The organism is Pseudomonas helmanticensis, from assembly GCF_900182985.1.
Classification (GTDB): Bacteria; Pseudomonadota; Gammaproteobacteria; order Pseudomonadales; family Pseudomonadaceae; genus Aquipseudomonas; species Aquipseudomonas helmanticensis.
Window position 1 is genome coordinate 3610127 of sequence record NZ_FXUY01000001.1, and the last position, 57671, is coordinate 3667797.

Genomic DNA, 57671 nt, shown 5'->3' on the forward strand with positions numbered 1-57671 from the left:
CCCACTTCAATCGTTTGGATGGTACGGAAACACAATGCGCCAACGTTCGGGAGTTCTTCGCCGAGCGTTACAAGAGCCTGACAGGGGACGAAGAAGGGGTGGCCGCATGACGATGATGACCGAGACTTTAGTGAGTGGAACAACACCCGTGAGCGACAACGTGAATTTGAAACAGCACCTCAATACCCCGAGCGAAGAAGGCCAGACCCTTCGCGGGAGTGTCGAGAAGGCGCTGCACAATTATTTCGCCCACCTTGAGGGCGCGTCCGTCACGGATGTGTACAACCTGGTGCTCTCCGAAGTCGAGGCGCCCCTGCTCGAAAGCGTGATGAACTACGTCAAGGGCAACCAGACCAAGGCCAGCGAGCTGCTCGGTCTCAACCGAGGCACGCTGCGCAAGAAACTCAAGCAGTACGATCTGCTGTAAGCATTCAATCAAACCAGAAAGGCGCCCGCGTAAAAAACGGTCGCCTTTTTTGCTGACTTCCTTTGCTTTTGATGGAAATTGAGATGACCGACCAGACTACCCGCCTGCCGATCCGCCGCGCCTTGATCAGCGTTTCCGACAAGACCGGGATCCTCGAATTCGCCAAGGAGCTTGAAGCCCTGGGCGTCGAGATCCTCTCCACCGGCGGAACGTTCAAGCTGCTGCGCGACAACGGTGTTGCCGCAGTGGAAGTCGCGGATTACACCGGTTTCGCCGAGATGATGGACGGTCGGGTGAAAACCCTGCACCCGAAAATCCACGGCGGCATCCTCGGTCGTCGCGGTATCGATGACGCGATCATGAACGAACACGGCATCAAGCCGATCGATCTGGTTGCCGTTAACCTGTACCCGTTCGAAGCCACCATCAACAAGCCAGGTTGCGACCTGCCGACCGCCATCGAAAACATCGACATCGGCGGCCCGACCATGGTCCGTTCGGCAGCGAAAAACCATAAAGACGTAGCGATCGTGGTGAATGCCAGCGATTACGCCAGTGTGCTGGAAGGGCTCAAGGCCGGCGGCCTGACCTACGCTCAGCGTTTTGACCTGATGCTCAAGGCCTTCGAACACACCGCTGCCTACGACGGCATGATCGCCAACTACATGGGCACCGTGAATCAGGCCGCTGAAACCCTGAGCACCGAAGGCCGCAGCGAATTCCCGCGCACCTTCAACAGTCAGTTCATCAAGGCGCAGGAAATGCGCTACGGCGAGAACCCGCACCAGAGCGCGGCGTTCTACGTTGAGGCCAAGCCAGCCGAAGTCGGCATCGCCACCGCGACCCAACTGCAAGGCAAAGAGCTGTCGTACAACAACGTGGCCGACACCGACGCCGCGCTGGAGTGCGTGAAGAGCTTCGTCAAACCAGCCTGCGTCATCGTCAAGCACGCCAACCCGTGCGGCGTTGCCGTTAGCCCGGACGCTGAAGGCGGCATTCGTCAGGCCTACGAACTGGCCTACGCCACCGACACCGAGTCGGCGTTCGGCGGGATCATCGCCTTCAACCGTGAACTGGATGCCGAGACCGCCAAAGCGATCGTCGAGCGTCAGTTCGTCGAAGTGATCATCGCGCCAAGCGTCAGCGAAGAAGCTCGCGCGATTGTTGCGGCGAAAGCCAACGTGCGCCTGCTGGCCTGCGGCGAGTGGTCGGCTGACCGCGCTGCTGCCTGGGACTACAAGCGCGTCAACGGTGGCCTGCTGATACAAAGCCGCGACATCGGCATGATCAGCGCCGATGACCTGAAAGTCGTGACCAAGCGCGCCCCGACCGAACAGGAAATCCATGACCTGATCTTCGCCTGGAAAGTCGCCAAGTACGTTAAGTCCAACGCCATCGTCTACGCCAAGAACCGTCAGACCATCGGTGTCGGCGCTGGCCAGATGAGCCGCGTAAACTCGGCGCGTATCGCCGCAATCAAGGCTGAGCATGCCGGCCTGCAAGTTGCCGGTTCGGTGATGGCATCGGACGCGTTCTTCCCGTTCCGCGACGGCCTGGACAATGCGGCCAAGGTCGGTATCACTGCGGTGATCCAGCCGGGCGGCTCGATGCGTGATGCTGAAGTGATTGCAGCAGCTGATGAGGCCGGCATCGCCATGGTCTTTACGGGCATGCGCCACTTCCGTCACTGATTTTTCGCCCCCTGGTTGATCGTACCCACGCTCTGCGTGGGCACGCAGCCCGGGACGCTCCGCGTCCCATGGACGCAGAGCGTCCGTAGAGGCATTCCCACGCAGAGCGTGGGAACGATCAAGGTTTGGTAGCGCCCCACAGAATTTGAGGTTTTTTGAAATGAATGTTTTGATCATTGGCAGCGGTGGCCGTGAACACGCCTTGGCCTGGAAAGTGGCTCAGGATCCGCGCGTGCAGAAGGTTTTTGTCGCACCGGGCAACGCTGGCACCGCCATCGAAGCCAAGTGCGAAAACGTCGCTATCGACGTGCTGGCCCTTGAGCAACTGGCCGACTTCGCCGAGAAAAACGTTTCCCTGACCATCGTCGGCCCGGAAGTGCCTTTGGTGGCGGGCGTCGTTGACCTGTTCCGCTCGCGTGGCCTGGACTGCTTTGGTCCGACCGCCGGCGCTGCACAGCTGGAAGGCTCGAAAGCCTTCACCAAGGACTTCCTCGCACGCCACAAGATCCCGACCGCCGACTACCAGAACTTCACCGAGATCGAGCCGGCCCTGGCTTATCTGCGTGAAAAAGGCGCACCGATCGTGATCAAGGCCGATGGCCTGGCCGCCGGTAAAGGTGTGATCGTCGCCATGACCCTGGCTGAAGCCGAAGACGCCGTACGCGACATGCTCGCCGGCAACGCTTTCGGTGACGCCGGTTCGCGCGTGGTGATCGAAGAGTTCCTCGACGGTGAAGAAGCTTCGTTCATCGTCATGGTCGACGGCAAGAACGTGCTGCCGATGGCCACCAGCCAGGACCACAAACGTGTTGGCGACGGCGACAGCGGCCCGAACACTGGCGGCATGGGTGCCTACTCCCCTGCCCCGGTGGTCACCGCCGACGTGCACAAGCGCGTGATGGATCTGGTGATCTGGCCGACCGTGCGCGGCATGGCCGAAGAAGGCAACGTCTACACCGGTTTCCTCTACGCCGGTCTGATGATCGACAAGGCTGGCAATCCAAAGGTTATCGAATTCAACTGCCGCTTCGGCGATCCGGAAACCCAACCGGTGATGCTGCGTCTGCAATCGAGCCTGGTGCTGCTGGTTGAAGCGGCGCTGGCGCAAGCGCTGGACAAGGTCGAAGCACAGTGGGATCCACGCCCGAGCATCGGCATCGTGCTGGCCGCTGGCGGCTACCCGGGCGACTACGCCAAGGGCGCGGCGATCAACGGTCTGGATGCTGCGGCGAAACTGGAAGGCAAAGTCTTCCATGCCGGCACTGCACTGAAAGATGGCCAGGTTGTAACCGCCGGTGGTCGCGTACTGTGCGCCACCGCAATGGGCGCTTCGGTGGGTGAAGCCCAGCAGCAAGCGTACAAGCTGGCAGCGGCCATCGACTGGGAAGGCTGCTTCTTCCGCAAGGACATTGGCTACCGTGCCATTGCCCGTGAACGTGGCGAAAACCAGGAATAAGCGGTCCTTCAAGTCCGGCGAGGTGAGCCATTCCTCGCCGGGCTGTTCCGCCGCCGCGCATCGTTATATTCTGGCATCAATCTACGAAGGGATTTCGCCGTGCGCTGGCTCAGGATTGCCATAAGCTTCACCGTCACGTTGCTGACCTTGCTCTGCATGCTCCCGGCCCAGGCCGCGCAAGGCAGCGGCTGGTCGGTATTGCTTGACGATCAGGGCAATCTGCAACTGAGCGATATCCGCTCCACTCGCTACACCAATCAATTCAGCCCCATCGACCTTGACCGCCTCACCGCGTCCGAGCCCGAAGGAGCCCTGTGGCTGCGCTTTCGACTGGCGCCGGGCAAGCACGAACAAGTGCTGCGGATCTTCGCTCCCGACCTGTCACACCTCAATCTCTACGTGCTGGACGGCGACAAGCTGATCGAGCAACGCAACACCGGTACTGACCAGCCTCAGGCTGAGCGGCCCCTGCCGAGCAGCGACTTCATGTTGCCGCTGCCGCAGAGCGACAAACCCCTCGATGTCTATCTGCGGATGGTGTCCGACCATCAGTTGCGTCCGCACATCACCCTGCAATCGGCAGTGATGAGCGCGGCCAATCAAAACCAGACACTGATCTTCGGCCTGCTCTTCGGCTGTCTCGGCATGCTGCTGTTGCACAACCTTGTGCGCTACGCCTATTCCCGGTCGCGCAGCAGCTTGTGGCTGGCGGTCTGCGAAGGTCTGCTGGGCTTGAGCCTGTTGCTGCTGCTCAACCTCGCCGGCCCATGGTTGCCGAACTGGCATGCGATCCAGACCCCCGGCGCCTATCTGGCGCTGCTGCTGACCGCGCCGGCCGGGCTGATGTTTGCCTTGCGCTTCTTCGCGCCGCTCGGCCCGCACCCGCTGAACAAACTGCTGCTGGGCGATATCCTGTTCATCGTCACTTGCAGTCTGTTGCTGCTGTTCGTCAACACGCTGCCGCTGAACATCATCACCTATGCATTGGTGGCGCTGGCCGGGCTGAGCATGCTGCTGGTGAGTTTCTATCACTGGCAAAAGGGCTACCGCCCGGCGCGGCTGTTCGTCGCTGCCATGGTGGTGTTCAACATTGGCACGCTGATCATTTTGCCGGCGCTGCTCGGGCTGACACTGGTTGCACCGCAAGGCCTGATCATGACCCTGATGGTGTTCATCTGCATCAGTGGTCTGCTGATGAGCATTGCCTTGGGCGAGCGTCAGCGCAGTATCACCGAGAGCCGTTTCAGCATCAGCCGCGACCTCGCCGCGAGCAATGCCGAGATCAACGCCAAAGCCGAATTCCTCGCCAAGATCAGCCACGAAATCCGCACACCGATGAACGGCGTGCTGGGCATGACCGAACTGCTGCTGGGCACACCGCTGTCGGTCAAGCAACGCGACTATGTGCAAACCATCCACAGTGCCGGCAACGAACTGCTGACACTGATCAACGAGATCCTCGACATCTCCAAGCTCGAGTCCGGGCAAATCGAACTGGATGACGTGCAGTTCGACCTCAACGCCTTGATCGACGATTGCCTGAGCATCTACCGGGCCAAGGCCGAACAACAGAACGTCGAGCTGATCAGTTTCATCCAGCCGCAAGTGCCACGGGTGATCAGCGGTGATCCGACGCGCCTGCGCCAGACACTGCTGAGCCTGTTGGAAAATGCCCTGAAGAAAACCGAAGAAGGCGAAGTGCTGATTGTGGTCGCCCTCGACGAACGCAGCAGCAAACCGCGCCTGCGCATCGCCGTGCAGGACAGCGGCGCACCGATGGAGCAGGAAGAACGCGACGCGCTGATGCACGCCGAACTGCACAGCAAGCACTTCCTCTCGGCCAACCGTCTGGGCGGTAACCTCGGCCTGGTGATCGCCCGCCAACTGATCCGTTTGATGCAGGGCGAATTCGGCATCAAGAGTGGTGCCAGTCAGGGCAGTACCTTGTGGCTGACGCTGCCGCTGGATCCGGATCGCCTCGAGCATCCGACGTCCGATCTCGACAGTCCGCTGCAAGGTGCACGCGTGCTGGTGGTCGATGACAACGATACCTGCCGCAAGGTGCTGGTCCAGCAATGCAGTGCGTGGGGCTTGAACGTCAGCGCCGTGCCATCCGGCAAGGAAGCGCTGGCACTGCTGCGCACCAAGGCACACCTGCGCGATTACTTCGATGTGGTGCTGCTCGATCAGAACATGCCCGGCATGACCGGCATGCAGCTCGCCGCCAAGATCAAGGAAGATCCGAGCCTGAACCACGACATCCTGCTGATCATGCTCACCGGCATCAGCAATGCGCCGAGCAAGATCATCGCGCGCAACTCGGGGATCAAGCGCATCCTCGCCAAACCGGTGGCCGGCTATACGCTCAAGACCACGCTGGCGGATGAACTGAACCAGCGCAACAAGGGCCAGGTGGTGTTCCAGCCACAAGTGGTCACGCCCGCCACGGCGGCCAAGGTACCGAGCGACTTCCGCATTCTCGTCGCCGAGGACAACACGATTTCGACCAAAGTGATTCGCGGCATGCTCGGCAAGCTCAACCTGCAACCCGACACCGCCAGCAACGGCGAAGAAGCGCTACAAGCAATGAAAGCCCAGCGTTACGACCTGGTGTTGATGGACTGCGAAATGCCGATTCTCGATGGTTTCTCGGCGACTCAGCAATTGCGCGCGTGGGAAGTCAGCAATCAGCGCATCCGCACACCGATCGTAGCGTTGACCGCGCACATCCTCGCCGAGCACAAAGAGCGCGCACGCCAGGCGGGCATGGACGGGCACATGGCGAAACCGGTGGAGCTGTCGCAACTGCGCGAGCTGATCGAACACTGGGTGGCCCAGCGCGATCAGCAGAATCGTACCGCCTCGACCTTCTGAACCGGCGTATCGCGACTGCCCGGCGGTGAATCAACGACTGCGGACATCTGCAGGCCGAGCCATCATCCGGCAACGTGCGCCAGGAAATCCTTTAACAGCGCTGCACCAACCCTATCGCCGACAGAACCGTTCGAACGGGCTTCAACGTCACTTCCCACAGCCAATTGACCATGAGGACGAATAAATACCTGCTCGTCGATCCCACACTCTTCAATCGCTTTAACTAACTGGCTGATAGACTCGCTACCATCACTCTCCGGATGCGAGCCGCCCTCATGCTCCACGTGTTATTCAGCGTTTACCTGAAGATGCTGGTGCTCTACAGCCCGTTCTTCGTGTTGTCCTGCTTCATCAGCCTGACCCGTGGTTACTCGCGCAAGGAACAGCGGCGCCTGGCTTGGAAAGTGGCCATCGCCACCCTGGTCTCCAGCGTTCTGCTGTATCTGTTTGGCCGGGTGATTTTCGATGTGTTCGGGATTACCGCAGACGCATTCCGCATCGGTGCCGGTAGCGTATTGTTCATCTCGGCGCTGGGCATGGCCCAAGGCAAGCCTGTGGTGCAAAGTGACAACGTGCAGCAGGACGTGACAATCGTGCCGCTGACCATCCCCTTGACCGTCGGCCCGGGCACCATTGGTGCGCTGCTGGTGATGGGTATCAGCCAACCGCATTGGGACGACAAACTGACCGCGATCATGAGTATCGCCCTGGCCAGTTTCACCGTTGGGGTGGTGCTGTACCTGTCCAATCACATCGAACGGATTCTCGGCGACCAAGGCTTGCAGATCGTCAGTCGGTTGATGGGATTGTTTGTTTGCGCATTGGCGGCGCAGATCATCTTTACCGGGGTGAAGGGCTATCTTGTTTCCTGAAAGCAAGATAGGGCTGCGGATGATCTGATCCGCAGCCCCTTCAACTAATCCCGTCGGCGTTGAGCTGCCGGGTTACGCCTTAACGGATGGCAGAAATCAGCGCGCCGAGTTCACTCAGCGCTTCCTCCTGCAAGGTGCTCATCAACTCATCGAGGTAGAGCCCCACCGCGAGGCCTTCCGCCAAGGGGATACTGAGTGACACATTCTTTCGAGACTCCGCGCTGATAGCACCGACATTGCGCAAAATGATGCTGCGCCCCGTGTCAGTGTCTGTCAGCAGCAGGTGTCCATCCTTCTGCGTGACCAACCACTGCTCCATCGGCTGCAGCTGGAACGAAAGATGACTTTTCAACGCGTCGGGAAAATCGAAATCGACAATCAGGCAGTCAAGTCGTGCCCAGGTCCGCTGGTCGATAAAAAAGGAGGCGCCATCCGCCGCATATCTCAGGATCAGCGTATCAACGCCATCCGGAATCGGCGCAATCCGGCCAGATGACTGACCGCTTTCGATGACCAGCGTATTGGCTATCCGGCTGACTGTTTGCGCAGTCATCCATACGTCACTGAGCCTTCCATCTTCGCTACGGTTGCTGAACAGCTGCCGGCTCTGCGAGTCATGCAACACAAGGGTTTGACCGTTGGCGACGCCCACGTAGCCAGGCAAGTCTTGACCTCGCGCCGTTGCACTGAGCAAGCGACCGGCGTCGACGTCATACCAACTGCAAAGATCTTCGACCCTGCCTGCCGTCAGATACGGAGCACAATACTGACCCGACAGCAGCTTCTCCAGTTTCCGCTCCCGCGCCTGATGCGAAAACACGCCGTCAAAGAACTCGTTTTCCACACCGACAATACGCGCAGGCTCGCCTTCAAACACGTCGAACAATACGTGGTCATGTGCTCTGGCGCGCAAGCCGGATGCATGGGGCACCGCCCAGGCAAACGTGCGCTGTGGCAGCACCCTCTGCATTGGCGGGATCAAGTCGGCCCGTAACAGACGTGTTCCCGTACCAAATGCTGCGGATAAGCTTTCGGGAGTCATGAACGCTTGCCGGTAGATCCGCCCAGTCGTCCAATCGATCATTAATACGGCTTTTTTGTCCATGGTCTGCCTCAGCAACCCAAAGCTTTTCCCCGCCGTATCGGCGATAAGAAGTTGCTGATCGAGACACACGACATAGAGCGGCGAGTGATTCGAAGCAGCGCTGATGCCACCGACCTCCACAGCCCCGGCGGACCACATTGCGGCAGTGCCAAGGACCGAATCCCACCAACGAAAATTGCTGCCTGAGCGCTCTTGGCGGGCGAATAGCCAATCATTACCGAGGCCTGCCAAATGTCGTTCACCCGCGCCATTCAGGCGAAACACCATGCCCTCTTCAGTCAATGCAATGTATTGCCGGCCTTGACGGTGAATTTGCTGCACCTCGAGCGACAAGATGGATTGTGCAAAAGTTACCGAAGACTGTTCTTGTGCACTGATGCGCTGTCGATAGAGGAGGCGACGACGCAGGTTATGGAACAGAACCGTATCGAGTTCTGGCTGCTGTGGATCCAGAAGAGCCCAATCGAAGGCGTCGGCTTTGCTGTCCTCCTCTTTGAGCATCGGTCTAAAAACCCGTCCGTCGTCGCAACGTACCCAGACCCTGCTGAACGCTTTAGAACTGTAGTCCATGTAATCAATGGTAATGAACCTTGACCAACCGGCACTTGTCACTGGTTCGTCGTCAACGCCTGACGCTGCCGGTATCAACTGGTACCACGAGAGGAGATCGTCCAGGAAGACCGTCCCACTTCGAATCTCCCGACCTTCCTGATAGCTGAGATGGCCGGACACACCAATAATCGAGAGTTCATCTTCTTCGATCAGGTAAGTCATTTTGACGAACCGGTCTTCGTCGCGTTCGATGCGCCGAACCACTTGCAACGCACCGCCCGGCATCTCCTGGATCGCGGTAATCCAGGCTTTGGATTCTGTACGTACCAATTGGAAAACACGCATGATTTTCCCGGTGACAACATCAACACGCCAGATCAATGCATCAGCGGGGCAGTAGTAGTAAATGTGCTGGCCAATCCTGGGGCCCATGCAAATATCCGCGGCATACTTCGGGTCCAGCCCGCGAACCAACAGGAAAGAATCTTCACCTCGGTCAAACCAGGCGCTGGTGCGCACGCCGGTCAGAGCGTCCTGGTAATTGCGAATGACCGTGGGGCCATCCGCCAGACGGCTGGAACGTGCAAGTTCGCGAACTCGCTTAAGGGTCATCGGGCCGTCTTCATCCGGGCCGGCCTCCAGCTCCGTGAGCCACAGGGTTCCGGTTGTCCAGTCCACCTGATACGAATGTCCGTCGAGTTGCACAAGCACTGTGTTCTTGTCAGGCACCTGCACCTGTATCGCGCCCAGTTGCAGGACGTCGCCCTCGATTTTCACGCCACTTTTATTCAACCAGGCTGCGCGTAATGACCAGGTCATCGCGTCACCAGTCGAGACTCGCAAACGCAAAGACTTGACGCCCTCGGCCAAGGTGACCGAACAGTGCCCGCCCAATGCATCGATGTCATAAGAAAGATGGCCGTGTACCTCTTGCGGCAGAGTCGGTACATGCAGAAAACGCTGTTGCTTGCCCAGCACTACGCTGACCGTAGTTGCCACATAATTGGGCACCATTTTTTCAATGATGTATTCGGTGGGCAATTTGTAAAAGGTAAACCAGAATTGCCGCTTGCCGTAACGGTCATGCTCAAGCGCCAGTGCCGTTTCCAGATCTTCGCCCAGGGTTGTCGAAAAGGGCAACCCGCCAAACTCATAGGCCAGGTAGCAATCCGGCAGGCTCGGCAACACCACGCTTTCAACGTTTATGTTGTCACTGATTGCAAACTTTTCCGGCAGATCGAGCGCTTCTCGAATGCTGAATGCATGCTCGCGATCCGGGTCGATTCTGGGTGGATGCAAATCGGAGTAATCGTCGGCAGCGAAGATTTTCTGACTGCCAAAGGTGATGGTTCCGCTGCGCAGATCCAGTTTTGAATAAACCGCATGAGGGTTGGCAAAGAGAGTATCCCCTCGTACCGAGTAACCTCCGGTACGATACGCCTCGTTGACCCGATTCAAATACCTGCCGATCTGCTTGCCACGCTCTGTCCTGGCGCTGAAACCCTCGACCAGTGCACCGATGCCAACAGCCAGCCCGCCCAGAATGACACTGGCGCCACCAAGAAACGCAGCCGCCGTGGCCGCTCCGGCAACACCTGCGCCAAACGCTCCGGCGCCCAGCACCAGACCGGCGGTATCAAACGCCAGCTGTGTAGCGAACACCGCGCGCTGGATATCATTTTCAGCGTTGATCAACAAATAGATGTCGAAACCGATACTCGCCAGTTGCAGTGCATTCCCCACACCTTCGTTCAATACGTTGCCCAGCGCATTGCCCACAATTGCAGAGGTGGTGTTGGCCACACGCACACTGTCGGTGAACGCATGACGAACCAGCTCCAGCAATTGCACCGCGTCAACCACGAGTCCGTGGGCCAGTTGCGCGTAGGAAAGGTAACCGTGAATGCGCACCGCAGACGTCAATGCCGTCGAACCATCGGCGTGTTCCGCTTCCTTGAGCCCAAGCAACAACGCCTGAATGGCAAATCCGGCATTGAGCGTGTGGACCGCACCGACGTCGGTCGGATCGACCACGGGTGAACCTGCGCGCCTACCGGATAACTCTTCGAAGGAATCGCTCAGATAAGATTTGATTCCGGACAGGCGTTTGTCATCGGTCAACACCGTGCGCGTCTGATGCGGGTCTTTGGCGTTGACCAGAGTGATTTCACTACGTCCTTGTGCGGTGGGTTTCAAAGACTCGAATACTGGAACGAAGTCACGGCTCAGTTGATATTTTTCATGCAACTGATCGGTCGCACCTTTGATGATCCGCGCCCACTTGTGGGCGTCCACATTGACGAACGCTTGGCCAAGACGCGCGTTCTCCGACAGCGACCGTAGTCGCAACTGCGCATGATGGTGCCAGGGTTCGACAGGCCTCCCGCCAGCAATGGGGTCGTTGCCCAGCAGGTTTCCAACGCTGACTTTAGATGGCAAATCCGTGTCGGCGATGTTCACGCCGTTGAGATCCACCACATCGAAAGTGGCTCCGGGGCCCTCTGCAACGCCATAGAGTCTGGCGAGCGCCTCATCCTGCAAAAACCCCTGGATACCCTTGTGCAGTTCATCTATACGGGCAAACGCATACAGGCCGAAGTTGGGATCGTAGAAGCGATAGGATGCTTCATCTGCTCCCGCGACTTTGCTCACCAGCATCGAATGATTTTCGGTATTGAGCAGCAAACTGCCGCCGCTGGATTTGGCATCCAGCGCCTGTATCACTGCGTGCAGATTCGCCACCGGCGTTTTTTCGCCGAACTGCGCCATCGGGATGCCGCGCAACTCATCCAGCACATGCAGCAACGCCTGGGTTTCAGCTGACTCCGGGGCAATATTGGCCAGCGCCAGTTTACCGATCAGAGCGCGCTCTGCGGCGACGCCTCGTTCCAATGCTGCCGCCATGGCCAATGCCAATGGATAACAGCGCCGCCCCGGATCGCCCACACCCTGTACCAGCAACCCTTGTGGAAACTGTTTGGCTGAGAGAGCCCCGGACCGGAAAAACTGCTCACGTACCGCATTGCCTCGTGTGAGAATCGACGCCCGTTGTTCTTTTTTAGCCACGGCTTCTACCTGGCTCAGGTGTTCGCGCCATTGCCGTACGCTCATCGGCTTGGCAAAGGCCTGCGCCTTCAGAACCCGAGAGTTGTTTTCCCCCGTGCCGATTCTGGAAGTACTGAACTCTGTCGGTGCCGCGTAACGGTTGAGCAGCGTTTGTTCGATGACGTCATAGCGTGCGAACAGCCCACGATCACGGGTTTTTTCGGCAAAATCAACGGTGGTTTTCCAGGTGTCGGCGAACCCGTTCTGATCCAGTGTCGTAGAGCCAAACAGGCCGCCGAACATCACACGGTGCAACGGACTCAACTGATCCACAGGTAATTTACCTGCCGCGATCCACGCCAACGCTTCGTTCAAATTGCCCAGCGACTCGGCACCTGTCGATGGCGGCAGTTCACTCGTCGGTTGGTGCAGAATCTGCTGACGCGCTTCGAAATCGATAGAGAACGGAGTAGTGAACGCAATATCGCCGGTCAATCGGTCATTCATTGCACGCACGAACGGTTCACCCAGGCTGTCCAGCAATTGCTGCAACACCGACGTCAGCAACACTGGCTTGCCTTCGATGACCGGCCAGCCCTGCTTGAAGGTCAGTTTCTGACCTTTGAGCAGTTCATCCACATTGCCCAGGTAATGGTTTTTGTAAGCGCCATCGGCAATTCTGGTTTTTTCCAGTTCGAACCATTCGGGTTCGGTCCTGGCGTTGTCCTTCCAGCTATGGTGGGTCTCTTCTTCGGTGGCCAGATTGAAACCGTCACGCAGATCGACTCGGTCACTGATTTGTTGACGAGCTTCAGCAAGCGCTTTCTCGTTGACGTAATCACTCAAACCTCGCGAAACGGCCGTCGGGCCACTCATGGTAATAGCCGATTGGGCACCAAATTTGATGCCGTCGGCATCGTACTCAGCGACAGCCTGCAAAAACCCGTTTCGAACAATTAACTCGTCACCCCAGGTTGATAGCGGGCCATATATTTTCTCCATCTCGCTAATGATCAGATCGGAGAATGCTGCGGAATCTGTCAGTGAGATGTTCCCCTGACGAGCCAGCACCTCCACACGATCCAGAAATGCGTAATTACTGCGAATTTTATCGATGATTCCGACAATTGCCGCGGACCCGGCATGACCACTCAACATTGCGTTGGAAAGACCATTGAAAGGGATACTTTTTAAATCAACGCTATTTTTGTTGCCCACGCGCACTCCGTGTTGCGAAACAACGACATCGTTGAACGGTGCAAAAATATCCTTGAGTGTTGGGGCAGTCTTGGCAAACTCTATCAATGCGTTCTTTATTTGATCAGGCACTTTCTGGCGCAAATCCGCATATGGCGCGCTTCGCTTCGGAAGTATCTGCGGGTTAGAGTCGAGCAGAATCTGCGTTATTCCCATCCGGGTTTCGATGTCAAAACCGGAAAGATCCATGCCTGCGATATTTTTATGTAACGACGGCAACAAATCCGCATCCAGATAAGTGCCGCTTTCGAAATGCACCGCCTGCAGTCGGGTGATATCCGACGCCGCCGCCAGATTGCCGCGATAAGACAGCTCCCGTTCGTAAATTTCGAACAATGGTTGATTGGACAATTCGCTACGGATATCCCGAAGCGCAATGCCATTCGCTGCAACAGTTTCAAGCGACTGTAGATTGCGCGCCTTCAGCGTATTGAGCCTGGCCTCATCCTGACCATACGCACTGACCAAAAGATTTATTCTCGCCTGGTCGGCACTGACACCTGTAGCGGTGGCCTTCTCAACATACTCGAACATCTGCTGACGGAGAGCGCGAGCGCGCTCAACGTATAGCTTGCCAAGCCTCGCGGACTTCACCGATGCGTCTTGAGAGGCGAGCATCGCAGCCTGAGCCTTGGCCGATTCAACAATGATCCTGTTGGTTTCGTGCGCGAGTAGCCCATCACTGTCGTACCAGAGATTCAGGCGGTATCCATCCGCATCGGTCATCTGTTTCCAGACATTGATGTAATCCCCCTGAATAGCTCCGATGCCTCCGCCTACCCAGACAAAGTGTAACTTTCGCGCAACCGGTTTGCCTGAAGACAGAAGGTGCACGGTAGTGGCTAACCGGGCGTGGTAATCCGTAAGGTTTCCACTGAGCTTTTTGAGTTGAACATCGGACGTATCAGAAAGATTCGACTCGACGACTTCCTTGAGCAACCTGATTGCTGTCAGTTGTTCTGACCGATTCGCTGCCGCAACCGCGCCATTGTAATAACGCATCAGCTGTTCTCGCGTCATGTCATTGCGCAAACTCTCTGCAATGGACTCCAGATCAGCTCGTTTAAAAGCGGCTGAAAACTCACTGCCAGATATTAACCCATAATCCTTGCTATTCAACTGAGTATCCTTTTCTCACGCGAATATATATATCGAGACGTTCTTTATCATCACGACATCCAGAAACAATTACATATCTAATAAATCGCAATTAATCGCGCTACTTTCAAGTTCCATTCAATTGCAACAATTTAAAAACGAACAGAAACCATCAGCAAGCTTGCACTTGCGCCTCAGGCTGCAACTACAGGCAGTAACTGCTCGAGGGTCGTCCCGGCTTGGGCATTTGGCCCACCCCGCAACCACTGCACCAGTCTGGAAACCGGATAGGAATTTTGCCCTTCGAACCCGAGGAAGACGTTGCCACGCAACGCCGGATCGACCGAACACACATCGCGAAGGATGAGGCTGTGCTGGCGATCCGGATCAACAATGAGCAAATGCTCGCCGACCTCCGACAGTTGCAGTTTCCCCGGCGCATCCACTTCCCAGATCAACTTGCCGGGAATCGCCGGCCTCTCACCGGGTCCTGGTCGACAATCGACAATTACAGAGTCCAGTCGCAACCAGCTGGCTTTTGACAGGTGATAGCTCACACCCCCCTGTCCCATGCGCAAAACCAGACGCCTTACGTCATCGGCGATCAGCGGCAGCAGGTCGTTGACCTTGTTCTGCCCCTCAACCACGAGTACTTCGGCGTTGCGCTGCACATAGTCAAAAGGACCGATGCTGTCGCGACCGGGATAGACAGACACGCGATGTGCCTGGGGTTCATGCAACAGCACGTTGCCACGGCAGGTGCCAAGCAGTTCGCAGTCGCCGGGCAGGTCATGACTGGCCACTCGAATCATCCGTGCGTTGGCCGCGTCATACCATTGCAGAACGTCAGCCCCTGATTTCACAGCGATGAACTCACCATGCTCGGCGGTCTCCAGCAACGCTTGCAGCGACTCGAGCAAATGCTCGGCGTGTGCCCTTGCCCAGCGCTGGTCGACGCCAATGACCCGCTCCGTCTCCTGGTAGCGCAATTGGAGTGACACACCTTCCACCGACATGCCGCGCAAGCCGGAGCCTTCATTGGTCACACCACTGAACCGCCAGTCGTCCCACTCGGCCTGCGGTGCCGGCAACCAGTCGCCCGCCAATAATTGTTGACCTTTGCCAAATGCTTGCTCGAGTTGTCGACTATCGAAGAACGTCTGGTTCCAGATTTCACCGCTGGTAACGTCCAGCAGCCACGCTGCCTTGTTGTCCGGCGTAACGCCGAGCAAACGCACTTCTTTGTCGTGGCCCAGTTCGCACAGCAACAAGCGATTGTCCAGGTACCAGGCGCACAGGTTGCGCTCACCGCTTGTGTTGCGCACGCCGAGAATGGCGAAACTGTTGACCGGATACTTCTGCGCCAGCTCCTCCAGCGCCGACCACCACTGTGCCCGTCCTTTGAGCCAGCGCTCACTAAGCCCACCCAGCTGCACTTCACCTTCTGCGGTCAGATTGAAGAACAGCCCTTCGTCGGTCAGCGCCAGATAGCCGCCCTCGACCGCCACCACGTCTTTGAGTCCGGCCGGCTCCACCCACTGATGACTCCATTGCAACGGCCAGCGCTGATCATCGTCGGAGAAACTTCGCTGTACCCGGCAAAGCTTCTGCGCCGCCCTGTCGTAAATGAAATACAGATTCTGTTGATCATTTGCCGGTAACAACAGCAGATCGGCAAATTTGCTGATCGAGTCTTTCCAGCCACGGACCTGCCCGGCCGCAATAAGCGGATGAATACACAGGCGATCACGGCTGCGGATCCAGACCAGATCGCGTTTGTCCGGGTCGAACGCCCAGCAGACTGAAACGTAAGCAGCCGGTTGCCAGTCTAGCGTGGCGACCCCGTCGCGCTCGGGCACCGTCGACAACGGCACATAGTTACCGAGCACCTGCGACCAGTGCGTCAGCGCCTGCTGGGCGAAGACCCTTTCACCCAAATCGCGGTCCATGTCACGGGTGACCGAAGTGAGCTGCAGTTGACCGTCATGCAGCAGGTAGTTGAATTGCGTGGTGCTCTGATCAGGGCCCGTCCACTGTTGCTCGATATGAATCACACCCTGGTCGTCGACGTCGATTCGGCGGATGCTGCACTCCCCCTGCATCACCAGCATTCGATAACAGAACTGCAGCAGGCCGCTGACGGCATCGACCTGCCAGATCACATAGTTCTGAAGCTCGTAAAAGAACGCCGAACCGTCGACGACAGCCGCCAGTAATGCTTCATCGGCCTGCAACACTTGCTCATTGCGGATATACAAAAACCGTTCCCCGGCCGCGTCGTACCAAGCGGTGGTGTGACGCGGCTGGTGTGCAGACTCGAACGGGATCAGGTATTTGTGCAGCGGTGTGTAAGGCAGGACCAGCCGATGTTCGCGTACCAGTGACTGATAGTGTTTGAGCAGGCTCTGTTCGTCCTCACCAACTGGTGCGGTCTGTTCGAGAATCAGCAACTGGCCACGAGCGCGATCAACCCTGAACAGCTGCCGGTCGGCCAGGCGGATCAGCACTTCATGCCGCCCCTTGCCGGACAACGTTACCTTGACGCCGCCAATAATGATTTCCCTGCCGACCAATACCTGGACATCACGCTCGGTGGCCCAGGTCGCCACCAGCTTCCAGCTACACAACTGCTGGCTGGGCGACTCGAGCTCAACATTGATTCCGCGATTGAGGATCAGTGAGCAGGATGCCCCCCCTCCTTTAATCCGGTAAGACAGGAACGCATGCCATTCTGCAGGCGCCAACGGCACTGCCAGTGCACGCTCGTTTGCGTCCAGAAGAATCTCGATCACAGTTGGGCGATACGCCGGCGTCAGGCGATTAACGATGTAGTGAGTGGGAAACGAGTAGAAAGAAAACAGAAACTGCCACTGCCCCTCCCGATCCTTTTTTTCCAGACGCCGCGCTGTGTCGAAACCAGTGTCGTGGCGCAAGGTAGAGAAAGGCAACGCCTTGTATAGATAGCCGTAACACGTTTGCGGTGTGCATGGCAGCACCACGAGTTGCCCCACAGGTAGCGCCAGCTTGATGGTGCGAGGTAATCCCAGTTCGCGTTGCAGATTGAGCGCTTTCTGGTAGTCCGGATCAAAATCCGGCACGCCGAAATGATCACGCAGCCGATACAGTTTCGGGCTGTCCAGCGTCAGGGTTGCGCGATTGAAATCCAGGGTTTGCACGATCATCGCAGGATTTGCAGTCCAGCCACCCAAAGCATCATCGTAGCGATAACCCACACCCCGATAGGCAGTCTCCAGATTGTCGAAAAACAGTCCCACCGCCTGAGCCTGTTGCGCGATGCTGGCGAAACCCTGCGCCAGTGCAGCGACACCGACGGCCAGCCCGCCGAGGAGCACGCCGGCGCCGCCGAGCACTGCTGCTGCGGTCGCGGCGCCTGCCGTTGCGGCACCGAGACCACCGGCAGTCAATGCCAGACTGGCAGAATCAAAGGCCAGTTGCGTGCCGAACTGTGCCCGCTCGATCTCGTTGTCCGCCATCGCCAACTGGTAAACGTCGAAACCGACATTCGCCAGCCCAAGCACCGCCCCGACACCTTCGTTGAGAACATGCCCCAGCGCCTCGGCCACCACCGGCGCACACGTACGGGCGATGACCTTCTCTTCATTGAGCGCTGTTTTCACCAGGTTGATCAGGCCGGCTACATCCGTGACATTGCCGTGCGCCAACTGTGCGTAATTGACGTAGACATGCAGCCGCACGGCAGTGGTCAAAGTACGGTCGTCTCCTTCTCGCCCGCGCAAGGCGTTCATCAATGCCTGGATCGTGAACCCGGTATTGAGGGTGTGAACGGCGCCAGCCTCAGCCAATCCCGGCGCAGGTCTGGTACCCAGAGTCGAAAACTGCTCCGACAGGTAATTCCTGATTCTCAACAGACGATGATCCGTGCTGCTTACATGGACCACATGATCGCTATTCAACGGATCGACCAGACTGATCAGGTATTCCCCACTGGGGGTTATGTTCAGCGTTTCGAACAACGGCACCAGCGGTGTCACCGAGGTGTGCAACGCCTGCAACGCGTCGATCGCGTGGGCAATCTGTTGACCCCACCAATGACTGTCGAGATCGCTCAGGCTGCGTCCCAGATGAGCATTGCTGACCAGCGATTGACCGCGCGCACTGTTCAGACGCTGGCGTATCGGGCGTCCCGAGTGCTCCGGCAGCACATTGTCGGACTCCAGCAGTTGCCGCACACGAAGTCCGCCGGACAGCTCCTGGGCCGATATCTTTTGCCCTTGCAGCTCGATCAGATCAAACGTCGGGCGCGCTTCATCGCCATAAGCCGCATAGTATTTCGCCATGCCCTGCGTCTGGAAAAAGTCGGTCAGTGCACGCCAGAACAGGGTTGGGTGATTGAACTCGAACACGCCGAAATTGGGATCGTAGAAATGATAAGTGGCCTGATCGCCGTCGAAGGTTTTCGCCACCAGCATGGCGTGGTTGTCGGAGTTGAGCATCAGTGTCCGAGTGCTCTCGTACGCTTCAAGCGTGGCGCCGAGCTGCTGTAGATCAACGCGCCCCAAGGGGCTGCCAACTTCGTGCAACGGCACACCGCGCAACTCCTCAAGCGCTTGCAGAAACACCGCTGAATCACTTTGTTGCGGCTCGGCGGTCGCCAGGAAGAAGCGCTCGCGCAATCGTCGCGACGCCGCTACACCGTGCTCCAGAGCCGCACTCATGATCAGCGCCAGCGGATAACAGCGAGCACCGGGATCGCCCGGCCCAGCAAGCAACAGATCCTGAGGCACAAGCTTGACTTCACTGGCCTCGATCTGACCCAGCACCTGACCGAGCTGCAGGATCACCTGATCACGATGCTCTCGCGTGGCCACCTCTTGGATACGGGCGACATGCCGCCCCCACTGAAACAGCGTGTGCGCCTGCGCCAGCGCCGTTCGTTTCAACGTCAGAGCGCTGTCCGACGATACCGTCGGTTGATCGGCATAATGGGCGAGACCGGCCATGAACGCCGGTGAACGCTGCTGATAAAGATGACGTTCAATCGCCGCATAACGTGCCCAAGCTCCTACCTCAGCAACGCTGTTGGCCAGGTTATCGAGTTCGGCAGCCACCAGGCTCAGGCTAGGGTTATCCAGTGAACGCACGCCCAGCAGTTGGCCCAGCAGCGCCCGTTGCAAGGCACTGACCTGAAAAAACTGCAGTGTCCCCTCGGCAATCGCGCTCAGCACTTCATCCAGCGTCAGCCCCTGAGTCTGCGCATCGCCGAGCGACGCAGGTGCTCGCAGGTCAATGGGCTGAGCCTTTATAGCCTCGCGATCATCGAAACCGAGACCGAGGCCTGACGGAAAAACCAGCGGGCCGTTATGGCCTCGCCGCATCGCAGCCACAAAAGGCTCACCGAGCCTGTCCATCATTCGTTGCAGGACATCCACCAACAACACCGGCCGGCCCTCGACGACCGGCCAGCCTTCCTCGAACAACACGGTCTGCTGTGTGAGCAGCGCTGTGATATCGCCGTTATAACGCGCGCTGAATTGCCCTTCCCGCCAGCGCTGCTGCTCGTCGATGACCCATTGCTCAACATCGCTGGCATTGTCTTTCCAGGAGTGATCCTGCTCCTCCTCGGTCTTGTCGTTGACCACCCAGAGCGATTCGATGGCCGCCTCCAGGCGCAGCCTTTCTTCTTCTCGCGGGACGAAGTTGTGCCGGTGGTAATCGGCCATGCCATCGCGCATCGCTGCCGGACCGGTCAAATAGATTGTCCATTCGCTCTGCGCACGTATACCGTCGCTGTAGTAGCCCGCAGCTGCCAAAGCCAGATAGCTGGCCGCCACATCTTCGCTCATCGACAGGTCGGCGAAAGAACCGTAGGCCTGCTCGAGGACCTCACGCGACAGCACTGACATGTTGTCGAAATCGCTCAAGGCAACGCCGCGTGTCTCTGCCAATCGGGCCGTCTGGTCGATGAGCTGGTAATTGAAGCGAAACCGCTCGAGCACGCTTTTGAGCATCGGCGATTGCGCATGAGCCGCCAGAAAGGAGTTGCTCAACGTGCTCTGCACGGAAACGGCGCGCAATGCCTGTGGCCGTACGAGCAGTTCGGCCGAAGCCTGGAACACCTCGTTGAGCGCCGGTTGTTGCCGGGCAAAGGCTTCCAGCGCGGCGCGGTGCTCCTCGGGAATTTGCCCTAGATAGTCGGTGTATCCGTCGCGCCGTGCCTGGCGTCCCGGCATCCAGTGCGGGTTGTGGTCGAGCATCAGTTGCAGGACGCCAAGGCGCGCATCACCGCCGAACGTGCTGATGTCGACGCCACCCAGGGTCCTGACCAGCGGAGGCAGGTTATCGACATCGGCATATCCGCCCCCCTCGTTGTACAAAGCTTCGGCACGGACCACATCGGAGGCGGCAGCCAGATTACCGCGAAGCCGGGTCTCGCGATCATAGATGTCCTGCAATAGCAGCGGCGTGTCGAGGTCATGCAGATCGCGCAACTGCAGATCGTTTCCCGCCAGCTCCAGCAGGCTGCGGCGGTTTTGCTCGATCAGCGCCTCCAGATGTGCGGCGTCCTGGCCGTAGGCGCGAGTCAAAAGGTCGACCCGCGCTTCATCGGCAGACATCCCCTGTTCCCGCGCCGCGTTGATGTGCATAAACATCTGCTGCTTCAGAGTAATCGCCCGTTCCTCGTACAGCGTGCCCAGTTCGGCTTCGGAAACCTTTGCGCTGCCGCCGTGCTGCATCGCATCAGCCTTGGCCGCCTCGACGATCAGCGTATTGGTTTGCCAGGCCAGCAAAGCATCACTGTCGTACCAGAGATAGAGGTGATAGCCCTGTCCGTTCATCACCTGTTTCCACACGTTGAGATAGTCATGCTGGATCGCGCCAAGACCGCCACCCAGCCAGACAAAGTGCATATTCTTCGCAACCGCCGTTGCGGCACTTTTCTCATAGGCAAGGGTGTTTTTCAGGCGGCTTTCGAAGGCCTGAATATCGTCGTGGATACGTGTCAAAGTGTCCTTCGGTTGTGCCTCCGCCGGTTGTGCCCCCTCCTGGATGGATCGACGTACGCGAGGCAGTCCGATCAACAAACCCAGGGACTGCTTGAGCAATGCCAGCGGCTCGATCAGACGCGGGGAATCGAGCAAGGCGACACAGGCAAAGTAATAACGCCACACAGACTGATAAGAGTCACTGTCTTTGTGCGACAGCATTGCCTGTTCCAGATCCGCCTGCTTGAACAAGTTGATAAAGTTGACATAGCCACTAGCATCTTGCGGTCGTTGATCCTGCATGAAATTTCCTTCTTTACCCTGACCGATTTCATGAGTGCCCGCTGGCACCTGCATATCGGTCAAACTAACGACTGGAAAACAAACACTCAAACTTCAAGACTTTCAATACATGTCAAGACCGGCAACTTTAAAACAACTATTTACACTTGCAAAAGTAACCAGGCATTGCCCAAAACATAGATATAACCCAACAAAATCAACCAAGGCACAAAACCAACTAGCCTGACTCTTTGTTTCTATCTATCTGGATTCAAGATAAGTCGGACAAAATATAAGTAACAGGAAAGCTCCCACAACCAGGAGGAGCAAATCGTACAGGGACTGTCGATAAATACGACACGGGCAAACCGGCAGCAATGCTCACGGGACGCGGGCGTGGCGAGGGAGCCGACTCCCTCGCCAACTGCTCAGGACTGTGGTTTTTCGCCGTACCAGCGCGGCGTGTACACCCACTCGCCACCTTCAGCCTTGGGGAAAGTACAAGTGGTCGAGGAGCCGATCAGCACCATGGTGCGCATGTCGACCTGATCCGGAGTCAATTGCCCCAGCGTCGTCACCCGCAGGGTTTGCCCCGGCCGGCCGATGTCGCGCCCCAGCACCACCGGTGTTGCGGCGACACGATGTTGCGCGACAATTTCCAGCGCACGTCCCAATTGCCATGGACGCGCTCGCGAAATCGGATTGTAGAAGGCCAGCGCCAGATCGGCCTCGGCGGCGAGGTCCAGGCGCTTTTCGATGATTGACCACGGTTTGAGGTTGTCCGACAGCGACATCACACAGAAGTCATGCCCCAGCGGTGCACCCGCCTGAGCCGCCGTCGCGAGCGAGGCCGAGACACCCGGGAGGATTTCCAGCTCGACGCTGTGCCACGCCGGGTCGTCCGACTCGTGCAGAGCCTCAAGCACTGCCGCGGCCATGGCGAACACGCCGGGATCACCCGAAGACACCACGATCACTGAACGGCCCTCGGCCGCCAGCCGGAAGGCATGTCGCGCGCGCTGCATCTCTTCGCGGTTGTCGGTGCAGTGTTGCACCTGATCGTCGCGGAACGGGCCAGCCATACGCACATAGGTTTCGTAGCCGAGCACATCGGTGGCTCGCGCCAGTTCGGCTTTTACCGCTGGCACCATCAATTCGGCAGCGCCCGGGCCGAGGCCGATGACGGCCAGACGACCGCGCGGGTGGCCGATGCTCGAAACATCCAAGGGTTGTTCGCCAATCACCATCGCCAGGTGGTTGGCGGTGACGACCTTGGCCTGAGGCAGCGCAGTCTGCGCCAGCGCAACAACGTCAGCTGGCGCCGCGACAAAGCGCAGCGGCACACCGAGTTCAAGCGCCGCTTCACGCAAATGCGCCGAAGCCATTTCGCTGTCGGCCGCCACCAGGCACGCCAGCGATTGCACGGCGACTTTGGCCTGTTGCAAAGCGGCACGAACGGCGTTCGGCAGATCCGCCACGTCGGCAACTACTGCTACCGCCACACTCTGCGGGTAGATCAACAACTCATTGGCACTCGCGGCACGCTCGGCACTGCCGACATGGATCGAGCGCTGCGCCTGCGGATCTTCCGCCAACTGCGCCTGATCCAGCCACGGCGCCGCGCCTTCAATGCGCACGCTGTGCCCGGCCAGCAGATCCGAGACAAAACGCTTGCCCAGTTCCAGATCGCCCAGCGCATAACCTTCGGGAGGATTGAGCAGGCAGGTGCCGAAGCGCAGTTCACCACTGGTGGTAATCGCCGCCGCCACTTGCAGCCCGGCAGCGATCTGGCGGGCCATGACGTTCACCCCGCCGAGGCCGCCGAGCAGCGGCACCACGGCGCTGCCGTCTTCAGCAACGGCAAGTACCGCAGGTTCGGCGCCTTTCTCCAGCAGCAGCGGCGCCAGGGTTCGAATGATAATGCCGGCAGCGCACAGGGCGATGATTGGCGTTTCCTGCCGATACAACTCACGCAGGGTCGCGCCGAATTCCTGATACGTGCAATCGGCGCCCTCAACACGGCCAGCGAGACCATGGATCTGTGCTGCCGGATACAGCAGTTGAATATTGCGCGCAGTGGCCAGCGCGCCCTGTCCGAGAATGACAATGGCCGGTGTCGATTGAGTCATCAGCCTTGCCACCGTTCGCCCGGGACGATAATTAGCGAGAAGTACGGCGAAGACATCGGCTCGACCTGATCCAGCGGCACAATCTTCTGATTGGCCATCGTCGCGCGCTCGACATACAGCGCGCGCTCAGCGAGGCCAAGTTCTTCCAGCACTGCACGGACCTTGGGAAAGTTGCGCCCCAGTTTCATGATCACCGCCGCGTCGGCATCGGCCAGACGCCGCTTCAGATCGTCATGCGGCAACACGCCGGAGAGCACCGACAGGCTCTGATTGCGATACACCAGCGGCGCACCGAGCACCGACGCGCCACCGAGCATCGAACATACACCCGGCACCACTTGCGCTTCGTAACGTGTGGCGAGGCGGTCGTGCAAATACATGTAGGAACCGTAGAAGAACGGATCGCCTTCACAGATCACCGCGACATCGCGCCCTGCGTCCAGATGTGCCGCGACCTCTTCGGCGGCGGCGTCGTAGAAATCACTGATCACCTGTTCATAGGACAACGGTGCCGGCAGCACTTCAGTGGTCACCGGGTACACCAGCGGCAGCAGATTCTGCGCGTCCTGCAAGTGCGCCTCGATGATGCCGAAGGCATTACCCTTTTTGCCTTTGGCGACGAAGTACGCGACCACCGGCGATTCACGCAGCAGGCGCAGGGCCTTTACGGTAATCAGCTCGGGATCACCGGGGCCGACGCCAAGGCCGATCAAACGTCCTTTTGCCTGCATCATTCGATCTCCGTGGCGAGGGCATTCACTGCTGCAGCGGCCATGGCACTGCCGCCAAGACGGCCTTGCATGATCACAAACGGCACGCCACGGCTATCTGCCGCCAGCGCCGCTTTCGATTCGGCGGCACCGACAAAACCCACTGGGAAACCGAGGATCAGCGCAGGCTTCGGGGCGCCGGCGTCGAGCATTTCAAGCAGATAAAACAGTGCGGTCGGCGCGTTGCCGATCACCACAACGCTGCCTTCCAGGTGCGGACGCCATAGCTCCAGCGCCGCCGCCGACCGGGTGTTGCCCAACTCTCGTGCCAGTTCCGGCACGCTATCGTCGCGCAGGGTGCAGATCACCTCGTTGTTCGCCGGCAGGCGCGCACGGGTCACGCCCTCGGAGACCATCCGCGCATCACAGAGGATCGGCGCACCGGCCGCCAGCGCATCGCGCCCGGCCTTGCCCGCGCCTGCGGAAAATTGCAGACCGTCGACCGCCTCGACCATGCCGCAGGCGTGGATCACCCGCACTGCGAGTTTTTCCAGATCGGCCGGAATGCGCGCCAGATTGGCCTCGCTGCGAATGATCGCGAAGGAGTTGCGATAGATCTCCTGACCGTCGCGAATGTAATCAAGCATCAAGGGGGCTCCGTGAGCGGGCGTCGAGCAGGGTCGCGGCCGCTTCAATAGTAAGGTTGCGTGCGTGCAGCGCGCCGAAACCCGGCAGTGCTGCATCGCGAAAATAGAGGTCGTAGTGGCCCGGGCTGACCGCCAGCAACGTCACCGGTGTGCGATGGGCAGCGGCGCAAGAGCGCGGGCATGCGGACAGGTGCACGCCCTGCGCTTGTGGCAACAGTGTCGCCAACAGCCGGGCGTCGTGTTTGGTATCGGCAAGGCCTTTGCCGCAGCCGCTGGATCCGGTGCAGGCGATCAGCCGCGATAGCGCCTCGTCCGGATCGGTGCGCAACTGCAATTGTCCCAGTTTCTGCAGCACTTGCGCGGCGTCGGTGTGCTTCACGTTCGGTAGCAACACACTTTGCCAAGGTGTGAAGCGCAGGCTGCCATCGCCGAACTCACGGGCCAGTCGGGCCACCCCGTGAAGCATCGCCGGATCAAGACGGCCGAGCGCTGGCACCGCGCCGATGTACACCCGATCCACCGTGCCTTGCGGGTGAACACCGATGTGCAGCGCATCGATTGCGGGCGTTCGTTGCCAATCGCACAAAGCGGTTATCGGCAGGCGTTTGTGCAAATGTTCGAGGAACGTTGGCGTCGACATTTCATCGAGCAACTGGCGCATGCGCGCCTGCTCCGGCCGTGCCAGTTCAAGGAACAATTCCAGCACCGCGACGACCAGAGCATGGCCGTTTTCCAAGGGCACGGCGCCAGTTGCACGGTCGGTCGGGCATCCGGCCAGACCAAACGCCAACAATACTTCACCGTCACGTTCGAACGCCGACAGCCACAAGTCATGCGGATGCTCAAGCATCGCCAATGCCTCACCGCCATCGAGTTGCACGGCGAACTTGGCGCTCAACTGGTGAAACCGCGGGTGAGATTGCAGGGTCGCAAGAATCTGTTCGGCCAGTGACCGGGTATCGAATTGCTGCTGCCGATCGATCCCGGCACTGGGGCTGAGCATCAGATTGCGTACATCGTCGCCCTGCGCGGTTTGCGGCCCGAGGCCGGCGGCCAGCAGGCTGTCGATCAATGCCTCAGACTGCTCGCCGATACCGCGGATCTGCAGATTGGCGCGGTTGGTCGCCTCGATCAAGCCCCCGGCGAAACGCTCGGAGGCATCGGCTACCGCGTCAGCCTGATCGGCAGTGATCGACCCACCATTGAGCTTGATCCGGCAGATACCGCCGTCCAGCGCCTGGACAATACGCCGCAACCCCGGACAAGCCGAGGGGCGTAGAGCGGTGGACATCGGGCGTTCGTTCAAGGGATGGCCGTCTGGCTGGCAGCGCCGTGGTGGGCGAAAGGTCGCCATTATGCCTGCTTTGCCCAAGTGCATGAAAATGCCTGCCGGTCGGAAACTGCGTGGGGGTGCACGGCGCAGGATAAAAAGCGCTTTACCCCGTGCAAGTCAGATCGGGACAGCGGCGAAATTGAATTTGAGCCCCTCCAGCGCCTTGCCCACGCTCAGGCGGCGAGCGTCCATGACCCGGCGGCTGATCACCACCTTTCGCGCCACAACATCCAGCTGAGTCATGGATTGCGACACGTCCCAGAAAAAGTAACTGGTGTTGAGACTCGACTTGATGAAGCGGATATTGCTGATCACCAGTTCCAGATCGCCGTTGGCGTTATAGCTGAGCGGTATGACCTTGAAATCGAAAGGCTTGCCACTGGTGCCCTTGATCTTTTTCAGCAACCCCACGTCACGTTCCAGTTTCGCCAACCCTTGGTCAACCCCAGTCACCTGCTCTCGACTGAGCAGCGGCGATGCAAGTTGAAACCAGACCTGTCGCACGCTGCCATTGAACTGCGTCTGAACATGCTCGATCGGCTGATGATCGCGGTTCCAGCCATGCGACCAAAGCACATCAGTAAAATAATCGGTCCAGCGTCCTGGCTGGATCACACTGTTGTAAGTGGTATCCGCCTGACGTTTTGCCAAATAAGCACAATTCAACGCGAACTGATAATCCTCGTAACTCTGCCCCTGACTTCCAGTCAGCAATATATCGCCGACCAGTGTCGCATTATGTTTTATATCATCCATGTTTATTTTTTCATCCTGGTAAGCGACGCCCGTATGGCGTGCAAAGTATTAATCCATTTAATAATCATCTATCGATTTACCAAGTTTGCTTGGTTGTAACGGGCAACTTGATCAAATATAAAAATAACAAAAACGCGTGTTCTGCCAATCATTTTTCTACCACATGGCATGTCAACCGTTGGCAACACCTGCGACAAGGCAGCAGCACCAGACAACAGAAGCCGCGCTATCATGCGCCGCTTGAACGGGCGCACGAGATTGAGGAACGGCATGACACCCTGGCTGACGGTTGTGGGAATCGGTGAAGACGGCTTCAAGGGCCTGGGTAAAAATGCCCGGCGCGCCCTGATCAATGCTTCGCGGATCATCGGTGGCCAACGTCAACTGGACCTGCTGCCGGTGTGCATTCGTGGTGAACGCGAATTGTGGCCGAGCCCGTTTTCCCTTGCCCCGGTACTGGGGAGGCGCGGCGAAGCTGTCTGTGTGCTCGCCAGCGGCGATCCGATGTTTTACGGCGTCGGTGCGAACCTTGCGCGACAAGTGCCGAGCGCGCAGATGCTGATTCTGCCAACGCCATCTTCCTGCTCGCTGGCTGCAGCCCGCCTCGGCTGGCCGTTGCAAGAAGTCGTGACTCTGTCGCTGGTAGCCCGACCGCTGTCGGCGCTCAATGCGCAACTGTTCAGCGGTGTGCGCCTGTTGCTGCTGAGCAATGACGGGCAGAGTCCTGCGGCGGTCGCGGCGTTGTTGCGCGAGCGCGGTTTTGGCGGCAGTCGCATCAGCGTTCTGGAGCACTTGGGCGGCGCAGCCGAACGGCGTATCGACAGCACCGCAAATCACTGGAACGACCCGCCAATTGCCGATCTGAATGTGATCGCCATCGAATGCCTGGCCGATGTGCAGGCGCCGCGCCTGTCGCGACTTGCCGGATTGCCCGACTCGGCATTCAAGCACGACGGCCAGTTGACCAAACGCGATGTGCGCGCGATCACCCTCGCCCGCCTCGCGCCGACACCCGGTGAACTGCTGTGGGATGTGGGCGGCGGTTGCGGCTCGATCGGCATCGAATGGATGCGTGCGCATCCCAGTTGCCGAGCGCTGGCAATCGAAGCCGATGACGGCCGCCAGCAGTTGATCGAATACAACCGCGACGCGCTGGGCGTACCCGGCCTGCAACTGGTTCGCGGTCGTGCGCCACAGGCCCTCGCCGGGCTGGAGCGCCCGGACGCGATCTTCATCGGCGGCGGCGTGACTCGCGAAGGTGTGTTTGAAACCTGTTGGGAACAGCTCAAGCCCGGGGGCCGACTGATCGCCAACGCCGTGACCCTGCAAAGCGAACTCGCCCTGATGCATTGGCGCGAACGCCATGGCGGCGAACTGACGCGTATTCATATCGCTCAGGCCCAGCCGCTGGGCGAGTTCGACACCTGGCGCCAGGCGCTGCCGATCACCTTGCTCGATCTGGTCAAACCTCTCGATGCGTGATGAAACCGCCGAACAACCCGCGCCCCTGCGCAGCGGCCTGACCACCGGCAGTTGCGCCACCGCCACCAGCCTTGCGGCAGCGCGCCTGTTGCTCGGCGGACAGTCGGCCGATGCCGTGCAGATCGTCCTGCCCAAAGGCAAGCAGGTGCAGATGCGTCTGGAATTCTGCCGCCTGACCGACGACGGTGCCGAAGCCGGAACCATCAAGGATGCCGGCGACGACCCCGATGTGACCCACGGCGCCCTGCTCTATTCGCGGGTGCGGCTGGTGAGCGAACCGGGAATTCGGTTCAATGCCGGTGCCGGCGTTGGCACCGTGACCCGGCCCGGGCTGGTATTGGGTGTGGGTGAACCGGCGATCAACCCGGTGCCGCGCAAGATGATCTGCGATCACCTGAACCTGCTCGCCGAGGAAACCGGCTATGGCGGCGGCTTCGACGTCACGATCAACGTCGAGGGCGGCGAAGTGCTGGCACTGAAAACCATGAACCCGCGGCTGGGCATTCTTGGTGGCCTGTCGATCCTCGGCACCAGCGGCATCGTCCGGCCGTTCTCTTGCGCGGCGTACATTGCCTCGATCCATCAGGGCATCGATGTGGCGAAAACCAACGGTTACCTGCACATCGCCGCCTGCACCGGCAACGCCAGCGAAGACACCATGCGCCGGGTCTACGACCTGCCGGAAATCGCCCTGATCGAGATGGGCGACTTCGTCGGCGCGGTGCTCAAGCACTTGCGCAAAGTGCCTGTGGATAAACTCAGTCTGTGCGGCGGCTTCGGCAAGATCAGCAAACTGGCGGCCGGGCACATGGATCTGCATTCACGGCACTCGAGTATCGACTTGCCGCAATTGGCCGAATGGGCGGCGGCAATTGGCGCGGATGAGGCGTTGCAGCAAGGCATTCGTGAGGCCAATACCAGTCAGCAGGCATTGGCGATGGCCAGTGCGGCGGGAATCGCGCTCGGCGATGAAGTCTGCCGCCATGCCCTGAATTTCGCCCGCAGCGTGGTGCCCGCGCAGGTGCAGGTCGAGGTGTTTGCGATTGATCGTCAGGGCGGCATTGTCGGGCAGGCCGGAGGTTTTGCATGAAGCGCATTTTGCTGCTGGGCGGCGTGACTGAAGCACTGGCGATCGCCCGTACGCTGGGGCCACAACATGTCTACAGCCTCGCCGGCGTTGGCCGGGTGCCGACAGATCTGACCTGTCAGGTGCGTGTCGGCGGCTACGGTGGCGCCGGCGGTCTGGCGCAGTTTATTCGCGACGAACGCATTGATCTGCTGCTTGATGCCACGCACCCCTACGCGGCGCAAATCAGCCACAACGCCGCCAACGCGGCGCAACTGACCGGCATCCCTTGCTGGACCTTGCGCCGTCCGGCGTGGCAGCCGCAACCGGGTGATGACTGGCGCGAGGTCAGCGACTGGGCCGAACTCATCACCGCGTTGAAACCGTTCCGGCGCCCGCTGTTCACCTTGGGCCGCGAACCGTTGCAGCACCTCGACGAAATCCCCGCCGAGCAGTTCTGGACCCTGCGCGCGCTCGACGTTTATCCCGGCAACGAACGCTGCGAAGTCATCGGCGCACGCGGGCCGTTTGTGCTTGAGGATGAGCGCGTGTTGTTCGAACGGCGGCAGATCGATGTGCTGATCAGCAAGAACAGCGGCAGCACCGCGACCGAGCCGAAGCTGGAAGTGGCCCGCGAGCGTGGGGTGCCGGTGCTTGTGTTGAAGCGCCCGGGGTTGCCGGGGGTTGATCGGGAGTTTCTGTCGCGTCAAGAAACAGTTGCTGCGTTGGCGGAGTTCATCTCATAAGGCAAGATCCACAGCTTGCATGATAAGTAACCTATTTGTTACCTTCAGGGCTGACCGTGATCACACTCGAAGAATATCTACAAGAAGACGAATCAAGCCCATTTGGTCGGTGGATCTCCACTTTGAGCGTGCAGGCGGCACTGAAGGTCTCAAATGCCATGGTCAGGTTGGAATTGGGCAATACTTCCAATATCAAATGGTTCGATGGCTTAGGTGAATACAAAATCAATTGGGGTCCAGGGTACCGGATCTACCTCATACAAGAAGGAAAACGTCTGATCATATTGTTTGGTGGCGGCGACAAATCGACTCAAAAGAAAGACATCAAACAGGCGAAAGCCTTGATAGCCGAATTCCGAATTCGAAAAAAAGCTGAACAGAACCGGAGGTAATTGATGGTTCTCACTCGTAGCTACAAACATTCAATCGCAGAACGCGCCCAACGTGATCCGGAGTTTGCTCAAGCATTACTGGATGAGGCCGCGACTCTGTTCCTGAATGGTGAGCCAGAAATGGCCAGAATAATTCTGCGCGATCTCGTCAATGCGACTGTCGGCTTTGAAGAGCTCGCAAGGGAGACCGAAAAGCCGAGTAAAAGCTTGCATCGAATGCTTTCAGCCAAAGGCAATCCGAGCATGGATAACCTGGCCAAAATATTTTCGGTAATCCGCGCTACGCTTGGTGTAGATATGCAAGTTCATGCCGTACCCGCGAATTGAGTGAGTAATTGACGAGTTCGCTGCGACACCAAACCGCACGACGCTTTTTTACTTATCGGCCCTGATCAGGCTAAATAGCCGCGCCTGATCGCCCACCCAATGGATCTGTCCCATGAACCGACACCGGTTAGCATTTGCCTGGATCGCCTGCTTTGCAGTGCTGTTCAACATGCTCGCCATGCCGATGACCGGGGCGATGGCGCAGGCGGCCAATTCACCGGCCGAACAATTGCTCTGGAGCAGTTTCTGCACCGGCAGCGGGACGAAGATGGTGGCGATCAACATCGGCGCCACCGAGCAAAAAGCCCCGAACAACGACACGCATTCGAACATGCAGCATTGCTGGTGCTGCTCGGGCTCGGCGCCATTGGTGGCGCTGCCGGGGCATTCGCCGCAGTTGTACTTCGCCCGCTACGAAAGCAATCGCAGCGTCGCGCCCGCCTCGTTGCAAACACCCACTCCACGCCAGCAATGGCCAAGCCTCAATCCCCGCGCCTCGCCTCTGGTTTGATTTGTTCGCGCAATTGACCTGCGTTTCAAATCGTTCTGGAGAACTGCCATGTTGAACAAACTCATCGTCGTCGCTGCGCTGCTGTTGCCGGCGTGCTTTGCCCATGCCCACGAATACAAGGCGGGCCAACTTGAGATCGCCCACCCGTGGTCGCAAGAATTGCCGCCGAATGCGCCAACCGTCGCCGCCTATTTCGTCATTCACAACGCCGGCCAAACCGCCGACCGCCTGCTCAGCGTCGACTCGCCGATTGCCCCCGAGGCGCAATTGCACGAACACGTGATGCAGGGCGATCTGATGAAGATGCAGCAAGTGCCGAGCGTGGAAATCCCGGCCGGCGGCAACGTGACGTTTGCGCCGATGGCCTATCACGTGATGTTGCTCAACCCGAGCGATCGCAGCCTGCTCAGCGACGGCAAAAGCTTCCCGCTGACCCTGCATTTCGAGAAGGCCGGTGACGTCACCGTCGAAGTCTCGGTGCAGAAGAAACCGCCGGAAACCACGCAGGCCCACGCGCACGCTCAGTAAGCCTTCCGGCAGAATCCGCCCATGCGCCCGCTGAGCGCCAGGCCATCCGTGCAACGCTGTCAGACTCAACACCTGACCTGCGGCAGCTGGATCGCCCTGTTCGCCATGTTGATGATCTTCATCGGCCCGCTGATTTCTCAGTCGATGCCGATGGATCAACACGCCTCGACATCGATGCCGATGAGCATGGACATGTCGATGGACATGCCGGGCATGGATCATTCCGGGCATGACGCGAAACCGAGCGCCGAACACTGTCCGCCGCAGTCTTCGCACCACGTGCTATGGGAAAAGTGCGGCTATTGCAGCCTGCTGTTCAACTGCCCGGCGCTGACCGGTGGTGGTGACTTCGCCACATTCAGCATCACCCACGTCAACACCTTCACCCCACCCTCGCCGCGCCTGGGCCACGCCCGGCAGACCTTCTTCCCCGGCGCCCGCACCCGCGCCCCACCCATCGCAACGTAAACACGCACCTTTGATTGCACACGGTTGAGAAGACAGCTTCAGGCTGCCGGCCGTGTCGTTTACGACTGTTTGATGGAAATTGTCATGTCCAGGTTTTCTGCTGTTCCACGCTCGGGCTGTGCCCCGGCATCCTTCGCTTTGAACGAATCGCGCATTCGTTTCAGGCACGCTACCGCCGTCCTTTGCGGCGTCCTGCTATCTCCGCTGGTGCTGGCCGATGAACACACCGGCCACAACGAAGAACTGAGCCCGACGGTGATCACCGCGATTGCGCCGAGCTCGCCGCTGACCATCGTCACTAATCCAAAAGATCCGCGCCAACCCGTGCCGGCCAGTGACGGCGGCGATTATCTGAAGACCATTCCGGGTTTTGCGCTGGTGCGCAATGGCGGCACCAACGGTGATCCGGTGCTGCGCGGGATGTTCGGCTCGCGCCTGAACATCCTCACCAACGGCAGCATGATGCTTGGTGCCTGCCCCGGCCGCATGGACGCACCGACCTCGTACATCTCGCCGGAAACCTACGACAAACTCACGGTGATCAAAGGCCCGCAAACCGTGCTTTACGGCCCGGGCGCATCAGCTGGCACGGTGCTGTTCGATCGCGAGCCGGAAAGCTTCGGTGAGCTCGGCACCCGCGTAAACGCCAGCGTGCTGGCCGGATCCCACGGACGCTTCGACAAGGTCGTCGACGCCGCCGCCGGTGGCCCGTCGGGTTATGTGCGCGTGATCGGCAACACCGCGCATTCCGACGATTACCGCGACGGCAACAACGACATCGTCGCCTCGCGCTACGACAAGTGGAACGGTGACGTCGCGCTCGGCTGGACCCCGGACGCCGACACCCTGATCGAACTCACCGCCGGCAAGGGCGACGGCGAAGCCCGCTACGCCGGGCGCGGCATGGACGGCTCGCAGTTCTTGCGTGAAAGCCTCGGCCTGCGCTTCGAAAAATCCAACATCACCGACGTGCTGGAGAAGCTCGAAGCGCAGGTCTACTACAACTACGCCGACCACGTGATGGACAATTACACCCTGCGCACGCCGTCCGGCACCGGCATGATGGCCGGCCCCATGGCCTCCAACGTCGACCGCCGCACCCTCGGCGCGCGGCTCAAAGCGACCTGGCGTTGGGCCGATATCCAACTGATCACCGGCCTCGACGCGCAGACCAACGAACACCGTCAACGCAGTGGCATGGGCATCGACACCTACAAGGATCAGCCGTACAACAAGGACGCCGATTTCCATAACTACGGCGTGTTCAGCGAAATGACCTGGTATGCCGCCGACCGTGACCGGCTGATCACTGGTGCCCGCGTCGACCGCGCTTCAGCCAAGGATTACCGGCAAACCACCGGCTCGGGAATGATGTCCCGCCCCAACCCGACCGCCGACGATACCCGTGCCGACACCCTGCCCAGCGGTTTTATCCGCTACGAGCATGACCTCGCCGACAGCCCGACCACACTCTATGCAGGTTTGGGTCACGCGCAGCGCTTCCCCGATTACTGGGAATTGTTTTCGCCCAAGTCTGGCCCGGCGGGATCGGTCAATGCGTTCGATTCGATCAAACCGGAAAAGACCACCCAGTTCGATTTCGGCGTGAACTACAAGAACGCCGACCTCGAAGCCTGGGCCTCGGGTTACATCGGCGTGGTCCGCGACTACATCCTCTTCGACTACACGCCCGCAATGATAGGCATGAGCACCTCGCGCGCGGAGAACATCGACGCGCGAATCATGGGCGGTGAACTCGGTGCCGCATACAGACTCACCGACCACTGGAAAGCCGACGCGACCCTGGCCTACGCCTGGGGCAAGAACAGCAGCGACGGCAAGGCTCTGCCGCAGATGCCGCCGCTGGACGCGCGTTTCGGCCTGACCTACAGCGAAGACAACTGGAGCGCCGGCGCACTGTGGAGGGTGGTTGCCGCGCAAAACCGTATTGACCAGAACAAGGGCAACGTGGTCGGCAAGGATTACGACAAGAGTTCGGGCTTCGGCGTGTTCTCCCTCAACGGTGCCTATCGGATCAACAAGAACTGGAAGGTCAGCAGCGGCGTCGACAACCTGTTCGGCAAGGCTTACGCCGAACACCTGAACCTGGCGGGCAACGCCGGCTTCGGCTACCCGGCCAACGACCCGCAAGCGATCAATGAACCGGGGCGCACGCTCTGGACCAAGGTCGACATGAGTTTCTAACAAAAAAAGTCAAAAGATCGCAGCCCGCATGTACCCCTGTAGGAGCTGCCGAAGGCTGCGATCTCTTGATCTAAAAAATTCGCCCAGCGGAGCACACGTGATGAAACAGCCCAAACCGAACTTCTACAACCTGGCCTGGCGTTGGCATTTTTACGCCGGTCTATTTGTCGCCCCCTTCATGGTGATGCTGGCCCTGACCGGCATCATTTACCTGTTCAAACCGCAGCTCGATTCACTGATGTACAGCAGCCTGCTCAACGTCCCCGCCGGTCATCACACCGTCTCGGCCGATGACTTGCTGCAACGGGTAAAAAGCGCTTATCCACAAGGTCAGGTCACGCAATACCTGCCGCCGGTCAATGCTGAACGCAGCGCGCAATTCGTGGTGAAAAACGCCGGCCACGAACTCAACGTATTCGTCGATCCGTACCACGGCGACATCCTCGGCGAGCAGGATGCCAAGCAGAACCTGCAAGCCATCGCCCGCGCCATCCACGGCGAACTGATGATCGGCACTGTCGGTGACCGTCTGATCGAAATGGCCGCCGGCTGGGGCGTGGTGCTGGTGGTGTCCGGGCTGTTCCTGTGGTGGCCGCGCGGTCAGGCCGCCGGCATTCTGTGGCCACGGCTGAACAGCCGTGGCCGCGTGCTGTGGCGGGATCTGCACGCGGTCACCGGGTTCTGGGGCGCGACATTGCTGCTGGTGATGTTGCTCAGCGGCATGACCTGGACCGGTTTCTGGGGCAAGCAATACGCGCAAGTGTGGAACGTCTTCCCGGCGGCGATGTGGGACAACGTACCGACCTCCGACGTCGAAGCGCGAACCCTTAACAGCGCCACGCGCCAGACCGTGCCATGGGCGATGGAAAACACGCCGATGCCGATGTCCGGCGATCACGCCGAGCACATGGCCCACGGCGGCGCCAATGCAGGCCCGGCAGCACCAATCATCAGCCTGCAAAACGTGCAGAACATCGCTACGGGGCGCAAGGTCGAGCCCGGCTACAGCATCACCCTGCCGACCACCGCCACCGGGGTGTTCACCATCGCCGTGTTCGCCGATGACCCGCGCAACGATGCGACCCTGCACGTCGATCAGTACACCGGCAAGGTCCTCGCCGATGTGCGTTTCGAGCAATACGGTACCGTTGCTCGCGCCACGGAAATTGGCGTGATGCTCCACGAAGGCAAGATGTTCGGCACCTTCAACCAGATTGTCGTGCTGCTGATCTGCCTGATGATTCTGCTCAGTGCCGTCAGCGGCGTGGTGATCTGGTGGAAGCGCCGACCACAAGGCAAGTTCGGCGTGCCGCCGCTGCGCCATGACCTGCCGAAGTGGAAAACCGGCGTGGTGATCATGCTCGCGCTGGCGGTTGTATTTCCGCTGGTGGGCGCTTCGCTGCTGGTGGTGTGGTTGCTGGATCGCCTGCTGCTGTCGCGCCTGAGCAGGCAAACCGAGTCCGCCTCGACCTCATCCTGATCTACCCCATTTAGGAGCTGCCGCAGGCTGCGATCCTTTGATCTTGATCTTGAAAAACAACATCAAAAGATCGCAGTCTGCGGCAGCTCCTACAGGGGGTGTTTCACGTGCGTGTGCGGCTGATTTAGACTGCGTGTCTTTCCAGTCTCAGGATGAGTGTCATGTTCAAAAAGGTTGCGCTGTTGGTGTTGGTTTGCGGTTCGGCGTCGGCCAATACCAAAGTCGATGTCTCGCGGATTTACGGCAAGATCCAGTTCGTCAGCTCTTACCCCGACTACAAAGTGAAGATCGATAACTCCTGGCCAGACCTGAAGGTCAAGCAAGTCACCCAGTGGCCTGACTCGGTCGGCAAATGGCAAATCGTCGATCAATACCCTGATTACAAGATTCAAATTGTCGACGCCTACCCCGATTTCACCATCAAATACGTCGACTCCTGGCCCGGGGTGAACTGACCCGCCACGCCTTACCGCTGTCGCCCTGCGGCAGCACCACAATGAAGCACTTCCCCGCACCACGCCCCGCCGCACGTCCCCTCCTGGTGCGCAGTCTCTGCGCGCAACCGCTCTAACACGACATTTTCCTGCCCGATCCCGACCGGGCACAGCCCTTGCAAAACACACCTTCAGTCGTCCGCATCTGCCAACCAAAAAAACTTCAAATGTTCATGGAGATCGCACAATGAAGCGTCGCAGTTTGATCAAGGCTTTCACACTCACGGCATCCATTGCCGCGATGGGCATGACCTGGACTGTCCAGGCCGCCGAGACCATCAAGGTCGGGATTCTGCATTCGTTGTCCGGCACCATGGCGATCTCCGAAACGTCGCTCAAAGACATGGCGCTGATGACCATCGACGAGATCAACGCCAAGGGCGGCGTCAACGGCAAGATGCTTGAACCAGTGGTGGTTGACCCAGCATCAAACTGGCCGCTGTTCGCCGAAAAGGGCCGGCAGTTGCTGACCCAGGACAAGGTCGCCGTGGTGTTCGGCTGCTGGACGTCGGTGTCGCGTAAATCAGTGTTGCCGGTGTTCGAAGAGCTCAACGGCCTGCTGTTCTACCCGGTGCAATACGAAGGCGAAGAGATGTCGCCGAACGTTTTCTACACCGGCGCTGCGCCAAACCAGCAAGCAATCCCGGCGGTTGAATATTTGATGAGCGAAGAAGGTGGCAGCGCCAAACGCTACTTCCTGCTCGGCACCGACTACGTCTACCCGCGCACCACCAACAAGATCCTGCGTTCGTTCCTGCACTCCAAAGGCGTCGCCGACAAGGACATCGAAGAGGTCTACACGCCGTTCGGTCACAGCGACTATCAAACCATCGTTGCCAACATCAAGAAGTTCTCGGCCGGTGGCAAGACTGCGGTCATCTCGACCGTCAACGGCGACTCCAACGTGCCGTTCTACAAAGAACTGGCCAACCAGGGTTTGAAAGCCACCGACGTGCCGGTCGTAGCGTTCTCGGTCGGCGAAGAAGAACTGCGCGGCATCGACACCAAACCGTTGGTGGGCAACCTCGCGGCGTGGAACTACTTCGAGTCGGTGGAGAACCCGGTAAACAAGAAGTTCGTCGATGACTGGAAGGCCTACGCGAAGAAACACAACCTGCCGGGCGCTGACAAAGCCGTGACCAACGACCCGATGGAAGCCACCTACGTCGGCATCCACATGTGGGCGCAGGCGGTTGAGAAAGCCAAGTCCACTGACGTCGACAAAGTCCGCGAAGCCCTCGCCGGCCAGACCTTTGCCGCGCCGTCTGGCTACACGTTGACCATGGACAAGACCAATCACCACCTGCACAAACCGGTGATGATCGGCGAGATTCAGGCCGATGGTCAGTTCAACGTCGTGTGGCAGACCGAAGGGCCCGTCCGTGCGCAACCTTGGAGCCCGTTCATTCAGGGCAACGACAAGAAGCCGGATTATGCGGTGAAGAGCAACTGAGTCTGACTTGGGTTTGCGGTGGGGCGGAGATCTTTTCCCCCTCACCCCAACCCTCTCCCCCAAGGGGGCGAGGGGGAAAGGGAGCCGATCTTCATGCTTTTCAAAGCTTGAGTTCGGCTCGAATTCGCAGGTCGTAGCACATCGTCCAAACACCTCGGTCAGTCCCCTCTCCCTCCGGGAGAGGGTTAGGGTGAGGGGGCGGTTGAACAGGACACCACTCATGCCCACTGCCATACACCGCTTGCTTCTCACCATCGCACTCTTGTTGCCGATGCTGGCCCACGCCGGCGATGCCGAAGACTTCGTCGCGGCCAATCCCGTGCAACAGGCCAAACTCCTCGAAACCTGGGCTGCGCAGCCCGACCCGGCACGTATCGAATTGATCAACGCCCTGCAACAAGGCGAACTGACCATCGACGGCCAAGCGAAAACCCTGCGCCTGAACAATCGCCTGCGGGGTCTGATCGACACTGCCATGGCCAGCCATCAATTGCTCGCCGCCGACGCCAAAATCCGTCTGACTGCCGCGCAGCAATTGCAGAAAAGCGCGAAACCCGCGCAGCTGAAATTCCTCGACCAGCAACTCGCTGGCGAAAAAGATCAAGGCGTCCACGCCGCCCTGAGCCTGGCGCTGGCCAATCTGCAACTGGTCGACACTGACCCCGCCGTGCGCCTCGCCGCGGTGAGATTGCTCGGCGAAACCGGCGATCCACTGGCCCGTACGCGCCTCGAAGGTTTGCTCGAACCCGGCGTCGAAGCCGATGCCAACGTGCGCACCGCCGCCGAAACCAGCCTCGCCCAGGTCAAACGCAAACTGCTGATCGGCGAGATCCTCGGCCAGGCCTTCAGCGGCATGTCGCTCGGTTCGATTCTGCTGTTGGCCGCGCTCGGTCTGGCGATCACCTTCGGCCTGCTCGGCGTGATCAACATGGCCCACGGCGAAATGCTGATGCTCGGCGCCTACTCGACGTATGTGGTGCAGTTGATGTTCCAGCGCTACGCACCACAGGCCATCGAGTTCTACCCGTTGATTGCGTTGCCGGTGGCGTTCTTCGTTACGGCGGCGATCGGCATGGCACTGGAGCGCACGGTGATTCGTCACCTCTACGGTCGCCCACTGGAAACCCTGCTCGCCACGTGGGGCATCAGCCTGATGTTGATTCAACTGGTGCGTCTGTTGTTCGGCGCGCAGAACGTTGAGGTCGCCAACCCGGCGTGGTTGTCGGGCGGCATTCAAGTGCTGCCGAATCTGGTGCTGCCGTACAACCGCATCGTCATCATCGCCTTCGCCTTGTTTGTGGTGGTGCTGACGTGGCTGCTGCTGAACAAAACCCGCCTCGGCCTCAACGTCCGCGCCGTCACCCAGAACCGCAACATGGCAGCTTGCTGCGGTGTGCCGACCGGTCGCGTCGACATGCTCGCCTTCGGCCTGGGCTCAGGCATTGCCGGCCTCGGCGGCGTGGCGCTGAGCCAGATCGGCAACGTCGGTCCGGACCTCGGCCAGAGCTACATCATCGACTCGTTCCTGGTGGTGGTGCTCGGCGGCGTCGGCCAGTTGGCCGGCAGCGTGCTCGCGGCATTCGGCCTGGGCATCGCCAACAAGATTCTCGAACCGCAGATCGGTGCGGTGCTCGGCAAGATCCTGATCCTCGCGCTGATCATTCTGTTTATCCAGAAACGTCCGCAAGGCCTCTTCGCACTGAAAGGACGGGTGATCGACTGATGAACCAGCCTCTGTTAGTCACGGCCACACAAAAGGCCGGGCCGAAGGTAACCATCGCGATTGGCGCGGTGATCCTCGCCCTGTTGATCGCCTTGCCGCTGCTGTCGTTGTTGCCGGCGGAAAGTACGCTGTCGGTCTCGGCGTACACGCTGACACTGGTCGGCAAAATCCTCTGCTACGCCATCGTCGCCCTGGCACTGGATCTGGTCTGGGGTTACGCCGGTTTGCTGTCGCTGGGCCACGGTCTGTTCTTCGCGCTCGGCGGTTATGCGATGGGCATGTACCTGATGCGTCAGGCTGCCGGCGATGGCTTGCCGGCGTTCATGACTTTCCTGTCGTGGAGCGAATTACCGTGGTACTGGACCGGCACCAGCAGCTTCGTCTGGGCGATGTGTCTGGTGGTGTTGGCGCCGGGTTTGCTGGCGCTGGTATTCGGTTTCTTCGCCTTCCGCTCGCGGATCAAGGGCGTGTATTTCTCGATCATGACCCAGGCCCTGACCTTTGCCGGGATGTTGCTGTTCTTTCGCAACGAGACCGGTTTTGGCGGCAATAACGGCTTTACCAATTTCCGCACGATTCTCGGTTTCGGCATCACTGAACCGGGCACGCGCGCGGTGTTGTTTCTGGCCACGGTGTTGCTGCTGGTGGCGAGTCTGTTCATCGGCTGGCGCCTGGCGCAAAGCAAATTTGGTCGTGTGTTGACGGCGCTGCGCGATGCGGAAAACCGTTTGATGTTCTGCGGCTACGACCCGCGTGGTTTCAAGCTGTTCGTGTGGGTGTTGAGCGCGGTGTTGTGTGGTCTGGCCGGCGCGTTGTATGTGCCGCAAGTCGGGATCATCAACCCGAGCGAAATGTCGCCGACCAACTCGATTGAGGCAGCAGTCTGGGTGGCCCTTGGCGGGCGCGGCACGCTGATTGGCCCGCTGCTCGGTGCCGGTGTGGTCAACGGCATGAAGAGCTGGTTTACCGTGGCCTTCCCGGAATACTGGCTGTTCTTCCTCGGCGCGCTGTTCATCGTCGTGACGCTGTATTTGCCCAAAGGCGTGATCGGTCTGCTGAAGAAACGAGGTGAACAATGAGAGTCACGGCGAGCGCTGAATTCATGCTGGAACCGGCCTTTTTTCCCGTCGAGCCGAACAAGGACGCTGGCACCAGCCGCGACTCGATCGGCCTCGGGCAAAGCGTCGGCCCGGGCCTCGACACCCGCCACGGCACGATCCTGACACTGGAAGACATCAGCGTCAGCTTCGATGGCTTTCGTGCGCTGAACAATCTGAACCTGTACATCGGCGTCGGTGAATTGCGCTGCATCATCGGCCCCAACGGCGCGGGCAAAACCACGCTGATGGACGTGATCACCGGCAAGACCCGACCGAGCCACGGCAAGGCGTGGTTCGGCGAAACGCTGGACCTGACGCAGATGAGCGAAGTGCAGATCGCCCAAGCCGGCATCGGTCGCAAGTTCCAGAAGCCGACGGTGTTCGAAGCGCTGAGCGTGTTTGAAAACCTGGAGCTGGCGCAGAAGACCGACAAGTCGGTGTGGGCCAGTTTGCGTGCGCGCCTGAGTAGTGAGCAGAAGGACCGGATCAGCGAAGTGCTGGAGACGATCCGTTTGACCACCTCGGTTAATCGCCCGGCGGGGTTGTTGTCCCACGGGCAGAAGCAGTTTCTCGAGATCGGCATGTTGTTGATGCAAGACCCGCAATTGCTCCTGCTCGATGAGCCGGTGGCGGGAATGACCGATGCCGAAACCGAGTTCACTGCTGAACTGTTCAAGAGCCTGGCGGGCAAGCATTCGCTGATGGTGGTGGAGCATGACATGGGCTTTGTCGGCTCGATTGCCGACCATGTGACCGTGTTGCACCAGGGCAGCGTTTTGGCCGAAGGCTCACTGGAGCAAGTGCAGGAAAACGAGCGCGTGATCGAGGTCTACCTCGGCCGCTGAAGACTCAGATCGCTCCCACGCTCCGCGTGGGAATGCATCCCGTGACGCTCCGCGTCACACAAAAGCGGACGCAGAGCGTCCATGGCGGCATTCCCACGCAGAGCGTGGGAACGATCACCGAGGAGAATTTGGACATGCTGCAAGTCGACAAGCTGCACCAGTACTACGGCGGTAGCCACATCCTGCGTGGCCTGTCTTTCGACGTTAAGGTCGGCGAGGTCACCTGCCTGCTCGGCCGTAACGGCGTCGGCAAAACCACCCTGCTCAAATGCCTGATGGGCTTGCTGCCGGCCAAAGAAGGCGCGGTGAATTGGGAGGGCAAACCGATCACCACGTTCAAGCCGCACCAGCGTGTTCACGCCGGGATCGCTTATGTGCCGCAGGGCCGCGAGATCTTCGGACGCCTGACGGTGGAAGAGAATCTGCTGATGGGTTTGTCGCGTTTCCCCGGCAGTGAAGCCAAAGAAGTACCAAGTTTCATCTACGAATTGTTCCCGGTGCTGCTACAAATGAAGCAGCGTCGCGGCGGTGACCTCTCCGGCGGTCAGCAGCAACAACTGGCGATTGGTCGCGCATTGGCCAGTCGTCCGCGTTTACTGATCCTTGATGAGCCCACCGAAGGCATTCAACCCTCGGTGATCAAGGAGATCGGCGCGGTGATCAAGAAACTCGCGGCGCGCGGCGACATGGCGATTTTGCTGGTCGAGCAGTTCTACGATTTCGCGGCGGAACTGGCCGATCAGTACCTGGTGATGTCCCGGGGCGAAATCGTGCAGCAGGGTCGCGGTGAAAATATGGAGGCCGAGGGTGTACGCGGGCTGGTAACGATCTAGTACAACGAACTAATCTGTAGCTTCCTAACGATAATTACAAACCATGAATTCGACTGTTGCACCTGCCCTGTTTACCCCGAGCTGGCACGCCGAGCTGGAACTCGCCTACGCGCGTTTCGGCGATTGCACGCGCCCGGTCATGCGCCGGCACATCGGCCCGCTGCGCGTACAAAAACACCTGTACGCCGAAGGCCCCGAAGTCTGCCAACACATCATCGTTCACCCGCCGGGCGGTATTGCCGGCGGCGATCGGCTGGACATCAGCGCCCGCGTCGAACCTGGCGCTTGGGCGCAGATCACCAGCCCCGGCGCGGCCAAGTGGTATCGCGCCGGTGGCCCGGCCTACCAGAAACTCGATTTGCAGGTGGCGGCCGGGGCGACCCTGGAATGGCTGCCACAGGAAACCATCGTCTACAGCGCCGCCCAGGCCGAACTCACGACTTCGATCGATCTGCAGGGTGATGCGCGGCTGTTCTACTGGGATGTGGTGGCGCTGGGTCGTCCGGCGAGTGGCGAGCGTTTCGACCGTGGGCACTTTCAGGCGCACCTGGATATTCGTCGCGACGGCCGTTTGCTCTGGCATGAACGCCAGCGCATTGTCGGCGGTGATGGCTTGCTCGATTCGCCGATCGGGCTGGATGGCCATCCGGTGTTTGCGACGTTGTTGGTGACCGGTGAAATTGACGCTGAGTTGCTCGAACGTTGCCGCTCGCTCGGACACGAAGTGCGCGGGGATTTGACCCAGTTGCCAGGGCTGCTGGTCGCCCGTTGTCTGGCCAGCGAAGCATTGCTCGCCCGCGCGTGGCTCATCGATTTATGGCGCCTGCTACGCCCGGTGCTGCTGGACCGCGAAGCCCAGCCCCCCCGAATCTGGAACACCTGAAATGCATTCCCCTGTAGGAGCTGTCGAGTGAAACGAGGCTGCGATCTTTTGATTTTGTTTTTTCAAGATCAAGATCAAAAGATCGCAGCCTCCGGCAGCTCCTACAGGGTGTACGTCATTATTTTTAACTGCCGATATTGGATTCCCACAATGGACCTGACCCCACGCGAAAAAGACAAGCTGCTGATCTTCACCGCCGGCCTCGTCGCCGAGCGGCGTTTGGCGCGCGGCGTGAAACTCAATTACCCGGAAGCCATGGCCTACATCTCCGCCGCGCTGCTCGAAGGCGCGCGTGACGGCCGGACTGTCGCCGAGCTGATGCACTTCGGCACCACCCTGCTCAGCCGCGAACAAGTGATGGAAGGCATCCCGGAAATGATTCCCGAGATCCAGGTCGAAGCGACGTTCCCCGACGGCACCAAACTGGTCACCGTCCACCAACCGATCGTCTGAGGCCGCGCCATGACTTACTCCATTCGCGATGCCATCCACGCCGACCTGCCGGCGATCCGTGACATCTACAACGACGCTGTGCTCAACACCACGGCGATCTGGAATGAACAGGCCGTCGACCTCGGCAATCGCCAGGCGTGGTTCAGCGCGCGTCAGGCCCAGGCCTACCCGATTCTGGTGATCGTCGACGCCGACAACACAGTGCTCGGCTACGCTTCGTTCGGTGACTGGCGACCGTTCGATGGCTTTCGCCATACCGTCGAGCACTCGGTATACGTGCGCAGCGATCAGCGTGGCAATGGACTCGGCCCGCAACTGATGACGGCGCTGATCGAGCGCGCCAGAACTTGCGACAAACACGTGATGGTCGCCGCCATTGAAAGCGGCAACGCCGCTTCGATTCGTCTGCACGAGCGCGCCGGTTTCGTCATCACCGGGCAGATGCCGCAGGTCGGCACCAAGTTCGGCCGCTGGCTCGACCTGACCTTCATGCAACTGACCCTCAATCCTGGCGCGGAGCCGCCTGACGCCAACAAGGAGTGACACCGATGAACGCCGCCCAACTGCGCCGCGTCAACGCTGAAAGTTTTGCCCACTATCGTCAGGGCCTGATTGATCTGCTGCTCGATGCCGTGGGCTACGGCGCCAGCGTCGGCTTCATGGCCGATCTCGATGCGGCTCAGGCGCGCGCGTATTTCGATGAGGTGCAGGACAGCGTCAACAAGGGCAGCGTATTGCTCTGGGTGGTCGTCAAGGACGAACAGGTGCAGGCCAGTGTGCAATTGGGTCTGTGCCAGAAGCGCAACGGTCTCAACCGCGCCGAGGTGCAGAAACTGCTGGTGCGCGAAAACGCGCGGCGGCGCGGTCTTGGCCAGCAATTGATGAGTGCGCTGGAACTCGAAGCGCCCAAGCACAAGCGCGGCATGCTCTACCTCGACACCGAGGCCGGCTCGCCCGCCGAAGATTTCTACAAGGCGTTGGGGTACACCCGCGCAGGTCAGATTCCCGATTACGCCTGCGACCCGACCGGCACGTATCGCCCGACCGCCCTCTATTTCAAGATTCTGCAAGGAGCCCAGTGATGATTCCTGGCGAATACCAGATCCAGCCCGGCGACATCGAACTCAACGTCGGCCGCCGCACTATCAGCCTGAAAGTCGCCAACAGCGGCGACCGGCCGATCCAGGTCGGCTCGCACTATCACTTTTTCGAAACCAACGACGCGCTGACCTTCGACCGCGCCGCGAGCCGTGGCATGCGCCTGAATATTCCCGCAGGCACTGCCGTGCGTTTTGAGCCGGGGCAGAGTCGCGAAGTCGAGCTGGTCGATTACGCCGGGCATCGCCGGGTGTTCGGGTTTGCCGGACGGATCATGGGCGACCTCTGACATCTGCATGCACCGCCGCCCCTCACCCCAGCCCTCTCCCGAGGGAGAGGGAGCCGAATGGGGGCTTTTCCGATCCTGAGTTCGACTCGATATTTCAGGTCGATGTCTGTCGGAAGAAACCCGCGATCAGTCCCCTCTCCCTCTGGGAGAGGGCTAGGGTGAGGGTTGATGGCTCACCACTATTTTCCTGAAGGACGCTGCATGAAAATCTCCAGACAAGCCTACGCCGACATGTTCGGCCCCACCGTCGGCGACAAGGTGCGCCTGGCCGATACCGAACTGTGGATCGAAGTCGAAAAAGACTTCACCACCTACGGCGAAGAAGTGAAATTCGGCGGCGGCAAAGTCATCCGCGACGGCCAGGGCCAAAGCCAGCTGCTCGCCGCCGAAGTGGTCGACACGCTAATCACCAACGCGCTGATCATCGACCACTGGGGCATCGTCAAAGCCGACGTCGGCCTCAAGGACGGGCGCATCTTCGCGATCGGCAAGGCCGGCAACCCCGACGTGCAGCCCAACGTCGACATCGCCATCGGCGCGAGTACCGAAGTGATTGCCGGTGAAGGCATGATCCTCACCGCTGGCGGCATCGACACGCACATCCACTTCATCTGCCCGCAGCAGATCGAAGAAGCGCTGATGAGTGGCGTCACCACCATGATCGGCGGCGGCACCGGCCCGGCCACGGGCACCAACGCCACAACGTGCACTTCGGGCCCGTGGCATCTGGCGCGCATGCTCCAGGCTGCCGATGCCTTCCCGATGAACATCGGCCTCACCGGCAAGGGCAACGCAAGCCTGCCGGAACCGCTGATCGAACAGGTCAAGGCCGGCGCCATCGGCCTCAAGCTGCATGAAGACTGGGGCACCACCCCGGCGAGCATCGACAACTGCCTGAGCGTCGCCGATCAGTTCGACGTGCAGGTGGCGATCCACACCGACACCCTCAACGAATCCGGTTTCGTCGAAACCACCCTCGGCGCGTTCAAGGGCCGCACCATCCATACCTATCACACCGAAGGTGCCGGTGGCGGCCACGCGCCGGACATCATCAAGGCCTGCGGTTTCCCCAATGTGCTGCCAAGTTCGACCAACCCGACACGGCCGTTCACCCGCAACACCATCGACGAACACCTCGACATGCTGATGGTCTGCCATCACCTCGACCCGAGCATCGCCGAAGACGTCGCGTTCGCCGAAAGCCGTATTCGCCGCGAAACGATTGCCGCCGAAGACATCCTTCACGACCTCGGCGCCTTCTCGATGATCAGCTCCGACAGCCAGGCCATGGGCCGCGTCGGCGAAGTCATCACGCGCACCTGGCAGACCGCCGACAAGATGAAAAAACAACGCGGCCCGCTGCCGCAGGACGGCGCAGGCAACGACAACTTCCGCGCCAAACGCTACATCGCCAAATACACGATCAATCCGGCGATCACCCATGGCATCAGCCATGAAGTCGGTTCGATCGAGGTTGGCAAATGGGCGGATCTGGTGCTCTGGCGTCCGGCGTTTTTCGGCGTCAAACCGACGCTGATTCTCAAGGGCGGCGCGATTGCCGCGAGCTTGATGGGCGACGCCAATGCCTCGATCCCGACACCGCAACCGGTGCATTACCGTCCGATGTTCGCCAGTTACGGTGGCTCGCTGCACGCCACCAGCCTGACCTTTATCAGCCAGGCGGCGCAGGAGGCCGGGTTGCCGGAAGCGTTGGGGTTGAAGAAGAAAATCGCCGTGGTGAAGGGGTGCCGTGATGTGCAGAAAACCGACCTGATTCACAACGACTATCTGCCGAACATTGATGTTGATCCGCAGACGTATCAGGTCAAGGCTGACGGCGTGTTGCTGTGGTGCGAGCCGGCGGAAACGTTACCGATGGCGCAGCGGTATTTCCTGTTCTAACCCAAAAAAGCCTTTCAAGATCCGCGAGTACAAGGGCCTGCGTATGCCGATCCCTGTAGGAGCTGCCGAAGGCTGCGATCTTTTGATCTTGATCTTAAAAAACAAGATCAAAAGATCGCAGCCTTCGGCAGCTCCTACAGGGGTTATTCGATTACCAAGCGTGCCAGGCGTTGTCTGAGCATACGGTTTTCGGCACGCAACTCGCGCACCTCTTCCAGCAGATCCAGCGCCAGAGCGACGCCTTCCCACTCCAGCTCCAGGTCATGCCGCAATTTCGCCGCACGCTTGGCCAGGGCCAGTTCGTAATCGGTGAAGCGCCATTCCCGGGGCTGCGCGCCCTGAGGTTCGAGGATGCCGTGTTCGACGATTTCTATCACGTAGACGTCCGACAAATCGGCCGCCTCACAGAATTCTGCCAGGTCCAGTTGAACGATCAGGGGGCTGCTCATGATGGGCTACTCCGTCGTCGAATTTAGAAGTTCTCTCGCGGATTGAAGGCGGCTTTCTTCGCCAGTTCCTGCCACAGCGCCTTGACCTCGTCGTCGGCCGCTTTTGGCATTACCGCTTTGAGCTGCACGAACAAATAACCTCGTTCGCCAGCCTTGTTCTGCAAACCGTGGCCCTTGGCGCGCATGCGCTGGCCATTCTGGCTGCCGGCCGGAACCTTGAGGTTGATCTTGCCGGTGAGGGTCGGCACCGCCACTTCAGTGCCCAGTGCCAACTCCCACGGCGCCAGTGGCAGCGTGATGATCAGGTTTTCGCCTTCGACATCGAATTTCGGGTGCGGCGCAAAACGAATGGTCAGGTACAGATCGCCATTCGCCCCGCCACCGACGCCCGGTGCACCCTGGCCTTTGAGGCGGATACGCTCGCCGTCGGTGACGCCCGCCGGGATCTTCACGTTCAGGCTCTTGCTGGTGTTGCTGACGTGCTGGCCGTTGGCGTTGTATTGCGGCACCTGGAAGGTGACTTTCTTTGACTCGTTCGACAGCGTCTCCTCGAGGAAGATCGGCAGTTCCATTTCCACGTCTTGCCCTCGGCGCGCTGCACTGCGTTGTTGCCGACCTTCGCCACCACCGAAACCGGGGCCGCGATTGCCGAAGATCGAACTGAAGAAGTCCGAGAAGTCACCGGTGTCCTGACCGCCGCCACCAAAGCCGCCACGGCTCTGCCAGCCCGGTGGCCCCTGGAACGGCTGACCGTGCTGGCCATAGCGGCGCAGTTCGTCGTATTCCGCACGTTTGTCAGCGCTCTTCAGCGCTTCATAGGCTTCCGAGGCGTCCTTGAACTTCTCCTCGGCGTCTTTTTCCTTGCTGACATCGGGGTGGTATTTACGCGCCAGCTTGCGATAGGCAGCCTTGATTGCCTTGTCGTCTGCTGTCGGCTCCACGCCGAGTATCTTGTAATAGTCTTTGAAGTCCATCGAAGGAATCACCGTCCGTTATCGATTTCGCGCCGATGCCAGCATGCGCCGATTCGCGCGTGCCGGGTTGACCGATCTCAAGGTTGTGACCGGGTGGCGCAGCAGAAGTTTATCGGCAGTGGACGACGGTTCTTGTGACCGCCGGTGGTTCTGCCGGCCCATGCCAGCAAGTTTGGGGCGAAGCTGCGATTTTCAACCAGTTTAGTCGTGAAATAGCAGATGACCGGCCTTCGATTCTGGCGCGCACTGACATACACTGCGCGGCCGTTTTTTTGACCGGAACCGAAAGACATGAAAGACGCCTCTCCAGCCCGTGCCTGTGGCATCGACTTCGGCACGTCCAACTCCACCGTCGGCTGGCTGCGCCCCGGCATGGAAACGATGATCGCGCTGGAAGACGACAAGATCACCCTGCCGTCGGTGGTCTTCTTCAACATCGAGGAGCGCCGCCCGGTTTACGGTCGTCTGGCGCTGCACGAGTACCTGGAAGGCTACGAAGGCCGCCTGATGCGCTCGCTGAAGAGCCTGCTCGGTTCCAAGCTGATCAAGCACGACACCAGCGTGCTCGGCACGGCGATGCCGTTCAAGGACTTGCTCGGCCTGTTCATCGGCCAGCTGAAAAGCCGCGCCGAAACTGCCGCCGGTCGGGAATTCGAGCAAGTGGTGCTCGGGCGTCCGGTGTTCTTCGTCGATGATGATCCGCTGGCTGACCAGGAAGCTGAAGACACTTTGGTCGACGTCGCCAAGAAGATCGGCTTCAAAGAAGTGTCGTTCCAGTACGAACCGATTGCGGCGGCCTTCGACTACGAGTCGACCATCGAGAAAGAAGAGCTGGTGCTGATCGTCGACATTGGCGGTGGTACGTCCGACTTCTCGCTGGTGCGCCTGTCGCCCGAGCGTCGTGGTTACGACAACCGTCACGATGACATCCTTGCCACCGGCGGTGTGCACATCGGCGGGACCGACTTCGACAAACAGCTGAGCCTGCAAGGCATGATGCCGCTGTTCGGCTACGGCAGCCGCATGAAGAGCGGCGCCTACATGCCGACCAGCCACCACATGAACCTGGCGACCTGGCACACCATCAACTCCGTGTATTCGCAGAAGTCCAGTCTGGCGCTGGGCAGCATGCGTTACGACATCGAAGACACCGGCGGCATCGATCGCCTGTTCAAGTTGATCGAGCAGCGCGCCGGCCACTGGCTGGCGATGGAAGTCGAAGAAACCAAGATCCAGCTGACCCACACCGACAGCCGCCATGTGCCGCTGGACCGCATCGAAGCCGGTTTGAGCGTGGAACTGTCGCGCGCGCTGTTTGAATCGGCAATCGATGCGCTGCTGGAGCGCGTGCGCGGCAGCGTCACGCAGCTGTTGAACGACGCCGGGGTGGCGGTGGATCAGGTTGATACGGTGTTCTTCACCGGCGGTTCGAGCGGGATTCCGGCGCTGCGTAACAGCGTCTCGGCGATGTTGCCGAATGCGCGGCATGTCGAAGGGAATATCTTTGGCAGCATTGGTAGCGGCTTGGCGATTGAAGCGATGAAACGCTACGGTTCGATGGCCTGATTCAGAATCGGTGGCGCGCCATTCGCGAGCAGGCTCGCTCCCACAGTGGATCGCATTCCAACTGAAGGAATGTGATCAAAATGTGGGAGCGAGCCTGCTCGCGAAGAGGCCCGTTCAAGCGCTACAAGGCTTGGATCAAACCATCCCGCCCAACTTCAACTCACTCTTCAGATACGCGTAATAAATCGGCCCCGCCACCACTCCCGGCAAGCCAAACGCGGCTTCGAACACCAGCATCGCCAGCAGCAACTCCCACGACTTGGCACTGATCTGCCCGCCGACAATGCGCGCATTCAGGAAGTATTCGAGCTTGTGGATAACGATCAGATAACCCAACGCCGCCACCGCCACCCAGATCGACAGCGACAGGCCGACGATGGTGATCAGCGTGTTCGAGATCAGGTTGCCGATCACCGGCAACAGGCCTAGCAGGAAGGTCAGCACGATCAGGGTCTTGGTCAGCGGTAGCTTGACCCCGAACATCGGCAGGATCACCGCGAGAAAGATGCCGGTGAAGAAGGTGTTGAGCAACGCAATCTTGATCTGCGCGAAAACGATATTGCGAAACGCCTGCACCAGCAGGTGCAAACGGTCGAACAGCGCGGCGGCCAGCGGCTTGCGCTTGGTCACGTCCGGCACGCGCTGCAAGGCGATGATCGCGCCGAGCACCATGCCGATCAGCAATGTCACGAACATGTGCGCCGCGTCCTTGCCGACCAGTTGCAGATCAGAGAGATGCTTGCTCAGCCATTCGCCGATCGCGACGCGGAATTCACCGGCGCTGGCCGGCAGATAAGCATCGATGAACGGCGGCAGTTGCCCGCGTGCACGATCGACCACGCCCATGAATTTATCGAGGGAAGCCCCGGGGTTCTCCGCTTCGTGCAGGAGGAAGCTGATGGCCCCGGCAAAGATCAGCGCCAGCACGCTTACTACCAGCGTGCCGAGCAGTGCCACCGCCAGCCAGCGGGCGCGGCGGCCTTCGATCAGCCGTTGCAGTTGCGGGGTGAGCATGTTGACCAGCTCGAACACCAACAGACCGGCCAGCAGGCTCGGCAACAAACGCAGCGGCAGCACCAGCAGCAATCCGCCGAAAATGATGATGCAACTGACCCAGAACACTACATGACGCTCAGAAAACGTTGGCATACAGCCTCAAAACGAACGGCGTAAAAGGATTGGCAGTCTGCCAGCGTTCCGGCGCCGAAGCGAGCATAGGCCCGGGTGCCTCGTCGCGCCGAAAAGATCGCAGCCTGCGGCAGCTCCTACATGAGACCGCGATCCTGTAGGAGCTGCCGCAGGCTGCGATCTTTTGATCTTATTTTTTCTTCAGGCAATCACTCATGAAGGTCTTGCGCGCATCGCCCGTCAGCGCTTTGGTTTTCGCATCGGCATTGCAGGTTTTCATTTTTTCCTGCTGCGGCGTCAGGGTCTTGGCATCGTTGGCCGCTGGCGCTGCCTTGAGGCAAGTGCTCATGAAGGTTTTGCGCTCATCGCCTTTGAGGCTCTTGGCGGTCGCATCGGCATTGCAGGTGGTCATCTTGTTCTGTTGCGCCGTGGCGGCGAAACCCTGGGAACACAGGAGCAAACCAATCATCAACAAAGGCACACGCAACATCTTCATGGAGTTTTCTCCTTGTCGCCGCACCGATGGATGCGGCCTCTGCTGGAGTGTAGCCAAACCTTGTTACACCTTCCTGCCCTCCAGATGGCTACGCCGATATTGCTCCGGCGTGCACCCCGCCTGCCGGGCGAACATGGCAATAAACGCCGAGCCGCTGCTGTAACCGAGGTCGAAGGCAATTTCCTGCACGCTGCGCGAAGACTCCAGCGCTTCGATTGCCGCGAGATAGCGCAGCCGCTGGCGCCATTCGCCAAAACTCATGCCCAACTCGCGCACAAATTGCCGCGCCAGCGTGCGCTCACTGACATGCACTTGCAGCGCCCAATGCGCCAGCGGCTGATTGTTGCCCGGCTCGGCCTGCAGGGTTTCGAGGATCGCCAGCAATCCCGGACTGCTCGCATAGGGCAGATAGCACTCATGCACTGGCGCCTGTTGCAGTTGATCGACCAGCACTTGTGCCAGACGCTGATCGGCATCGAGTTGCGGGATCTTCACATCGCGGGCGGCGAAATCCTTGAGAATCGCCTTGAGAATGTCGCTGATCGCCAGGGTGCAGGCGCGCTTCGGCAACTCAGTACAAACCTTGGGGTCGAGACACACCGCGCGATAGTTGACCGGCTGATGGCTATAAAAGCTGTGCTCGACCTGCGGCGGCACCCACACCGCGTATTGCGGCGGCGACATGAAGCGGCTGCCGTCGACGTCCATGTGCAATACGCCATGGGCCGCATACTCCAGCGTGCCCCACGGATGGCGATGCGGCGCGGCGAATTCGTGGGCGTTGAAATCGGCGTAACGGAAGTACACCGTCGACGGCAGTTCGCTGAAATCCAGCAGATCGATGTGTTTACTGTTCATGCTGTCCGGTTTCAGAGGCAGGTTGTCCGGTTCGAAGTATAGGCTTGCATCCAGACAAGAGATAATTGCGCTTCATCAACGTAATGGTTTCAACTCATGCAATACGCTTTTCCGCTGCTGGCGATTTTTATCTGGGCCGGCAATACCGTGATCAACAAACTCGCGGTCGGCGCCATTTTCCCGGCCGAGATCGGTTTTTACCGCTGGCTGCTGGCCGGGTTGTTGTTCACGCCTTTCATGCTCAAAGCGGTGATTGCGCACTGGCCGCAGATTCGCCCGAACCTGGGCAAGATCTTTGTCCTTGGCGTGCTCGGCATGGCGGTGTATCAGAGCCTCGCCTACTTCGCCGCGACCCTGACCACCGCGACCAACATGGGCATCATTCTGTCGCTGATGCCATTGATGTCGCTGGCCATGGCGATCATCAGCCTCGGCCAGCGCTTGACTGCCGGTGCATTGGTCGGTGCGGTGCTGTCGTTTGCCGGCGTATTGGTCGTGGTGTCGTCCGGCAGCCTCGGCGCACTGTTGCAGCACGGGTTGAATATGGGTGACGCAATGATGTTGATCGCGACCCTGGCCTATGCGATCTACAGCACGCTATTGAAGAAATGGCAGCTGCGCCTGCCGCCGCTGGTGTTGCTGTATTTGCAGGTGCTGGTGGCGATTGTCGTGTTGTTTCCGTTGTATGCGGCTTCACCGAAAACCGGTCTGACCCTGCAGAACATTCCACTGGTGCTGTATGCGTGCCTGCTGGCGTCGATGCTTGCGCCATTGGCGTGGATGCAGGCGGTGCAACGTCTGGGGCCAAGCCGGACGACGTTGTTCTTCAACTTGCTGCCGTTGATTACCGCGCTGATTGCGGCGCTGGTGTTGAAGGAACAGCTGGCGATGTATCACCTGGTCGGCGGGTTGTTGACGTTGGGCGGGGTGATTCTGTCCGAACGCTGGACCACCGTGCTGGGCCGTCGAATCAGCGTTGCCTGATGGAAAAGATCGCAGCCTGCGGCAGCTCCTACATGAGTTCGGGGCGTTCACAAAATTTGTGTTCGACACCGAACCTGTAGCTGCCGAAGGCTGCGATCTTTTGATCCTAAAGACCCGCAGCCTCAAGCCGCGCCGCATGCTCGACAAACAATCGCACCGGATCCGCGCCCTTGCCCACCAGTCCCAACGACTGATTAACAATGTCGAAATGATCCAGCGGATAGTCATCACCAATCACCGTACCCAGATGCGAGCTATACCGCCCGACCATGCCGTCGCACTGCCCCGGCTCACGCACGAAAGTTTTCGCAAACAAGCGACAGCTGCGATTGGTCCCGTCAAACAGATTTCCGCCACGATCGGTCTTGCCCGGCTGCAACGTCCCCGACCACGAGTAATAGCGCACGCCGTTAACCTCTTCCGGGCCATGTCCGCCCCAGGTTTCAGGCAAGCCCTGTGGATAATGCTGGTTGAACAGCGCCACGCCTTCGCTGGTCAGCGATTGATGCGAAGCGTGGATATCCACCGGCAGTTTCGGCCCGCGATAGCCGGTTTCCAGTAACGCCATCAACCACCCGACAAAGCGCAGCAACGCTTCCAGCAGGCGCCCCTTGGCGCTGTCCGCCGGGTAATGTCGGGCCAGATAATCAGCCAGCTCCGAACCATGATTGGGTCCGGCTACCGACGTCACCGAGGCGACCAGATCCGGCCGTTTCGCCGCCGCATAGCGCGCCGTCAGCGAGCCCTGACTGTGACCGAACAGGTTGACCTTGCGCGCGCCGGTCTCACGCAAAATCTCATCGATCTGCGCCAGCAACTGCTCGCCTCGCACCTCGGTCGAGTTCAGCGGTGAGACCTGCACGGCAATCACCGTCGCACTACCCCGGCGCAACGCCTTGATGATTCCGTACCAGTACGGATAGAGCACCAGCCGGATAAAGCCGAGCATGCCCGGTACCAGCACCAGTGGATAACGCGTCGACATGGGCAAACATCCTTGTGGTCGGTGAGTGGATGCAAGGCGTGCAAAACGCTCGCCAAGCATCCTCCGTGATGATGACAACTCCACGACCAGCCTACTTCATGCCCATGGCGAAGGTCACTTCAAACCCGGCGGCGATCAGCAGGAACAGCCAGGCCATTTAGAACTCCCGGGCGAGGTCGAGCAAACGCTGCTCGGCTTCGGCCACCGACACCGCGAAGGTGCGTTCGGCGGATTCTTCGCCCTCAGCCGCGACCACCGTGACGTCGTTGATACCGACGAAACCCAGCGCCGTGCGCAGCCATGGATCGGCGTGGTTCAACGCTTCCAGTTCACCGCCGGGGCCAAAGCCGAAGCCGCCGCGACTGGTGACGATCAAGGCCTTTTTGCCCTGCAACAGCGGCGTGTATTGAGCGACGCCGTTGTCCAGCGTGTGATCGAACGTCAGGCCCAACCGCACAATCTGATCGATCCAGGCCTTGAGGCCGCTGGGTACGCTGAAGTTGTACATCGGCGTGGAAATCAGTAGCAGATCGTGGTCGAGCAACTCGCCGACCAGTTGATCGCTGAGCGCCAGATCGGCCTGCATCGACAGTGGCCGCATTTCGGGTTCGGGGTAAAACGCCGCCGCGACAAAGGCCTCGTTGACCGCTGGAATCAACGCTCGGCCGACTTCGCGGCGAGTGATATGAGCCTGCGGATGACGCGACTGCCAGGCGCTGAGAAAACCTTCTGCCAAACGTCGCGAGTGAGAACGCTCACCGCGAGGACTGGCATGAATCGCAAGAATTTTACTCATCTGTAAAGCCTCCGGACTAGAATCAAACTGTTTGTTGCCTATAGCCTGAGGCTCGCCACTGCGCTGGCTCAAATGAGTAAAAATCATTCGGGATGAATTTTTTTCATCCATGGAGTTGCCAATGTTTGCTTCATTGCCGTTAACCGCCCTGCGCGCCTTTGAATCCGCTTCGCGCCTGTTGAGCTTCAAGGCTGCCGCCGAAGAGCTGGCGGTGACGCCCACGGCAATCTCCCATCAGATCCGCGCGCTGGAAGACTGGCTCGGGGTTGCGCTGTTCGAACGTCTGCCGCGTCAGGTACGCCTGACCGAGGGCGGCGAGCGGCTGTTTCGCAGCCTGCACGGCGCTTTACTGGAAGTCGCGCAAAGCGTCGATACACTGCGCCCGCAACGCAATGCCGGCACGCTGACGCTATCGACCACCGCCGCGTTTGCCGCGCTGTGGCTGGTGCCGCGTCTGGGGCGGTTTTATGCCCGGCATCCGAACATCAACGTGCGTCTCGACACCCATTGCGAAGTCATCGATCTGCACCAGGACGCCAGCGTCGATCTGGTGTTGCGCTACAGCCTCGACGATTACCCCAACCTTTATGGCCTGTGCCTGTTCGATGAGTCGTTCGGCGTTTACGGCTCGCCGGAGCAAGTGGCGCTGGCGTCGCGCCGTACGCCGACGTTGATCAGCGTGCATTGGCATAACTCCAAGCTCTACGCCCACGGCTGGCAGGCGTGGTGTGCGAAGTCCGGCGAAAACTGGCTGCAGCAGCAACCGGCGATCCGCGAATACGATGAGGAGCATTACGCTCTGCAAGCGGCGATAGCCGGGCAAGGGTTGGTGCTGGCGAGCAATATTCTGGTCTCGGAAAGTGTCGCCAGCGGTTTGCTGGTGCCGTACATGGCCGAGGTGGTGGTCGATGGCGCGGGTTACAGCGCCTTGTGCGTGCCGGGGCGGGAGCGGCATCCGCCGGTGCGGGCATTTTTTGCCTGGTTGCGCGAGGAGGCAGAGTTGTCCGGGCTGGCGCCAGGAGCGCGGCCTTCGGCAGCTCCTGCGAGGGTTGTGTAAAACCGATAAAACTTTTTGCAGCGCGCATGACTCACAACTTGGGTAGCGACCGCGTCCGCAGAACGTGGCGCCCATCGGATTAGCCTCCAGGAGACTGAAATGAGCAATGACCTGCACCTGTCAGATGTCCAAACCCTGCGCGACCGTGCGCGCCAACACGTCGAGAACGGCGCCGTCACCGAGAGCTACAGCGCCGACCGCGATGAGGTGCTGCGTTTGCTCAATGAATCGCTGGCCACCGAACTGGTCTGCGTCTTGCGCTACAAACGCCACTACTTCATGGCCACCGGCGTCAAAGCCCATGTCGCCGCCGAAGAGTTTCTCGAGCACGCGACTCAGGAAGCCCAGCACGCCGACCGTCTGGCCGAGCGCATTGTGCAACTGGGCGGCGAACCCGAGTTCAATCCCGACATGCTGTCGAAAATGTCCCACGCGCAATACGTGGCCGGTAAAGATCTCAAGGAGATGGTCTACGAAGACCTCGTCGCCGAGCGGATCGCCATCGACAGCTACCGCGAGATCATCCAGTACATCGGCGAGAAAGACCCGACCACCCGGCGGATCTTCGAAGATATCCTCGCGCAGGAAGAAGAGCATGCCGACGACATGGCTGACATTCTGAAAGACCTGTAACCCCTAAAAAATAAAAGATCGCAGCCTGCGGCAGCTCCTGCATTGATCCCTGTAGGAGCTGCCGCAGGCTGCGATCTTTTGATTTATTCTTTTACCTGGTTGGCTTGACGGTCACCGGCGCCTTGCCCGCTTTCATCTGCTCCAGCAACGGCGCGCACTGATTCGGCTCACCCCCACTCGGCGCCACCAGCGCCAACAGCCCCGCCGCCGGTGCGGCAATCACGCCCAGCGCAACCATCCCCGCCCCACGCAGCATCAGCGGCACAGC

Annotated in this window: 47 protein-coding genes and 1 pseudogene (2 of these 48 running past the window's edge); 32 read left to right on the forward strand and 16 right to left on the reverse strand. The window is 59.7% G+C overall.

Features of this window, described 5'->3' with window-relative positions; all coding sequences use genetic code 11:
• The 6 genes from dusB to QOL84_RS16230 all read left to right on the forward strand — a co-directional run.
• On the forward strand, nt 1-110 hold the 3' portion of the coding sequence (dusB, locus tag QOL84_RS16205; RefSeq protein WP_129388513.1) for a tRNA dihydrouridine synthase DusB. It extends 901 nt beyond the left edge of the window; only the last 110 of its 1011 coding nucleotides appear in the window; the start codon falls outside the window, past its left edge; the stop codon is at nt 108-110.
• Nucleotides 107-427, forward strand: a complete 321-nt coding sequence (gene fis, locus QOL84_RS16210; protein WP_002555375.1) for a DNA-binding transcriptional regulator Fis — start codon at nt 107-109, stop codon at nt 425-427. Before dusB ends, fis begins: the two co-directional genes overlap by 4 nt.
• Nucleotides 428-510: 83 nt before the next feature.
• Entirely contained in the window at nt 511-2118 is a 1608-nt protein-coding gene (gene purH / locus QOL84_RS16215) for a bifunctional phosphoribosylaminoimidazolecarboxamide formyltransferase/IMP cyclohydrolase (RefSeq protein WP_283437855.1), read from the forward strand.
• Nucleotides 2119-2278: 160 nt separating this feature from the next.
• Nucleotides 2279-3574, forward strand: coding sequence for a phosphoribosylamine--glycine ligase (gene purD, locus QOL84_RS16220; RefSeq protein ID WP_283437856.1), 1296 nt, complete (start codon nt 2279-2281; stop codon nt 3572-3574).
• Between the two features lie 99 nt (nt 3575-3673).
• Nucleotides 3674-6448: a hybrid sensor histidine kinase/response regulator gene (locus QOL84_RS16225; protein WP_283437857.1), complete on the forward strand. Its 2775-nt coding sequence runs from the start codon at nt 3674-3676 to the stop codon at nt 6446-6448.
• 275 nt (nt 6449-6723) lie between these two features.
• The gene (locus QOL84_RS16230; RefSeq protein WP_064388829.1) at nt 6724-7320 is read left to right on the forward strand and encodes a MarC family protein; all 597 of its coding nucleotides are present in this window, start codon (nt 6724-6726) and stop codon (nt 7318-7320) included.
• A gap of 79 nt (nt 7321-7399) precedes the next feature.
• Here QOL84_RS16230 and QOL84_RS16235 read toward each other — a convergent pair whose 3' ends face one another.
• The 7 genes from QOL84_RS16235 to QOL84_RS16265 all read right to left on the reverse strand — a co-directional run bounded on the left by QOL84_RS16235 (nt 7400) and on the right by QOL84_RS16265 (nt 27199).
• Nucleotides 7400-14398: a TcdA/TcdB pore-forming domain-containing protein gene (locus QOL84_RS16235; RefSeq protein ID WP_283437858.1), complete on the reverse strand. Its 6999-nt coding sequence runs from the start codon at nt 14396-14398 to the stop codon at nt 7400-7402.
• A gap of 173 nt (nt 14399-14571) precedes the next feature.
• On the reverse strand, nt 14572-21645 hold the full coding sequence (locus QOL84_RS16240; protein ID WP_283437859.1) for a TcdA/TcdB pore-forming domain-containing protein: 7074 nt from the start codon (nt 21643-21645) through the stop codon (nt 14572-14574).
• A 407-nt stretch (nt 21646-22052) separates the two neighbouring features.
• A complete protein-coding gene (gene cobJ / locus QOL84_RS16245) occupies nt 22053-23753 on the reverse strand; it encodes a precorrin-3B C(17)-methyltransferase (protein WP_283437860.1) in 1701 nt (566 codons plus the stop codon).
• Complete coding sequence (locus tag QOL84_RS16250; RefSeq protein ID WP_400774499.1) at nt 23753-24487, reverse strand: precorrin-2 C(20)-methyltransferase; 735 nt, start codon at nt 24485-24487, stop codon at nt 23753-23755. The genes cobJ and QOL84_RS16250 overlap by 1 nt, the downstream gene beginning before the upstream one ends.
• Entirely contained in the window at nt 24484-25110 is a 627-nt protein-coding gene (locus QOL84_RS16255; RefSeq protein ID WP_064388739.1) for a precorrin-8X methylmutase, read from the reverse strand. Before QOL84_RS16255 ends, QOL84_RS16250 begins: the two co-directional genes overlap by 4 nt.
• Nucleotides 25103-26401 carry a precorrin-3B synthase gene (gene cobG, locus QOL84_RS16260; RefSeq protein ID WP_283437861.1) on the reverse strand — a complete coding sequence of 433 codons (1299 nt, stop codon included), beginning with the start codon at nt 26399-26401 and terminating at the stop codon, nt 25103-25105. Before cobG ends, QOL84_RS16255 begins: the two co-directional genes overlap by 8 nt.
• 159 nt (nt 26402-26560) lie before the next feature.
• The gene (locus QOL84_RS16265; RefSeq protein WP_283437862.1) at nt 26561-27199 is read right to left on the reverse strand and encodes a hypothetical protein; all 639 of its coding nucleotides are present in this window, start codon (nt 27197-27199) and stop codon (nt 26561-26563) included.
• Between the two features lie 270 nt (nt 27200-27469).
• Here QOL84_RS16265 and cbiE point away from each other — a divergent pair, with 270 nt between their 5' ends.
• The 22 genes from cbiE (at nt 27470) to ureC (ending at nt 47477) form a co-directional block, all read left to right on the forward strand.
• Nucleotides 27470-28681: a precorrin-6y C5,15-methyltransferase (decarboxylating) subunit CbiE gene (cbiE, locus tag QOL84_RS16270; protein WP_283437863.1), complete on the forward strand. Its 1212-nt coding sequence runs from the start codon at nt 27470-27472 to the stop codon at nt 28679-28681.
• Nucleotides 28674-29771 (forward strand): cobalt-precorrin-5B (C(1))-methyltransferase, encoded by a 1098-nt coding sequence (locus QOL84_RS16275; protein WP_283437864.1) that lies wholly within the window; start codon nt 28674-28676, stop codon nt 29769-29771. Before cbiE ends, QOL84_RS16275 begins: the two co-directional genes overlap by 8 nt.
• The gene (locus QOL84_RS16280; protein ID WP_283437865.1) at nt 29768-30493 is read left to right on the forward strand and encodes a cobalt-precorrin-6A reductase; all 726 of its coding nucleotides are present in this window, start codon (nt 29768-29770) and stop codon (nt 30491-30493) included. The genes QOL84_RS16275 and QOL84_RS16280 overlap by 4 nt, the downstream gene beginning before the upstream one ends.
• A 56-nt stretch (nt 30494-30549) precedes the next feature.
• Nucleotides 30550-30885, forward strand: coding sequence for a type II toxin-antitoxin system RelE/ParE family toxin (locus QOL84_RS16285; RefSeq protein ID WP_008078140.1), 336 nt, complete (start codon nt 30550-30552; stop codon nt 30883-30885).
• A 3-nt stretch (nt 30886-30888) separates the two neighbouring features.
• Nucleotides 30889-31212 carry a helix-turn-helix domain-containing transcriptional regulator gene (locus QOL84_RS16290; RefSeq protein WP_008078139.1) on the forward strand — a complete coding sequence of 108 codons (324 nt, stop codon included), beginning with the start codon at nt 30889-30891 and terminating at the stop codon, nt 31210-31212.
• Between the two features lie 112 nt (nt 31213-31324).
• Entirely contained in the window at nt 31325-31723 is a 399-nt protein-coding gene (locus tag QOL84_RS16295; RefSeq protein ID WP_129388471.1) for a DUF2946 domain-containing protein, read from the forward strand.
• A 48-nt stretch (nt 31724-31771) separates the two neighbouring features.
• Nucleotides 31772-32251, forward strand: a complete 480-nt coding sequence (locus tag QOL84_RS16300) for a copper chaperone PCu(A)C (protein WP_283437866.1) — start codon at nt 31772-31774, stop codon at nt 32249-32251.
• Nucleotides 32252-32272: 21 nt separating this feature from the next.
• Nucleotides 32273-32719 carry a DUF2946 domain-containing protein gene (locus QOL84_RS16305; protein ID WP_283437867.1) on the forward strand — a complete coding sequence of 149 codons (447 nt, stop codon included), beginning with the start codon at nt 32273-32275 and terminating at the stop codon, nt 32717-32719.
• Nucleotides 32720-32803: 84 nt separating this feature from the next.
• A complete protein-coding gene (locus tag QOL84_RS16310) occupies nt 32804-34924 on the forward strand; it encodes a TonB-dependent copper receptor (RefSeq protein ID WP_283437868.1) in 2121 nt (706 codons plus the stop codon).
• Between the two features lie 100 nt (nt 34925-35024).
• Entirely contained in the window at nt 35025-36404 is a 1380-nt protein-coding gene (locus QOL84_RS16315; protein ID WP_283437869.1) for a PepSY-associated TM helix domain-containing protein, read from the forward strand.
• Between the two features lie 161 nt (nt 36405-36565).
• Entirely contained in the window at nt 36566-36859 is a 294-nt protein-coding gene (locus QOL84_RS16320) for a 7(1) septoil knot domain-containing protein (RefSeq protein ID WP_283437870.1), read from the forward strand.
• A gap of 226 nt (nt 36860-37085) precedes the next feature.
• Entirely contained in the window at nt 37086-38351 is a 1266-nt protein-coding gene (gene urtA / locus QOL84_RS16325) for an urea ABC transporter substrate-binding protein (protein ID WP_129388453.1), read from the forward strand.
• 220 nt (nt 38352-38571) lie between these two features.
• Nucleotides 38572-40074, forward strand: coding sequence for an urea ABC transporter permease subunit UrtB (gene urtB / locus QOL84_RS16330; RefSeq protein ID WP_283437871.1), 1503 nt, complete (start codon nt 38572-38574; stop codon nt 40072-40074).
• Nucleotides 40074-41153 (forward strand): urea ABC transporter permease subunit UrtC, encoded by a 1080-nt coding sequence (gene urtC / locus QOL84_RS16335; RefSeq protein WP_283437872.1) that lies wholly within the window; start codon nt 40074-40076, stop codon nt 41151-41153. The genes urtB and urtC overlap by 1 nt, the downstream gene beginning before the upstream one ends.
• Complete coding sequence (gene urtD, locus QOL84_RS16340; protein WP_283437873.1) at nt 41150-42019, forward strand: urea ABC transporter ATP-binding protein UrtD; 870 nt, start codon at nt 41150-41152, stop codon at nt 42017-42019. The genes urtC and urtD overlap by 4 nt, the downstream gene beginning before the upstream one ends.
• Nucleotides 42020-42153: 134 nt before the next feature.
• Nucleotides 42154-42852: an urea ABC transporter ATP-binding subunit UrtE gene (gene urtE / locus QOL84_RS16345; protein ID WP_053116875.1), complete on the forward strand. Its 699-nt coding sequence runs from the start codon at nt 42154-42156 to the stop codon at nt 42850-42852.
• Nucleotides 42853-42895: 43 nt separating this feature from the next.
• Complete coding sequence (locus QOL84_RS16350) at nt 42896-43735, forward strand: urease accessory protein UreD (protein WP_283437874.1); 840 nt, start codon at nt 42896-42898, stop codon at nt 43733-43735.
• 150 nt (nt 43736-43885) lie between these two features.
• A complete protein-coding gene (gene ureA / locus QOL84_RS16355; protein WP_008085431.1) occupies nt 43886-44188 on the forward strand; it encodes an urease subunit gamma in 303 nt (100 codons plus the stop codon).
• 9 nt (nt 44189-44197) lie between these two features.
• Nucleotides 44198-44731, forward strand: coding sequence for a GNAT family N-acetyltransferase (locus tag QOL84_RS16360; protein ID WP_283437875.1), 534 nt, complete (start codon nt 44198-44200; stop codon nt 44729-44731).
• 5 nt (nt 44732-44736) lie between these two features.
• Entirely contained in the window at nt 44737-45270 is a 534-nt protein-coding gene (locus tag QOL84_RS16365; RefSeq protein ID WP_129388432.1) for a GNAT family N-acetyltransferase, read from the forward strand.
• Nucleotides 45270-45575: an urease subunit beta gene (locus tag QOL84_RS16370; protein ID WP_093430217.1), complete on the forward strand. Its 306-nt coding sequence runs from the start codon at nt 45270-45272 to the stop codon at nt 45573-45575. Before QOL84_RS16365 ends, QOL84_RS16370 begins: the two co-directional genes overlap by 1 nt.
• Before the next feature lie 201 nt (nt 45576-45776).
• A complete protein-coding gene (gene ureC, locus QOL84_RS16375; RefSeq protein WP_283437876.1) occupies nt 45777-47477 on the forward strand; it encodes an urease subunit alpha in 1701 nt (566 codons plus the stop codon).
• Between the two features lie 143 nt (nt 47478-47620).
• Here ureC and QOL84_RS16380 read toward each other — a convergent pair whose 3' ends face one another.
• Entirely contained in the window at nt 47621-47926 is a 306-nt protein-coding gene (locus QOL84_RS16380) for a chaperone modulator CbpM (protein WP_283437877.1), read from the reverse strand.
• A 23-nt stretch (nt 47927-47949) separates the two neighbouring features.
• Nucleotides 47950-48900, reverse strand: coding sequence for a DnaJ C-terminal domain-containing protein (locus QOL84_RS16385; RefSeq protein WP_283437878.1), 951 nt, complete (start codon nt 48898-48900; stop codon nt 47950-47952).
• 291 nt (nt 48901-49191) lie between these two features.
• Between QOL84_RS16385 and QOL84_RS16390 the strand changes: the two genes are divergently transcribed.
• On the forward strand, nt 49192-50466 hold the full coding sequence (locus tag QOL84_RS16390) for an Hsp70 family protein (protein ID WP_283437879.1): 1275 nt from the start codon (nt 49192-49194) through the stop codon (nt 50464-50466).
• Nucleotides 50467-50601: 135 nt separating this feature from the next.
• Here QOL84_RS16390 and QOL84_RS16395 read toward each other — a convergent pair whose 3' ends face one another.
• The 3 genes from QOL84_RS16395 to QOL84_RS16405 form a co-directional block, all read right to left on the reverse strand.
• Nucleotides 50602-51615, reverse strand: coding sequence for an AI-2E family transporter (locus QOL84_RS16395; RefSeq protein WP_129388418.1), 1014 nt, complete (start codon nt 51613-51615; stop codon nt 50602-50604).
• Between the two features lie 169 nt (nt 51616-51784).
• On the reverse strand, nt 51785-52090 hold the full coding sequence (locus tag QOL84_RS16400; protein WP_025111807.1) for a PsiF family protein: 306 nt from the start codon (nt 52088-52090) through the stop codon (nt 51785-51787).
• 63 nt (nt 52091-52153) lie between these two features.
• Nucleotides 52154-52948, reverse strand: a complete 795-nt coding sequence (locus QOL84_RS16405) for an AraC family transcriptional regulator (RefSeq protein ID WP_283437880.1) — start codon at nt 52946-52948, stop codon at nt 52154-52156.
• 96 nt (nt 52949-53044) lie between these two features.
• On the opposite strand from QOL84_RS16405, the gene QOL84_RS16410 reads away from it, so the two are divergent.
• Nucleotides 53045-53932 carry a DMT family transporter gene (locus QOL84_RS16410; RefSeq protein ID WP_283437881.1) on the forward strand — a complete coding sequence of 296 codons (888 nt, stop codon included), beginning with the start codon at nt 53045-53047 and terminating at the stop codon, nt 53930-53932.
• Between the two features lie 106 nt (nt 53933-54038).
• Here QOL84_RS16410 and QOL84_RS16415 read toward each other — a convergent pair whose 3' ends face one another.
• The 3 genes and pseudogenes from QOL84_RS16415 to QOL84_RS16425 form a co-directional block, all read right to left on the reverse strand.
• A complete protein-coding gene (locus QOL84_RS16415; protein WP_283437882.1) occupies nt 54039-54917 on the reverse strand; it encodes an esterase/lipase family protein in 879 nt (292 codons plus the stop codon).
• 94 nt (nt 54918-55011) lie between these two features.
• A pseudogene (locus QOL84_RS16420) lies at nt 55012-55074 on the reverse strand (QacE family quaternary ammonium compound efflux SMR transporter); the annotation flags it as partial.
• Nucleotides 55075-55713: an FMN-dependent NADH-azoreductase gene (locus QOL84_RS16425; protein ID WP_283437883.1), complete on the reverse strand. Its 639-nt coding sequence runs from the start codon at nt 55711-55713 to the stop codon at nt 55075-55077.
• Nucleotides 55714-55822: 109 nt separating this feature from the next.
• Here QOL84_RS16425 and QOL84_RS16430 point away from each other — a divergent pair, with 109 nt between their 5' ends.
• Together QOL84_RS16430 and QOL84_RS16435 are read left to right on the forward strand one after the other, a co-directional pair.
• Nucleotides 55823-56770: a LysR substrate-binding domain-containing protein gene (locus QOL84_RS16430; protein WP_283437884.1), complete on the forward strand. Its 948-nt coding sequence runs from the start codon at nt 55823-55825 to the stop codon at nt 56768-56770.
• Between the two features lie 99 nt (nt 56771-56869).
• Nucleotides 56870-57403, forward strand: coding sequence for a ferritin-like domain-containing protein (locus QOL84_RS16435; protein ID WP_129388398.1), 534 nt, complete (start codon nt 56870-56872; stop codon nt 57401-57403).
• Nucleotides 57404-57494: 91 nt separating this feature from the next.
• Here QOL84_RS16435 and QOL84_RS16440 read toward each other — a convergent pair whose 3' ends face one another.
• Nucleotides 57495-57671, reverse strand: partial view of an AsmA family protein gene (locus QOL84_RS16440; RefSeq protein ID WP_283437885.1) — the end only. It continues 1899 nt past the right edge of the window; only the last 177 of its 2076 coding nucleotides appear in the window; the start codon falls outside the window, past its right edge — the gene reads right to left on this strand; it ends in the stop codon at nt 57495-57497.

Coding starts and splice junctions, on each gene's coding strand:
- fis (WP_002555375.1), top strand. CDS start 107: ATGACGATGATGACCGAGACTTTAGTGAGTGGAACAACACCCGTGAGC.
- purH (WP_283437855.1), top strand. CDS start 511: ATGACCGACCAGACTACCCGCCTGCCGATCCGCCGCGCCTTGATCAGC.
- purD (WP_283437856.1), top strand. CDS start 2,279: ATGAATGTTTTGATCATTGGCAGCGGTGGCCGTGAACACGCCTTGGCC.
- QOL84_RS16230 (WP_064388829.1), top strand. CDS start 6,724: ATGCTCCACGTGTTATTCAGCGTTTACCTGAAGATGCTGGTGCTCTAC.
- QOL84_RS16240 (WP_283437859.1), bottom strand. CDS start 21,645: ATGCAGGATCAACGACCGCAAGATGCTAGTGGCTATGTCAACTTTATC.
- cobJ (WP_283437860.1), bottom strand. CDS start 23,753: ATGACTCAATCGACACCGGCCATTGTCATTCTCGGACAGGGCGCGCTG.
- QOL84_RS16250 (WP_400774499.1), bottom strand. CDS start 24,487: ATGATGCAGGCAAAAGGACGTTTGATCGGCCTTGGCGTCGGCCCCGGT.
- QOL84_RS16255 (WP_064388739.1), bottom strand. CDS start 25,110: ATGCTTGATTACATTCGCGACGGTCAGGAGATCTATCGCAACTCCTTC.
- cobG (WP_283437861.1), bottom strand. CDS start 26,401: ATGTCCACCGCTCTACGCCCCTCGGCTTGTCCGGGGTTGCGGCGTATT.
- QOL84_RS16265 (WP_283437862.1), bottom strand. CDS start 27,199: ATGGATGATATAAAACATAATGCGACACTGGTCGGCGATATATTGCTG.
- cbiE (WP_283437863.1), top strand. CDS start 27,470: ATGACACCCTGGCTGACGGTTGTGGGAATCGGTGAAGACGGCTTCAAG.
- QOL84_RS16275 (WP_283437864.1), top strand. CDS start 28,674: ATGCGTGATGAAACCGCCGAACAACCCGCGCCCCTGCGCAGCGGCCTG.
- QOL84_RS16280 (WP_283437865.1), top strand. CDS start 29,768: ATGAAGCGCATTTTGCTGCTGGGCGGCGTGACTGAAGCACTGGCGATC.
- QOL84_RS16290 (WP_008078139.1), top strand. CDS start 30,889: ATGGTTCTCACTCGTAGCTACAAACATTCAATCGCAGAACGCGCCCAA.
- QOL84_RS16295 (WP_129388471.1), top strand. CDS start 31,325: ATGAACCGACACCGGTTAGCATTTGCCTGGATCGCCTGCTTTGCAGTG.
- QOL84_RS16300 (WP_283437866.1), top strand. CDS start 31,772: ATGTTGAACAAACTCATCGTCGTCGCTGCGCTGCTGTTGCCGGCGTGC.
- QOL84_RS16305 (WP_283437867.1), top strand. CDS start 32,273: ATGCGCCCGCTGAGCGCCAGGCCATCCGTGCAACGCTGTCAGACTCAA.
- QOL84_RS16310 (WP_283437868.1), top strand. CDS start 32,804: ATGTCCAGGTTTTCTGCTGTTCCACGCTCGGGCTGTGCCCCGGCATCC.
- QOL84_RS16315 (WP_283437869.1), top strand. CDS start 35,025: ATGAAACAGCCCAAACCGAACTTCTACAACCTGGCCTGGCGTTGGCAT.
- QOL84_RS16320 (WP_283437870.1), top strand. CDS start 36,566: ATGTTCAAAAAGGTTGCGCTGTTGGTGTTGGTTTGCGGTTCGGCGTCG.
- urtA (WP_129388453.1), top strand. CDS start 37,086: ATGAAGCGTCGCAGTTTGATCAAGGCTTTCACACTCACGGCATCCATT.
- urtB (WP_283437871.1), top strand. CDS start 38,572: ATGCCCACTGCCATACACCGCTTGCTTCTCACCATCGCACTCTTGTTG.
- urtC (WP_283437872.1), top strand. CDS start 40,074: ATGAACCAGCCTCTGTTAGTCACGGCCACACAAAAGGCCGGGCCGAAG.
- urtD (WP_283437873.1), top strand. CDS start 41,150: ATGAGAGTCACGGCGAGCGCTGAATTCATGCTGGAACCGGCCTTTTTT.
- urtE (WP_053116875.1), top strand. CDS start 42,154: ATGCTGCAAGTCGACAAGCTGCACCAGTACTACGGCGGTAGCCACATC.
- QOL84_RS16350 (WP_283437874.1), top strand. CDS start 42,896: ATGAATTCGACTGTTGCACCTGCCCTGTTTACCCCGAGCTGGCACGCC.
- ureA (WP_008085431.1), top strand. CDS start 43,886: ATGGACCTGACCCCACGCGAAAAAGACAAGCTGCTGATCTTCACCGCC.
- QOL84_RS16360 (WP_283437875.1), top strand. CDS start 44,198: ATGACTTACTCCATTCGCGATGCCATCCACGCCGACCTGCCGGCGATC.
- QOL84_RS16365 (WP_129388432.1), top strand. CDS start 44,737: ATGAACGCCGCCCAACTGCGCCGCGTCAACGCTGAAAGTTTTGCCCAC.
- QOL84_RS16370 (WP_093430217.1), top strand. CDS start 45,270: ATGATTCCTGGCGAATACCAGATCCAGCCCGGCGACATCGAACTCAAC.
- ureC (WP_283437876.1), top strand. CDS start 45,777: ATGAAAATCTCCAGACAAGCCTACGCCGACATGTTCGGCCCCACCGTC.
- QOL84_RS16380 (WP_283437877.1), bottom strand. CDS start 47,926: ATGAGCAGCCCCCTGATCGTTCAACTGGACCTGGCAGAATTCTGTGAG.
- QOL84_RS16385 (WP_283437878.1), bottom strand. CDS start 48,900: ATGGACTTCAAAGACTATTACAAGATACTCGGCGTGGAGCCGACAGCA.
- QOL84_RS16390 (WP_283437879.1), top strand. CDS start 49,192: ATGAAAGACGCCTCTCCAGCCCGTGCCTGTGGCATCGACTTCGGCACG.
- QOL84_RS16395 (WP_129388418.1), bottom strand. CDS start 51,615: ATGCCAACGTTTTCTGAGCGTCATGTAGTGTTCTGGGTCAGTTGCATC.
- QOL84_RS16400 (WP_025111807.1), bottom strand. CDS start 52,090: ATGAAGATGTTGCGTGTGCCTTTGTTGATGATTGGTTTGCTCCTGTGT.
- QOL84_RS16405 (WP_283437880.1), bottom strand. CDS start 52,948: ATGAACAGTAAACACATCGATCTGCTGGATTTCAGCGAACTGCCGTCG.
- QOL84_RS16410 (WP_283437881.1), top strand. CDS start 53,045: ATGCAATACGCTTTTCCGCTGCTGGCGATTTTTATCTGGGCCGGCAAT.
- QOL84_RS16415 (WP_283437882.1), bottom strand. CDS start 54,917: ATGTCGACGCGTTATCCACTGGTGCTGGTACCGGGCATGCTCGGCTTT.
- QOL84_RS16425 (WP_283437883.1), bottom strand. CDS start 55,713: ATGAGTAAAATTCTTGCGATTCATGCCAGTCCTCGCGGTGAGCGTTCT.
- QOL84_RS16430 (WP_283437884.1), top strand. CDS start 55,823: ATGGAGTTGCCAATGTTTGCTTCATTGCCGTTAACCGCCCTGCGCGCC.
- QOL84_RS16435 (WP_129388398.1), top strand. CDS start 56,870: ATGAGCAATGACCTGCACCTGTCAGATGTCCAAACCCTGCGCGACCGT.